This window comes from Agrobacterium tumefaciens, from assembly GCF_005221325.1.
Classification (GTDB): domain Bacteria; phylum Pseudomonadota; class Alphaproteobacteria; order Rhizobiales; family Rhizobiaceae; genus Agrobacterium.
The window spans coordinates 1-56,210 of the sequence record NZ_CP039889.1 but is presented as its reverse complement, the minus strand read 5'-3'; the positions used below and the strand labels follow the sequence as shown (position 1 = coordinate 56,210).

56 protein-coding genes and 3 pseudogenes (1 of these 59 running past the window's edge) are annotated in these 56,210 nt (G+C 59.1%); 23 read left to right on the top strand and 36 right to left on the bottom strand.

Annotation, left to right across the window (positions count from 1 at the left end):
* Positions 1–916, bottom strand: the 5' portion of a protein-coding gene (locus CFBP5499_RS15265) for an NAD-dependent succinate-semialdehyde dehydrogenase (protein WP_080830029.1). 563 nt of this gene lie to the left of the window's left edge; 916 of the gene's 1,479 nt are visible here — the first part of the coding sequence; its start codon is at positions 914–916; its stop codon lies off the left edge, out of view.
* A gap of 119 nt (positions 917–1,035) precedes the next feature.
* Here CFBP5499_RS15265 and CFBP5499_RS15260 point away from each other — a divergent pair, with 119 nt between their 5' ends.
* Complete coding sequence (locus tag CFBP5499_RS15260; RefSeq protein WP_080830030.1) at positions 1,036–1,503, top strand: Lrp/AsnC family transcriptional regulator; 468 nt, start codon at positions 1,036–1,038, stop codon at positions 1,501–1,503.
* 100 nt (positions 1,504–1,603) lie between these two features.
* Here CFBP5499_RS15260 and CFBP5499_RS15255 read toward each other — a convergent pair whose 3' ends face one another.
* The 12 genes from CFBP5499_RS15255 to CFBP5499_RS15205 form a co-directional block, all read right to left on the bottom strand.
* A complete protein-coding gene (locus tag CFBP5499_RS15255; RefSeq protein WP_173990888.1) occupies positions 1,604–2,017 on the bottom strand; it encodes a curlin in 414 nt (137 codons plus the stop codon).
* A gap of 167 nt (positions 2,018–2,184) precedes the next feature.
* Entirely contained in the window at positions 2,185–2,583 is a 399-nt protein-coding gene (gene csgH / locus CFBP5499_RS15250) for a curli-like amyloid fiber formation chaperone CsgH (RefSeq protein ID WP_080830032.1), read from the bottom strand.
* A gap of 59 nt (positions 2,584–2,642) precedes the next feature.
* Positions 2,643–3,080, bottom strand: a complete 438-nt coding sequence (locus CFBP5499_RS15245; RefSeq protein WP_080830033.1) for a curlin — start codon at positions 3,078–3,080, stop codon at positions 2,643–2,645.
* A gap of 139 nt (positions 3,081–3,219) precedes the next feature.
* Complete coding sequence (locus CFBP5499_RS15240) at positions 3,220–4,029, bottom strand: cyclase family protein (RefSeq protein ID WP_130932567.1); 810 nt, start codon at positions 4,027–4,029, stop codon at positions 3,220–3,222.
* 92 nt (positions 4,030–4,121) lie between these two features.
* A complete protein-coding gene (locus CFBP5499_RS15235) occupies positions 4,122–5,234 on the bottom strand; it encodes an FAD binding domain-containing protein (protein ID WP_080830034.1) in 1,113 nt (370 codons plus the stop codon).
* Positions 5,235–5,345: 111 nt separating this feature from the next.
* Entirely contained in the window at positions 5,346–6,593 is a 1,248-nt protein-coding gene (locus tag CFBP5499_RS15230) for an oxalate decarboxylase family bicupin (protein WP_080830035.1), read from the bottom strand.
* A gap of 1 nt (position 6,594) precedes the next feature.
* Positions 6,595–6,756, bottom strand: a complete 162-nt coding sequence (locus CFBP5499_RS30490; protein ID WP_233284204.1) for a hypothetical protein — start codon at positions 6,754–6,756, stop codon at positions 6,595–6,597.
* Entirely contained in the window at positions 6,740–7,048 is a 309-nt protein-coding gene (locus tag CFBP5499_RS15225; protein WP_233284203.1) for a hypothetical protein, read from the bottom strand. The genes CFBP5499_RS30490 and CFBP5499_RS15225 overlap by 17 nt, the downstream gene beginning before the upstream one ends.
* Positions 7,049–7,372: 324 nt before the next feature.
* A complete protein-coding gene (locus tag CFBP5499_RS15220) occupies positions 7,373–7,744 on the bottom strand; it encodes a response regulator transcription factor (protein ID WP_080830036.1) in 372 nt (123 codons plus the stop codon).
* A 64-nt stretch (positions 7,745–7,808) separates the two neighbouring features.
* On the bottom strand, positions 7,809–8,465 hold the full coding sequence (locus CFBP5499_RS15215) for a response regulator transcription factor (RefSeq protein ID WP_080830037.1): 657 nt from the start codon (positions 8,463–8,465) through the stop codon (positions 7,809–7,811).
* The gene (locus CFBP5499_RS15210) at positions 8,458–10,023 is read right to left on the bottom strand and encodes a sensor histidine kinase (RefSeq protein WP_233284202.1); all 1,566 of its coding nucleotides are present in this window, start codon (positions 10,021–10,023) and stop codon (positions 8,458–8,460) included. Before CFBP5499_RS15210 ends, CFBP5499_RS15215 begins: the two co-directional genes overlap by 8 nt.
* Before the next feature lie 276 nt (positions 10,024–10,299).
* Entirely contained in the window at positions 10,300–12,594 is a 2,295-nt protein-coding gene (locus CFBP5499_RS15205) for an FdhF/YdeP family oxidoreductase (RefSeq protein ID WP_080830039.1), read from the bottom strand.
* 407 nt (positions 12,595–13,001) lie between these two features.
* Here CFBP5499_RS15205 and CFBP5499_RS15200 point away from each other — a divergent pair, with 407 nt between their 5' ends.
* The 4 genes from CFBP5499_RS15200 to CFBP5499_RS15190 all read left to right on the top strand — a co-directional run bounded on the left by CFBP5499_RS15200 (position 13,002) and on the right by CFBP5499_RS15190 (position 15,120).
* A complete protein-coding gene (locus CFBP5499_RS15200) occupies positions 13,002–13,520 on the top strand; it encodes a Dps family protein (RefSeq protein ID WP_080830040.1) in 519 nt (172 codons plus the stop codon).
* A gap of 18 nt (positions 13,521–13,538) precedes the next feature.
* Positions 13,539–14,519, top strand: coding sequence for an alpha/beta fold hydrolase (locus CFBP5499_RS15195; protein ID WP_080830041.1), 981 nt, complete (start codon positions 13,539–13,541; stop codon positions 14,517–14,519).
* Between the two features lie 66 nt (positions 14,520–14,585).
* On the top strand, positions 14,586–14,789 hold the full coding sequence (locus CFBP5499_RS30050; RefSeq protein WP_080830042.1) for a hypothetical protein: 204 nt from the start codon (positions 14,586–14,588) through the stop codon (positions 14,787–14,789).
* Positions 14,790–14,913: 124 nt separating this feature from the next.
* Positions 14,914–15,120 (top strand): hypothetical protein, encoded by a 207-nt coding sequence (locus CFBP5499_RS15190; RefSeq protein ID WP_080830043.1) that lies wholly within the window; start codon positions 14,914–14,916, stop codon positions 15,118–15,120.
* A gap of 144 nt (positions 15,121–15,264) precedes the next feature.
* On the opposite strand, the gene CFBP5499_RS15185 is transcribed toward CFBP5499_RS15190, so the two are convergent.
* From CFBP5499_RS15185 to gcvA, 10 genes are all read right to left on the bottom strand, one after another.
* The gene (locus tag CFBP5499_RS15185; RefSeq protein ID WP_080830044.1) at positions 15,265–16,587 is read right to left on the bottom strand and encodes an epoxide hydrolase family protein; all 1,323 of its coding nucleotides are present in this window, start codon (positions 16,585–16,587) and stop codon (positions 15,265–15,267) included.
* Positions 16,588–16,765: 178 nt separating this feature from the next.
* Positions 16,766–18,184: an aldehyde dehydrogenase family protein gene (locus CFBP5499_RS15180; protein WP_080830045.1), complete on the bottom strand. Its 1,419-nt coding sequence runs from the start codon at positions 18,182–18,184 to the stop codon at positions 16,766–16,768.
* A gap of 309 nt (positions 18,185–18,493) precedes the next feature.
* Positions 18,494–18,910, bottom strand: a complete 417-nt coding sequence (locus tag CFBP5499_RS15175) for an organic hydroperoxide resistance protein (RefSeq protein WP_080830046.1) — start codon at positions 18,908–18,910, stop codon at positions 18,494–18,496.
* Positions 18,911–19,049: 139 nt separating this feature from the next.
* On the bottom strand, positions 19,050–20,366 hold the full coding sequence (locus CFBP5499_RS15170) for an ATP-binding protein (protein WP_080830047.1): 1,317 nt from the start codon (positions 20,364–20,366) through the stop codon (positions 19,050–19,052).
* On the bottom strand, positions 20,363–21,103 hold the full coding sequence (locus CFBP5499_RS15165) for a response regulator (RefSeq protein WP_080830048.1): 741 nt from the start codon (positions 21,101–21,103) through the stop codon (positions 20,363–20,365). The genes CFBP5499_RS15170 and CFBP5499_RS15165 overlap by 4 nt, the downstream gene beginning before the upstream one ends.
* Positions 21,104–21,198: 95 nt before the next feature.
* Positions 21,199–22,245, bottom strand: coding sequence for an alpha/beta fold hydrolase (locus CFBP5499_RS15160; RefSeq protein WP_080830049.1), 1,047 nt, complete (start codon positions 22,243–22,245; stop codon positions 21,199–21,201).
* A gap of 204 nt (positions 22,246–22,449) precedes the next feature.
* On the bottom strand, positions 22,450–23,208 hold the full coding sequence (locus CFBP5499_RS15155) for an alpha/beta hydrolase (protein ID WP_080830050.1): 759 nt from the start codon (positions 23,206–23,208) through the stop codon (positions 22,450–22,452).
* 49 nt (positions 23,209–23,257) lie between these two features.
* Positions 23,258–25,033 (bottom strand): cytochrome c biogenesis protein DipZ, encoded by a 1,776-nt coding sequence (locus tag CFBP5499_RS15150; RefSeq protein ID WP_199445971.1) that lies wholly within the window; start codon positions 25,031–25,033, stop codon positions 23,258–23,260.
* A gap of 152 nt (positions 25,034–25,185) precedes the next feature.
* The gene (locus tag CFBP5499_RS15145) at positions 25,186–25,695 is read right to left on the bottom strand and encodes a cytochrome P460 family protein (protein WP_080830052.1); all 510 of its coding nucleotides are present in this window, start codon (positions 25,693–25,695) and stop codon (positions 25,186–25,188) included.
* A 147-nt stretch (positions 25,696–25,842) separates the two neighbouring features.
* Positions 25,843–26,745: a transcriptional regulator GcvA gene (gcvA, locus tag CFBP5499_RS15140; RefSeq protein WP_080830053.1), complete on the bottom strand. Its 903-nt coding sequence runs from the start codon at positions 26,743–26,745 to the stop codon at positions 25,843–25,845.
* A 193-nt stretch (positions 26,746–26,938) separates the two neighbouring features.
* On the opposite strand from gcvA, the gene CFBP5499_RS15135 reads away from it, so the two are divergent.
* Together CFBP5499_RS15135 and CFBP5499_RS15130 are read left to right on the top strand one after the other, a co-directional pair.
* A complete protein-coding gene (locus CFBP5499_RS15135; RefSeq protein WP_080830054.1) occupies positions 26,939–27,799 on the top strand; it encodes a DMT family transporter in 861 nt (286 codons plus the stop codon).
* Between the two features lie 337 nt (positions 27,800–28,136).
* Positions 28,137–29,225 carry a hypothetical protein gene (locus tag CFBP5499_RS15130; RefSeq protein ID WP_080830055.1) on the top strand — a complete coding sequence of 363 codons (1,089 nt, stop codon included), beginning with the start codon at positions 28,137–28,139 and terminating at the stop codon, positions 29,223–29,225.
* A 165-nt stretch (positions 29,226–29,390) separates the two neighbouring features.
* On the opposite strand, the gene CFBP5499_RS15125 is transcribed toward CFBP5499_RS15130, so the two are convergent.
* Positions 29,391–31,523, bottom strand: a complete 2,133-nt coding sequence (locus CFBP5499_RS15125; RefSeq protein WP_080830056.1) for a sensor histidine kinase — start codon at positions 31,521–31,523, stop codon at positions 29,391–29,393.
* Positions 31,520–32,266 (bottom strand): response regulator transcription factor, encoded by a 747-nt coding sequence (locus tag CFBP5499_RS15120; protein WP_080830057.1) that lies wholly within the window; start codon positions 32,264–32,266, stop codon positions 31,520–31,522. The genes CFBP5499_RS15125 and CFBP5499_RS15120 overlap by 4 nt, the downstream gene beginning before the upstream one ends.
* A gap of 218 nt (positions 32,267–32,484) precedes the next feature.
* Between CFBP5499_RS15120 and CFBP5499_RS15115 the strand changes: the two genes are divergently transcribed.
* The 5 genes from CFBP5499_RS15115 (at position 32,485) to CFBP5499_RS15095 (ending at position 38,843) form a co-directional block, all read left to right on the top strand.
* Complete coding sequence (locus CFBP5499_RS15115; RefSeq protein WP_080830058.1) at positions 32,485–33,513, top strand: ABC transporter substrate-binding protein; 1,029 nt, start codon at positions 32,485–32,487, stop codon at positions 33,511–33,513.
* 99 nt (positions 33,514–33,612) lie between these two features.
* Entirely contained in the window at positions 33,613–34,638 is a 1,026-nt protein-coding gene (locus tag CFBP5499_RS15110) for an ABC transporter substrate-binding protein (RefSeq protein ID WP_080830259.1), read from the top strand.
* 78 nt (positions 34,639–34,716) lie between these two features.
* Positions 34,717–36,948 carry an ABC transporter permease gene (locus tag CFBP5499_RS15105; RefSeq protein ID WP_080830059.1) on the top strand — a complete coding sequence of 744 codons (2,232 nt, stop codon included), beginning with the start codon at positions 34,717–34,719 and terminating at the stop codon, positions 36,946–36,948.
* Complete coding sequence (locus CFBP5499_RS15100) at positions 36,945–38,006, top strand: ABC transporter ATP-binding protein (RefSeq protein WP_080830060.1); 1,062 nt, start codon at positions 36,945–36,947, stop codon at positions 38,004–38,006. Before CFBP5499_RS15105 ends, CFBP5499_RS15100 begins: the two co-directional genes overlap by 4 nt.
* Before the next feature lie 27 nt (positions 38,007–38,033).
* Complete coding sequence (locus tag CFBP5499_RS15095; RefSeq protein ID WP_080830061.1) at positions 38,034–38,843, top strand: inositol monophosphatase family protein; 810 nt, start codon at positions 38,034–38,036, stop codon at positions 38,841–38,843.
* Between the two features lie 1,084 nt (positions 38,844–39,927).
* Here CFBP5499_RS15095 and CFBP5499_RS15085 read toward each other — a convergent pair.
* Positions 39,928–40,677: an SDR family oxidoreductase gene (locus CFBP5499_RS15085; protein ID WP_080830062.1), complete on the bottom strand. Its 750-nt coding sequence runs from the start codon at positions 40,675–40,677 to the stop codon at positions 39,928–39,930.
* Positions 40,678–40,787: 110 nt separating this feature from the next.
* On the opposite strand from CFBP5499_RS15085, the gene CFBP5499_RS15080 reads away from it, so the two are divergent.
* A complete protein-coding gene (locus CFBP5499_RS15080) occupies positions 40,788–41,693 on the top strand; it encodes a LysR family transcriptional regulator (protein WP_080830063.1) in 906 nt (301 codons plus the stop codon).
* A gap of 69 nt (positions 41,694–41,762) precedes the next feature.
* Here the strand turns inward: CFBP5499_RS15080 and CFBP5499_RS30485 are convergent.
* Positions 41,763–41,969: pseudogene (locus CFBP5499_RS30485) on the bottom strand (PIN domain-containing protein); the annotation flags it as partial.
* A gap of 133 nt (positions 41,970–42,102) precedes the next feature.
* On the opposite strand from CFBP5499_RS30485, the gene CFBP5499_RS15070 reads away from it, so the two are divergent.
* Both CFBP5499_RS15070 and CFBP5499_RS15065 read left to right on the top strand, forming a co-directional pair.
* Complete coding sequence (locus CFBP5499_RS15070; protein ID WP_130932569.1) at positions 42,103–42,351, top strand: hypothetical protein; 249 nt, start codon at positions 42,103–42,105, stop codon at positions 42,349–42,351.
* A 251-nt stretch (positions 42,352–42,602) separates the two neighbouring features.
* On the top strand, positions 42,603–44,465 hold the full coding sequence (locus tag CFBP5499_RS15065) for an ABC transporter ATP-binding protein (protein WP_080830065.1): 1,863 nt from the start codon (positions 42,603–42,605) through the stop codon (positions 44,463–44,465).
* A 42-nt stretch (positions 44,466–44,507) separates the two neighbouring features.
* Here the strand turns inward: CFBP5499_RS15065 and CFBP5499_RS15060 are convergent, their stop codons facing one another.
* The 6 genes and pseudogenes from CFBP5499_RS15060 to CFBP5499_RS15035 form a co-directional block, all read right to left on the bottom strand.
* Positions 44,508–45,203 (bottom strand): RES family NAD+ phosphorylase, encoded by a 696-nt coding sequence (locus CFBP5499_RS15060; protein ID WP_080830066.1) that lies wholly within the window; start codon positions 45,201–45,203, stop codon positions 44,508–44,510.
* A complete protein-coding gene (locus CFBP5499_RS15055; protein WP_060724498.1) occupies positions 45,200–45,589 on the bottom strand; it encodes an antitoxin Xre-like helix-turn-helix domain-containing protein in 390 nt (129 codons plus the stop codon). The genes CFBP5499_RS15060 and CFBP5499_RS15055 overlap by 4 nt, the downstream gene beginning before the upstream one ends.
* 586 nt (positions 45,590–46,175) lie before the next feature.
* Positions 46,176–46,430, bottom strand: coding sequence for a hypothetical protein (locus CFBP5499_RS15050; RefSeq protein ID WP_080830067.1), 255 nt, complete (start codon positions 46,428–46,430; stop codon positions 46,176–46,178).
* A gap of 241 nt (positions 46,431–46,671) precedes the next feature.
* A pseudogene (locus tag CFBP5499_RS30480) lies at positions 46,672–46,779 on the bottom strand (ester cyclase); the annotation flags it as partial.
* Positions 46,775–47,785 (bottom strand): annotated as a pseudogene (locus tag CFBP5499_RS15045) (nucleotidyltransferase family protein); the annotation flags it as partial. The pseudogenes CFBP5499_RS15045 and CFBP5499_RS30480, both read right to left, overlap by 5 nt.
* Before the next feature lie 255 nt (positions 47,786–48,040).
* A complete protein-coding gene (locus CFBP5499_RS15035; RefSeq protein WP_233284201.1) occupies positions 48,041–48,505 on the bottom strand; it encodes an AAA family ATPase in 465 nt (154 codons plus the stop codon).
* Between the two features lie 85 nt (positions 48,506–48,590).
* On the opposite strand from CFBP5499_RS15035, the gene CFBP5499_RS15030 reads away from it, so the two are divergent.
* On the top strand, positions 48,591–48,941 hold the full coding sequence (locus CFBP5499_RS15030; protein ID WP_137066333.1) for a hypothetical protein: 351 nt from the start codon (positions 48,591–48,593) through the stop codon (positions 48,939–48,941).
* Between the two features lie 104 nt (positions 48,942–49,045).
* Here the strand turns inward: CFBP5499_RS15030 and CFBP5499_RS30785 are convergent, their stop codons facing one another.
* Entirely contained in the window at positions 49,046–49,174 is a 129-nt protein-coding gene (locus CFBP5499_RS30785; protein ID WP_256387189.1) for a hypothetical protein, read from the bottom strand.
* 185 nt (positions 49,175–49,359) lie between these two features.
* Here CFBP5499_RS30785 and CFBP5499_RS15025 point away from each other — a divergent pair, with 185 nt between their 5' ends.
* Positions 49,360–49,599 carry an AbrB/MazE/SpoVT family DNA-binding domain-containing protein gene (locus CFBP5499_RS15025; RefSeq protein ID WP_137066331.1) on the top strand — a complete coding sequence of 80 codons (240 nt, stop codon included), beginning with the start codon at positions 49,360–49,362 and terminating at the stop codon, positions 49,597–49,599.
* A gap of 282 nt (positions 49,600–49,881) precedes the next feature.
* Here the strand turns inward: CFBP5499_RS15025 and CFBP5499_RS15020 are convergent, their stop codons facing one another.
* Positions 49,882–50,925: an SDR family oxidoreductase gene (locus CFBP5499_RS15020; protein WP_137081355.1), complete on the bottom strand. Its 1,044-nt coding sequence runs from the start codon at positions 50,923–50,925 to the stop codon at positions 49,882–49,884.
* Between the two features lie 72 nt (positions 50,926–50,997).
* Here CFBP5499_RS15020 and CFBP5499_RS15015 point away from each other — a divergent pair, with 72 nt between their 5' ends.
* Positions 50,998–51,483: a MerR family transcriptional regulator gene (locus CFBP5499_RS15015; protein ID WP_080830076.1), complete on the top strand. Its 486-nt coding sequence runs from the start codon at positions 50,998–51,000 to the stop codon at positions 51,481–51,483.
* Between the two features lie 67 nt (positions 51,484–51,550).
* Here CFBP5499_RS15015 and CFBP5499_RS15010 read toward each other — a convergent pair whose 3' ends face one another.
* Entirely contained in the window at positions 51,551–51,871 is a 321-nt protein-coding gene (locus CFBP5499_RS15010) for a hypothetical protein (RefSeq protein WP_080830075.1), read from the bottom strand.
* Positions 51,872–52,299: 428 nt separating this feature from the next.
* Between CFBP5499_RS15010 and CFBP5499_RS15005 the strand changes: the two genes are divergently transcribed.
* The 5 genes from CFBP5499_RS15005 to CFBP5499_RS14985 all read left to right on the top strand — a co-directional run bounded on the left by CFBP5499_RS15005 (position 52,300) and on the right by CFBP5499_RS14985 (position 55,645).
* On the top strand, positions 52,300–52,572 hold the full coding sequence (locus tag CFBP5499_RS15005) for a helix-turn-helix transcriptional regulator (protein WP_080830074.1): 273 nt from the start codon (positions 52,300–52,302) through the stop codon (positions 52,570–52,572).
* Positions 52,569–53,810: a type II toxin-antitoxin system HipA family toxin gene (locus CFBP5499_RS15000; RefSeq protein WP_137066327.1), complete on the top strand. Its 1,242-nt coding sequence runs from the start codon at positions 52,569–52,571 to the stop codon at positions 53,808–53,810. The genes CFBP5499_RS15005 and CFBP5499_RS15000 overlap by 4 nt, the downstream gene beginning before the upstream one ends.
* A 211-nt stretch (positions 53,811–54,021) precedes the next feature.
* The gene (locus CFBP5499_RS14995; RefSeq protein ID WP_080827581.1) at positions 54,022–54,603 is read left to right on the top strand and encodes a thermonuclease family protein; all 582 of its coding nucleotides are present in this window, start codon (positions 54,022–54,024) and stop codon (positions 54,601–54,603) included.
* Positions 54,604–54,965: 362 nt separating this feature from the next.
* The gene (locus CFBP5499_RS14990; protein ID WP_080827580.1) at positions 54,966–55,232 is read left to right on the top strand and encodes a type II toxin-antitoxin system prevent-host-death family antitoxin; all 267 of its coding nucleotides are present in this window, start codon (positions 54,966–54,968) and stop codon (positions 55,230–55,232) included.
* A complete protein-coding gene (locus tag CFBP5499_RS14985) occupies positions 55,229–55,645 on the top strand; it encodes a hypothetical protein (protein ID WP_080827579.1) in 417 nt (138 codons plus the stop codon). Before CFBP5499_RS14990 ends, CFBP5499_RS14985 begins: the two co-directional genes overlap by 4 nt.
* Positions 55,646–56,210: the final 565 nt, after the last annotated feature.

The window sequence follows — 56,210 nt, the reverse complement described above, 5'->3', positions numbered from 1 at the left end:
GTTGAACATAGATGCGGTTTGCCGCAAGGCAGTCCTGCCCCGATGTGGCGAATTTGGCGGCGAGGCAGCCCTTCACGGTCTGGGACAGGTCCGCATCCGCGAAGACGATGAAGGGCGCGTGGCCGCCAAGTTCCAGCGAGGCTTTTTTGATGGTCGCCGCCGATTGCGTGAGGAGTAGCCGTCCCACTTCCGTCGAACCGGTGAAGGAAAATGCCCGCACCTGCGTGTGCTCCAGCAGGCGGCGCGCAAGAGGCGCGGCTTCACCCGGCAGAACCTGTAACACGCCGGCGGGCATGCCTGCCTCCTGCGCCAGTTTTGCCAGGGCCAGTGCTGAAAGCGGTGTTTCCGGTGCTGGTTTGACGATCATCGTGCAACCGGCAGCAAGGGCCGCGCCGGCCTTGCGGGCGATCATGGCGGAGGGGAAATTCCAGGGTGTGATGGCTGCCGTGACGCCGATCGGCTGCATCCGCACGGAAAGATTTCCGCCTTTAAGATGGCTTGGAATTGTTTCGCCGTAGGATCTCTCGCCTTCACCTGCAAACCAGTCGAGAAAGGCGGCAGCGTAAGAAATTTCGCCGAGCGATTCCGCCAGCGGTTTGCCCTGTTCCGCGCTGATGATGGTGGCGAGGTCGCGGGCATTGTCACGCATCAGCCGGCCCCATGCCCGCAGGATATCGCCGCGTTCGGCGGGCAGCATGTCCCGCCATGTCATAAACGCCCCGCCAGCCGCTTCCACTGCCGTGTCAATGTCATCGACGCTGCAGGCAGAAACATCCTGCAGAGGCTCGCCATTTGCTGGATCGATAACGCTCAGCGTTTCCGGGCGCTCTATCCAAAGCCCATCCAGAAACGCGCGATGCTCAAGCAGGTCTGGTCGATTCAGGCTTTTAAGCGCAACGCTGGCGATAGCTTTCATGAGAAGCTCCTTTTCAATTGCGGGAAGCTTACCGGCACAGCATAATTGAACGGCGGCGTTTCTTCGTGCTCACATGCAGAAATAATGCTTATTTAGCTACAATTGCGCAGGAATTATGCATGAGCGAGATAGATAGAGCCGACAGGGCGTTGCTTGAAGCCGTCCAGAAAAACAATCGCCTGACCTCGGAAGAGCTGGCGCAGATCGTTAATTTGTCGCCGACCGCCTGTCAGCGGCGTTTGAAGCGTCTGCGCGAGGAAGGCGTTATCGAGGCGGATGTCGCCATCGTCTCGCCGAAGGCCGTGGGACGGGGCATCACCATGATCGTGCTCGTCTCGCTTGAGCGGGAGCGGGCCGACATCGTCGACCGCTTCAAGGCGGCGATCCGGACGACGCGCGAGGTCATGATCGGATATTATGTCACTGGAGACGCCGATTTCATTCTGGTGATCACAGCCAAGGACATGGAAGACTACGAGGCCTTCACCCGCCGGTTCTTCTACGAAAACCACGATATCAAGGGGTTCAAGACCATGGTTGTCATGGACCGCGTAAAGGCCGGTTTTTCTTTTCCAATCGAGGTGTGATGACGTCTACCGTTTTCTGTCTTCGCCGCCGTCCTGATCCTGGGGCGATCAATTGTCTCTCTTCCGGACCTTAGGGCAGCGGCCCCAGCAGCCGCGTTCCTTACCAGCCATAACTGAAGGTCAGCCCGCTGCCATTGTCGCCATCCTGCACCACATTGGTGTCGGTGTTGCGCCCATATTGGAAAATGCCATAGGCGTTGTTGTTGCCGTTCTGCTGCAGCGTCGCGGAATGGCCATTGCCGCGTTGCCGGATGAAACCAAGGTTGCCACCGCCATTTTGGGCGATGCCCGCTGCATTGCCGCGGCCGAGCTGCTTTATGTCGGCATCCTTGAAGTTGCGGTAAAGCGAATAGGCGCGCAGCCCGGTGGAAAGCAGATCGCCATCGGCGCTGTTGCCGGGTGCGAGGTCGAAGGAGATGCGGCCGCCGGCATGGGCGGGTGCTGCAAATCCGAGCGGTGAGAGGCCACCGACAAGCAGGGTGATGGTCAGAAGTTTCAATATGTTGCGGGCCATTCTTATCTCCATCTGTCAGCACCTTGCCGATGATTCATAATCGCACTCCGCAACTGAACCCGACCGGAATTGCCCATTCACATGTCGTTCAGCGGTTCGGCGCGATCAAAAGAAAAAGGGCGCCTGAACCGGCGCCCTACCAGGTGAAATTTACAGCGTGCGGCGACTTAATCGCCGCCGATCTGCTTCGTGCAACTGAAGCTTTTCCCGTCGATCACGAGATCGAGCACCGCCTTGTAGCGGGCTCCCTTCGAATCGAGCGTCACCGAGCTCAGCAGCTGCGACTGTCCGGCAGCGGCGTTGAAGTCGCCTCCCTGGCTGATGGCGGAACTGCCGCTGCCGCCTGATTTTTCGACGTGAAAGGCGTAAGTCCCACCGGCACCGGTATCGCCCTTGGCGACGGCCTCCAGCCTCACCATGCCCGCCTGCGATGTTGCCTTGATCTCGCAGAGTTTCCCATCGGCCGGTTCCTTGGCTGTCGATATGGCCGCAACGGCGCCTACAGGGAGAAGAGCCAATGCAAGGATTGCCGCCAGGCGGCGCGGGTGTCTGACATTCTGGGGCATGGCACGTCTCCCTGATGATCTGGTGTTCGATATCGATCGTTCACGTCATTGCAATGTCGTTACGGGCAGGCCTGCACGAAGGCCGCGACATTGTCGTTGCCGCCCTGGCTCACATTGGCGCTGCAGCCACGGCCGACCTGAACGCCGGCGGCGATGTTACCATTACCGTCCTGGGTCAGGATGGTGGTGTGGTTGGAGCCGAACTGGCCGATGCCGGCCACGTTGCGGTTGCCGTTCTGAGCGGTGGAACCATAGTTGTCATGTCCTTCCTGACCGACGGCCGAAAGGTTGTGACGACCATACTGGTGGCCGACGATCCGGTTGTAACCGCCATTCTGGTAGGTGCGGATCCGGTTGCCATAACCTTCCTGCGCGCCGCCGGCAGAGTTGGACCAGCCATATTGTTCGATGCGCACATCATTGGCCATGGCGGGCGCCGCAGCAGAGAGGCCAACGAGAGCAACGAGTGCACTTGCAATAAAAGACTTCCGGATCATGACTGTCTCCTCAGGCGGATGGGACCGCGGTTGAACGTCTTTGTTCTAGACGATCCCATCGGAACGGAAGCTGAAGAGACTATTCAGTCGGAGTTCATGCGCCGGCAGCCGCAGGTTTCTCGTGCAAGGTGCGCCGGTATCAGACCAGAGCCAGAATACGCGCCGGCCCACCCGTTCCGCCGCGATGTTTGGGTGCGCCGACGATTATGGTCGCGCCCTTGACCGGCAGAGCCTCGAGGTTGTTCAGGCCTTCGATCCCGTAGCGCCCCGCCGGAAGCCAGGAATTGTGGACGGCGAAATCCGCCGAATTGCCCGGGTCCAGCGACAGCGTATCGACGCCGATGGCGACCGTGTCGCGCTCGAGCAGAAGGTCGGTCGCCGACTTGCTGAAACCAGGGAAGGCAAACTTTCCGGCTTCGTCGTTGCGGAATGACGGACTTTTCACTTTCGTCGCCCAGCCGGAGCGCAAAGCCACGAGCGCACCCGCCGGGATGTCGCCATTTGCAGAGATCCAGCGCTCGATGTCTTCGGCTTCAACAGTGGAATTGGCATCCTCTTTCGCGCGGTCGGTGATGTCGATGATGACCAGCGGCGCGACGAGTTTCTGCGGTTCCAGCTGATCGACGCTCGCGCCATTGGCACTGAAGTGAAACGGTGCATCGATATGCGTGCCGGTATGTTCATAGATCGTCAGCTTGTGAAGCTGATAGCCGTCTTTGGCAATCTCGGCTGCCCACTCGAATTCTATGCCCGGTTTGCCATCGAATGTGGGAAATGTGGAATCATAGCTATGGGTGAGATCGATGACCTGCCGGGGTGATTGCGCCAGCACCGGGGCCGCCAGGCTGCCCGCCGCCATTGCCGTCGCTCCCGCCACGGCGCCCTTGAACAGCAGGCGTCGCGACAGCATGTTTCGTTTCACGTTCTCGATCACGCAGGTATTGCACATGCCTCAGTCCCTCCATTGAGAATTCCCTGCGCAAGCGTAGCGCAAAGGTGGAGTGACGCAAGGCGGCAGCGTTGCCGATTTTTGACCCGTGTTTACATCGCGGTTTCGGCAAGGCGCCGTCCATAGGCGGCAATTGATTTGCCCACCGGCAGGCGGGTTCTCTGATATCGCGAAAGGGCGCTGGGCAGATCCTCCGTTTGCCGCAGGGCATCGCGCAGCGCCATCGCGTCGCCCGCGGCCTTGGAAACGCCCATTGCGGTGTGAGGACGAACAACAAAGGCGGCATCTCCGACCAGCGCGATACGCCGCGACACCATCTGTTCCGCCTCATAGTCGAATATCCCCTGGATGGATGGGGTTTCCTCCGCTTCCACCGCGAGCGCCAATTGCGGCGGTAGAAACGAAAAGGCGTCTTCGCGCAATTGCGCGCGGCGGCTCTCGGAGAGTTCGCCGCGGGGCAAGGAATGTTCGAAATGCCTGCCGTCGCGGCCGGTAAAGGTTCGGTCAAGCTCTTCCGCCGTTGTCGGACGATACCAGACCCAGTTGTAACGGCGCTGTCCCGGCTGGGTCTCGCCGCGTGGCCCGGGCACCAGATAACCCAGAACGTGAATTCCCGGCGCGATGTAGAAAGCGAAGCGGTCCAGCAGCAGGGCCGCATCGGCAGGCAGGTTTGTTTCAGGGACCAGCCCGCGCCAGGCGACATAACCCGCATAGGTGTTTTCCGAGCGGCGGTTGACGGCGCTGCGGATTGCCGAACCCAGACCATCCGCGCCGATCACCAGATCGGCGCGCTCCTCCGTGCCATCGGCAAAGGACAACGAAACTCCCTCCGGTTCTTCGCGAACCGCTTCGACATGGTGTCCGAGACGATAGGTGTCCGCCAGGAGACGGGAGGATACGCGCTCAAAGAGGTAGTCCCAGGAAACCTGCATCTGCGGCGTGTTTTGGCGCTGGGCGACGCGGCCACCGGCATCGAGGTAGATGCGCTCCCTGGCGACCACACCGACATGGGCGACGTCTTCGCAGCCGATCTGTCCGAGAACCTCGAACAGGTCCTGCTGCGGCACCAGTCCCGCGCCGCGTCCGGCGAGGCCGGACGATGAGCGTTCGTACACTCTCACATCGTGCCCATCCTCCTGAAGCAATATCGCCGTGAAGAGACCGGCAAGCGAGCCGCCGGCGATGCGGATTGTCAATGGTTTCATGGCCCGTTCCTGTCTTCCGATATGGATATTGCCGCGTGGAGCCTTGCTCCGATGAGGAACGACCGGCGGATTGGACGTGCCGAAACGCCGGTCAATAGAGGAACAAAATGTTCAGCCCGGCATGATCGCCGGCTGGTTGGCGGGAAATTTCGCCACATCCTCGATGCTGACATTTAGGTGCTGGGCGACCAGCGCCGGCGGGGTGTGCGTCAGCCAGGATGACAGGCTGACCTCCTGGTATTCGGCAGCCTTGAAGACCGCGACGAATTGCAGATCGGTCTTTCCGGTATTTTCGATGATGTGGCCCTGGCTCCTTTTCACGTAACCAATATCGCCGGCGCGGAAATCGGCGGTCTGGCTGCGTGGGCCCGCGTCGAACACGGTCATCCGGCCTTCACCCTTAATCCAGTATTGCCATTCGTCCGCATTGGGATGCCAGTGCATTTCGCGCACGCCGCCTGGCTTGATCGTTTCAATGGCGGCGGCAATGGTTTTGGACACGGTAAACGCGCTGCTGTCCGCAAGGCGAATAACGCCGGCGGCATTTTCCTTCAGCGGTTTTGATGCCGCAAGTTTATAGGTGAAGGGAAAAGGCGGAAGACCCGCGCCGGCAACGGCTTCTTGATCCTTAGAGAGTGGACCCGGCTCCTTGCCCTGGAATATCCAGAGGTTCTGCAACGGAATGTTGCGGAACACATCCTGTGCGACGCCAAAATTCTTGGCCAGCAGTTCGGGGGAGGTATGCGCCAGCCAGTCGGTCAACAGCAGGGTGCCGTATTCGGATTGGTCGCCTTCGTCGAACACGATGACGAATTCGCACCCATCGGGACCAAGTCCCTGCAGCGAATGGGGATAACCGGCAGGAAAATACCAGAGATCACCGGCCTCCACATCCTGCACATAGGCGCGACCCTGCGGATCAAGCACGGTGATGCGGCAGTGGCCATTGGTCATGATCGCCCATTCGGCGGCCCGGTGCCAGTGCATCTCACGAATGCCGCCCGGTCCCAGCCGCATGTTGACGCCGGAGACGGCATCCGAAATCGCGAAGTCCGACTTGGTGACCTGACGGGCCCAGCCGCCGTTCTGGATACGTTTGGCGGCATTGTTGAACGACGCCCAGAAAAGCTGCATGTCGCCGACATCGGTCGCCGGCGGGCTCTGGAAGGATGGAAACTGGTCGTTGATCGCGGGGTTTTTCGGGCCGGGGTCGCTGAGCCCTGCGGCATTGGCATTGATTGCTCCTTCGGCTGGCTGATCGGGATTGCCGAAAGATGCTGCTCCGGCCGTACTGGCGGCAAGGGCAGTGCCGCCGACGGCGCCGATTGCGAGGACTGCGCGTCTGGTCAACGTTTCCATTTCAGAACTCCTTGTTCATGGCGAGTTGGGACGAGGTGTCGATAAAGCGGTGTTGTGATGCGAGCTGGAGCACGGCGATGCGGTCGATCAGCTCGGCATTAAAGAGGCGGTGCTGCAGCTGGCAAAAGGCTTTGGGATCGAGCGTGTCATGCCGGTCCGGCACGGGTGGCGACGCAGGACGTCTTGTCCACGGCCGGAACAGCCACGCCTTCTATTGCATCGCCACCGGTCGCCGCAGGGGCGGAAAGTCCGGCCAGCCTGTCGATCGTCTGCGGCGTGAGGATGCGAAAGGCGCTGGCCGATGCGACGTCCTCGGAGGCCGCAAGCGCCGGTTCGGTATTCCTGATCAGGAGAGCATTGCCACCGAGCACTGCAATCGCACCCAATGCGAACACCGTTGCGACTTTGAGATGACGAGGTTGGCGCTCGTCTGCATTCTGACTGATGGAGGTCATGCCCTGCTCCACAAAAAGGGTGATGGTGCTGCAAGGACCGTCCGGAACGGAGGCGCTTGACTGGAACAAAGGCTACGGCGAGGTGGACGCGTCGGCATCTATACAGAGGTCTAGTTCGTATAGCGGAAGGTGTTGGCGGGAGACATGCGCGCCGGAAGTGATGCGCTCAACGGCAATGCGTGCCCGGACGGCAAGGCGTCGGGGCATACATAGTGACGGATATTCATGGGGATAGGGGGCGGTCAGCGCGATGGAGGGCTGTCTGCGCAGTCTATGAAAGGCGGCGACTGCTCGATTGCCAGGTGGCCGAGCGTCACGCTGCGGTCAGGGCCGCTGGCCGAGAACGGATTCCAGGCATCCGATCAGATTGCCGATATTGACCGGCTTGCGAAGAAAGGCCAAAGCGCCGCCGCTCAGGGCCGCATTCCGGGTGCGTTCATCCTCGTAGGAGGTTACGAATATCATCGGCGGATGGTTACCGCGCCGGTTCAGCTCGCTCTGCAACTCGATGCCGGACAGACCGGGCATTTTCACATCCACGACGATGCAGTCGATGCCCGCCTGCTGCGACTCCAGAAAATGCTCGGCAGATGCGAACAGGCGGCATTCGTAACCGAAGGACATGATGAGATCATCCATGGCTTCGCGAATGGCGGGATCGTCGTCGACGACGGCAATGACGGGAACGGGGGGCAATGAGAGCGACCTTTTCTGTTTCTTTCGTCCTCTATGCGCTCAGGCCCGTTTGAAAGATACCATACTAAGATACAGGTGGTCGGAGCTTCTCGCCGATCAGTTCCGCTTTCCGAACGAGGTCGGCCACCGATCTTGCCTCCATTTTCCGCATGACATTGCCCCGGTGCAGCTTCACGGTGACTTCGCTGATACCGAGCTCGTAGGCGATCTGTTTGTTCATAAGGCCGCGGACAACGGCGCCCATGACTTCACGCTCCCTTGGCGTTAGTTGCTCGGCAAGGGAGGTGACGGCCTCGTTCTGGGCACTTTCGCGGCGGCGTGACGCATCCCGTTCCATCGCAGCCGCGACGGCGTCCAGAATGTCCTGTTCCTTGAAGGGCTTGGTCAGAAAATCCACGGCACCTGCTTTCATCGCCCGCACGCTCATCGGAATATCGCCGAAGCCGGTCATGAAAATGATCGGCATCCTGTTGCCGACACGTTCCAGCTGCACCTGGAAATCAAGGCCGCTTATGCCCGGAAGCCGCACGTCCAGCAGCAGGCAGCCGTGCCGGTTCAGATTGGCTTTTTCGAGGAAAGCGGCGGCGCTGTCGAAAGCTTCGGCGTCAAATTTCATGGAGCGGAAAAGATCGGTAAGCGCCTCCCGCATCGATAGATCGTCATCGACGATGAAGACGATGGGTGAGGGCCGCTCATTCATTGTCTTGCGTGGCTCAGGCATGTTCCATCTCCTGGCTGATCGGCATGGAAATGGTAAAGACCGCCCCGCCGAGAGGATGATTGTCACCGGTAAGCCTGCCGCCGCGTGCTTCCAATGTCGTGCGGCAGATGGAAAGCCCCATGCCCATTCCCGTCTCCTTCGTCGTGAAAAACGGCGAAAACAGCTTGTCTTTCATCTGCACGGGGAAACCGGGGCCACTGTCCTGAACCGCGATCTGAATATTGTCCGTGTCTTCGCGCGCTTTCCGCACCGTGATGGTGCGGTTGCCGATACCCGCCTCGTCCATGGCTTGGATGGCATTGGTGAGGAGATTGATGAGAACCTGCTGCAATTCGATCCTGACGGCCGTTATCGGCGGCGTGGCATGGTTTTCCACATGGACCGTGGCGCCGCTGCGTTCCAGCTCATGTTCGAGCAGGCTAAGCGTTTCATCGATGAACTCATCGAGGTCGAAGGTTTCCACCTTGCCGCTCGTATGGGCGAGCAGGCTGCGTGTGTTCTGGATGATGTCACTGGCGCGCTCGCCATCGCGGATCATGCGTTCCGCCGAGCGGCGGGCGGCCGCGAGATCCGGCGGATCGCGATCCAGCCACCGCAGCAATGTCTGCGCATTGACGATGATGGCACCAAGCGGCTGGTTCAATTCGTGTGAAAGCGATGCGGACATGGCGCCGACGGCAGCCGCCTTGGAGGCCTTAGTCAGTTCCGCCTGTGCTTCCGCCAGCGCCTTCAGCTCCATTTCCCGTTGGGTGATATCCACCATGCTGACCACCACACGGTTGAAGGAGGCCGCTTCGGCGGGGAAACTGATGGACAGCAGCACAAGCTTGTCTTCGCCGCTGTCCGTGCGCACGACCACTTTGTCTTCAAAGACACGCCGGTTGTCGATGATCGCCTGCAACACATCGACGAACTTGCCGGAGGATGAGACGACCGATTGTTGAAGGGTGCCGCGGAGCGAGGAGTCGTAGCCGAGCATTTCCTTGCCGGCTTCGTTCGAAGCAACGACCGTGATGAGATCGATGCATTGTTGCGTGAAACCCGGATTGGCGCGGGCATGGGCGCGCATGTCGGTGATGCCCTGCTGCCTGAGGCCCATCAGCAGAGCGTGAAGCTTCGAATAATCGCGCTCCCAGAGTGCGACGCGCGTTCGGTCGAAAATGGAGCGATAGCGCTCTTCGCTTTCCTTCAGCGCCGCGTTGATGGACAACATCGCCAGCCGGGCGGTTTCCGTTTTCAGAAGCAGCATGGTCGTGACGGCAAGTGCTGCAAGGGCGACGACCAGTCGAAGGGCTGACTGGAAATCCGCGTCCTCTGCATGCGTCGCCGCGTAGGACAACAGGGAAAGAATGGCACAGATACAGGATATCGCGATCAGTCCGGACCGGGTTATCGCCTGTGCGGCCAAAAGGATCGTAATCACATAGAGAACCGCAATCGCGCCTTCTATGTCGGTATATGTATCGACATAAAATACCGCGGCCGCCAGCGCCAACGCCCCAAGGCCAAAGGCCAGATGGTGCGTTCCGCCTTCCGCCTCGCGAGCGCGAAACATCATTGACGCAATCAACATTGTTCCCCCGATGCGATTTTTGAAGACAATACGGGTTTTTCAGCGCAACCAGACCTATACATAGGTGTTGGTTGCCCCCGTCGTCGAAACATCAGGATAGCGGGAAAACAGCGCGGCGATATATCGAAAAATCCGCATATACGGCTGCTCATCCACAGGCCATGCAAGATGGCCGATGGTGAGCTGTCCGTGAATTTGACACGGGGCAGCGGAAAGAAAAGCGCGCAACGACCGCTGGCTTGCGCACCTGTCGTGCGCTCGTCAGGTCGCCGCCGGGCTTATGGTGATCGGAACACCCTTGTAGGAGGGCGTTCCGGACAGGCGATCATAATGGCCAAGCGCAACCAGCGCATTCATCTCCGGATAATAACCGGCCGCCGAACCTTTCGGGATATTGTATTCGACGGCTGTAAAACCCTGCACGAGGTGTCTGTCCGCGTTTTCGGCGCCGATGCCGTGAATGTCGATGCGATCGCCATCCTTCAGGCCACGCTCGGCAAGGTCGCGCCGGTTCATGAAGATAATGTCCCTGCGCCCGAAGACGCCGCGATAACGGTCATCCATGCCATAGATCGTCGTATTGTATTGATCGTGGCTGCGGATGGTCGTCAGGACGAGCGCGTCCGGATTGGAGATGAGCGGATCTTCCTCAAGCCCGGTGGCGATGAGGAAATTGGCCTTGCCGCTCTGCGTATTCCAGCGACGGAAGGAGGCCGCGACGTCAAGGCGGAAACCGCCCTTCACCCGCACCCGGCTGTTGAAATCCCTGAAATCGGGAAAGACCTCTTCGATCTTGTCACGGACGCGGTCGTAATCGGCAATCAGCCAGTCCCAGTCAATTCCGTAACGGTTGCCGATAGTCGCTTTGGCAATGCCGGCGATGATGGCTGGCTCCGATCTTACAAGCTCTCCCGGCGGGTTGAGGAAACCGCGCGAGGCATGCACCATCGACATCGAATCTTCGACGGTCACGGCCTGAGGGCCTGAGGCCTGCGTATCGAGATCAGTGCGTCCGAAGCAGGGCAGGATTAGCGATGTTTTAGCCGTCAGAAGATGCGAGCGGTTGAGCTTTGTCGCAATGTGAACGACGAGATCGAGTTTGCGCATGCCCTCGAAGGTCGCTGCCGTATCCGACATGGCGACGGCGAGGTTTCCGCCAAGGCAGATAAGCACCCGGGATTTTCCAGCAATGATCGCCTCGATGGCTTCGATGGCGTTATGCCCCTTTTCGGCAGGGGGCCGAAAACCGAAAGCCCGTTCCATGCCATCCAGCAGCGCCTTGTTCGGGATTTCGGTAATGCCGACCGTGCGATCTCCCTGCACGTTGGAATGGCCGCGAATGGGCGCAATGCCAGCACCGGGGCGGCCCATATTGCCGCGCAGCAGCAGCAGGTTTGCGATCTGCTGCACATTGCCGGTGCCCTTGGCGTGCTGCGTGATGCCCATGCCATAACAGATGATGACGTTCGAGGCCTCCACGTAAATCCGGGCGACGCTTTCAAGCGCCTCTTTCGTCAGTCCGCTGACAGATGAGATGATGTCCCAGGAGGTCGCGTCGATGTCGGCGCGCAGCGCATCGAGGCCGGCTGTGTGCTCCCCGATGAAGGCTCGGTCGAGCACGCCGGCGCCGCCCGCGTCAAGGCTTTCGGCATCCAGTTCGAACACTGCCTTCATGATGCCCTTGAGGGCGGCGAGATCACCGCCGGTGCGGAGCTGATGATAGGCGGAGGCGATAGGTGTCGAGGACAGCGTCGCCATTTCGATCGGGTCCTGTGGTGCGGCGAAGCGTTCCAGCGCCCGTTCCTTCAGCGGATTGAAGACGATGATAGGGACGCCGCGCTTGGCGGCATTGTGCAGCGTCGTCATCATCCGGGGATGGTTGGTGCCGGGATTGTGGCCGAAGCTGAAGATCGCATCGGCATGATCGAAATCCTCCAGCGTCACGGTGCCTTTGCCGACGCCAATGGATTTCGGAAGCCCGACGCTGGTGGCCTCGTGGCACATGTTGGAACAATCAGGGAAATTGTTCGTCCCATAGGCGCGCACGAAAAGCTGATAGAGAAACGCAGCCTCGTTGGAGGCCCGGCCGGAGGTGTAGAATTCCGCCTTGTCGGGATCATCGAGCTTGTTCAGTTCCTGTGCGATCAGATGGAAGGCATCGTCCCAGGCGATTGGCTCGTAGTGATCGCTGTCGGCATTGTAATGCAGGGGAAGGGTCAGTCGACCGGCATCCTCAAGCTTGTGATCGGTCCACTGCCACAGTTCGGAAACCGTATGCTGCGCGAAAAACTCCGGTCCGGATCGTTTCGCGGTCGATTCCCAGGTGATGGCCTTGGCGCCGTTTTCGCAGAACTCGAAGGATGAGGTGTGTTTGGGATCGGGCCAGGCGCAGCCGGGACAGTCGAAACCCTCAGGCTGATTGGCCTTGAGAAGCGTCATGGCGCCCTGCGCGATGATCTGCTGATGCGCGAGCGTCTTCGCGACGGCCTTCAATGCATCCCAGCCCCCGGCTGGGTGATTGTATTTTTCAATACCGTCCGGCCGTTCTTCTGCCATGTCAGAGGTTCCTTCGATTGTGCGGATTGACGATAGTCATGACGCTAACGCAACTGCGAAAGCGTAAACATAATACTCAGGCATAGGTTGCCTGCGTTCCCGCGGCCTAAATGAAAAAAGGCCGCCTCCTGCGGCGGGGGCGGCCTTGGCGGATCGTGAGGATGATCCGCGGCTCCGGGGAGGGGAAGCCGGAGTTTCTGGCTCCTGCGAGCCAACCGCCCTCGGGCGGGGCGACAGGCAGAAACTATCGGAGGTGCGACTTTGCCGAAACTACACTTAGGTATCGGTTGGACTGTACGAGCAGCCGATTTCTCCCGAGCCATCCTTCTCCCTATTCTCGGTGCCGATCAGACAGCCGCAACAGGGGCGCTCAACAACGAGCGGTCGATTGCCAAAGGAGAACGATCATGGACACGACCACAGCTGCCAAGAACCGCAAGCTTCCACTCGCAACGCCGACCGATCTCGGCACTGAAGCGAGCCGCGAAATCTCCGCTGCGCTGACCGCGCTGCTGGCGGACGTCTTCACGCTCTACATCAAGACCAAGAACTTCCACTGGCATGTTTCCGGCCCGCATTTTCGCGATTACCACACGTTGCTGGACGAACAGGGCGCCCAGATCTTTGCGATGACCGACGACATTGCCGAAAGGGCGCGCAAGATCGGCGGCACGACCATCCGTTCCATCGGTCATATCGCCCGCGTCAAGCGTCTCCTCGACAACGATGCCGACTTCGTTAAGCCGGAGGATATGCTGGCCGAGTTGCGCGAGGACAACAAGCAACTGACCGCCATCCTTCGGCAGACGCACAACCTCACCTCCGACCTCAATGACCACGCCACCACCAGCCTGATTGAAAACTGGATCGACGAGACCGAGCGCCGCACCTGGTTCCTGTTCGAAACCACCCGCCGCGAGCGTTGAAGCCAGGCAGGAAACAAAATGACCGACAATCCAATCGAGCTGGCAATTTCCAGGCGGCATGTCCTGCTGGCCGGTGCCGCGCTTTCCACTGCGATGGCCATGCCATCAACAGCATTTTCAAAAACTATCCCATCCCGCAACGAAGGAACATTTCCAATGACCGAATCATTCGTAAAGACCAAGGAGGGCGTCGAAATCTATTTCAAGGACTGGGGTCCGAAGGATGCTCAGCCTATCGTGTTCCATCACGGCTGGCCTTTGTCCTCCGACGACTGGGACGCGCAGATGCTGTTCTTCGTTCAGAACGGTTACCGCGTGGTGGCGCATGACCGCCGCGGCCACGGCCGTTCGCAGCAGGTGAGCGACGGCCACGACATGGATCATTATGCCGCCGACGCGTCCGCCGTTGCCGAACATCTCGATCTCAGGAATGCGGTTCATATCGGCCACTCGACCGGCGGCGGTGAAGTCGCACGCTATGTCGCCAAATTCGGCGAGCCGCAGGGCCGCGTCGCCAAGGCCGTGCTCGTCTCCGCCGTTCCGCCGCTGATGCTGAAGACGCCCTCCAATCCCGGCGGCCTGCCGATCGAAGTCTTCGACAGCTTCCGCAAGGGCGTGGCCGAGAACCGCGCGCAGTTCTTCTTGGACGTGCCGACCGGCCCGTTCTACGGTTTCAACCGGCCGGATGCCAAGATCTATCCCGGTGTCATCCAGAACTGGTGGCGTCAGGGCATGATGGGCAGCGCCAAGGCTCATTATGACGGTGTCAAAGCCTTCTCGGAAACCGACCAGACGGAAGACCTGAAGGCGATCACGGTGCCGACGCTCGTTCTCCACGGTGATGACGACCAGGTCGTGCCGATAGCGGCTTCCGCCGAATTGTCGGTCAAGCTTCTGAAAAACGGCACGCTGAAGGTTTACAAGGGTTATCCTCATGGCATGCTGACAACCCATGCGGACGTCATCAACCCCGATCTGCTGGCCTTCGTGAAGGGCTGATCGTGTAAACCGGCCGCTATCTGTAAAAGCGGGTAGCGGCCAATTTATTGTAAGTAGGAGATTTCGATGCCGTTCAAGCCATCTTATGAAGACCTTGCCCTTCGTGACGGCATCGCAAGCCTGCCCGAGATGGAGAATATCAAGCTTGAGCTTCCTTTGCCCCGCCAGGTCGATGCGGAAAATCGGATCGGTGCCGTGTTGGAGCCGGACCCGTCAAATTCCGGAACAGGATCGCTGACTGGACCGTTCGATCGCCATCGCCGACAGTAGCTTATTGCATCGGAAACCGATCAAGCTACATCCCGGTACCATTTCCAGCTTTCGTCGGAAAACTCCAGACACAACACGTCTCCATCTATTGGCGCAACGTCGCTAGTCAAGGTGGAGACCAGATATGACCAACGAAGCAATATCGCTTCTGTCGATCCGCAAGGTTTTGAACGAGTTTTGCGAAGACAATCGCCTGCCGATCGGGTCTGCGCTGGCCATCGACGCCGCAAAACACCTGATCAGGATTGCCTCAACTGACGCTGTGACCGGATCAATGCTGCGATCGTCGCTCGATCTGTGGATGGCGGGACGGATCGCCGTTGCGGCCTGAAATGTCTCAGCCTCATATATAGAAAGCCGTTCCTCGACCTGGGTCGAGGGGGCCGCCTTTTTACTGCGGAAGTGCCCCGGGGCTAAACCGGGCATCTTTGTGATGAAGCGCGGCTTGGGGCCGCACTTCCAACTTAACGGCCTCTCAGCGCAGCTTCCTGAAAGCCTCCCGAATCTCGCGGGAAAAAATATCGGGCTGCTCCCATGCGGCGAAATGTCCACCGTGCTCCACCTGATGATAATAGGTGAGTGACGGATAGGCCTGCCTGCTCCAGCTCTCGGGTGCCTGATAGATTTCTTTCGGGAATACCGTAATGCCGACGGGGATTTTGATGTCCCGGGTCTTCTGGGCGTCCGCGCTGAAGTTGTTATTGTTGTTTTCCCAGTAGAAGCGCGCGCCGGACGCGCCGCTGTTGGTCAACCAGTAGAGCGTGATGTCATTGAGCATTTCGTCTCTGGAAAGCACGTTTTCGGGCTCGCCATTACTGTCGCTCCACTGCACGAACTTCTCATAGATGAACGATGCAAGGCCGCTGGGGGAATCGGAGAGCGAATATCCGATCGTCTGAGGTCGTGTCACCATCATCGCGCCATAGGCCGCGTTCCGGCCGAAAAATTCCTGCAGCGCATTATAGGCATTTCGTTCGGGCGTCGACAGATCCGCCGGTGCCGGATCACCGCTGTTGATACCCTTCATCAGCGCTCCGGGAACGGTGGCCGGCATATTGAGGTGAATGCCAAGCAGACCCTTTGGAGCCTGGCGTGCGAGCGCATCGGAAATGACAGAGCCATGGTCGCCGCCCTGAGAGACATAACGTGTGTAGCCCAGTCGCTTCACAAGGGTGTCCCAGGCGCGCGCGACGCGGTCCGGTCCCCAGCCGAGATCGGCCGGATGGCCCGAAAAACCGTAGCCGGGAATGGAGGGAATGATTACATCGAACGCGTCCTCGGCCTTGCCGCCGTAAGCGGTCGGATCCGTCAGTGGGCCGATAACCTTCGTGAATTCGAAGATGGAACCTGGCCAGCCATGGGTGAGGATGACAGGCAGGGCGTTGGGATGGCGCGAGCGGACGTGAATGAAGTGAATGTCGACGCCATCGATTCTGGTGATGAACTGCGGCAACGCGTTCAGTTCTTTCTCGGCTTTCCGCCAGTCGTAATCGCTGCCCCAATATTGAACGAGGTCCTGAACCCGCGCCAGCTGAATGCCCTGGGAGATATCGCCCACGGTTTCCTTGTCAGGCCAGCGTGAATTCCTGATCCTGGCTTTCAGGTCGTCAATCTGTGACTGATCAACATGGATCTGGAAAGGCCGGATGCCGTCATCGCCGGGTGCGGTGTCGGATTGGGGTGGCTTGCCGCTCTCGACAGCAAGAGCGGGCGTGAAGGCGATGAGGACAGCCATTGCAGACCCAAGGGCGATGGCGGTTGCCGCGCCTCTTTTTGCAGGGGTGAAGATGTCGGTCATATTTATCTCCATTTGATGGGTTTCGCGACCATTTCGCGCCGGAAACTGGTATGTGTTGATCGTATCCCGGCTGTTTCCCTTGACCCGCTTTTGCGTCACCCAACGTTGCATTTCGTCCGGCTGACACTTGCGGATACAAAGCCCTTCGGAAGTTGGCGACGCGCTGGACCTTTTGGGGTTATGGCGTCAGAACGGCGCGCGGTTCGAGCATGCCGTCGAGGCCGAAGGCGCCGATTTCCCTGCCGATACCGGATTGTTTGAAGCCTCCGAAGGGCGCGCGGGGATCATGGGGAGCGCCGTTGATCACGACACGACCAGCCAACAGCCTTGCCGCTATTCGCTCGGCATGCCGGAGGTCGGATCCCAGCACATAGGCCTGCAGTCCATAATCGCTGTCATTGGCGATCGCGACGGCCTCATCTTCATCGTCATAGGCGAGAAGGCATAGGACAGGACCGAAGATTTCTTCACGCGCGATGCGCATGTCATTCCTGACATCGGCAAAGATTGTCGGGCGGGCGAACCATCCTTTTTCAAATCCAGCCGGTCGCCCCGCTCCGCCCGTCAGGAGCGTGGCGCCTTCTTCGACACCGAGCCGGATATAGGCCTGAATCCTCTCCCACTGGGCAAGGCTGGCGAGCGGCCCGATCTGAACCTCCGGATCACGGCCGTCCCCGACCTTGAATTTTTCAGTCTGCGTCCTCAGTCGCTCGGAAATCTCGCCGAGTCTGGAGCGTGGGGCGATGATGCGGGTGCCCGCGACGCAGGCCTGGCCGCTATTTGCAAAGCCTGACATCAGGGCGACAGGGATTGCCTTGTCGAGATCGGCATCCGGCAGGATGATGGTGGGCGCTTTGCCTCCCAGTTCCAATATCACTCTCTTCATGCCGTCGATTGCAGCACGTTGAATGATCTTCGCTGCCTGCGTCGAACCCGTAAAGCTGATGGTTGCCACGTCGGGATGTTGCGTCAGTGCCGCGCCAACCACCGGACCCGTGCCGTTGACGACGTTGAGGACACCTGCCGGCAAGCCGGCCTCATGCAGCCTTCTGACGAGGACATCGGTCTGGAATGCGCTCTGCTCGGCCGGCTTGATGACAAGAGTCGAACCGGAGCCGATTGCATGCGCAAGTTTGGTGGCGATGAATCCGAAATTGCTGTTCCAGGGGGTTGTCGCTGCCATAACGCCGCGCGGCAGCATGTTGACCGTGCTTTTGCCTGCAACCCGGTCGAAGTCGTACTTTGCAACGGTTTCAGCCATCACATCGAAAATCGACGCAGCGTTTTGAACCGAGAAGGCCGTAAAATAGGCCGGTGCTCCATATTCCTCGGTCATGGCTTGTGCGAGCGCGTCGGGTTGAGCTGAAATCGCGTCGCGCAAGTTCCGCAGCATGTCGATGCGCTGCGCCTTGCTGGATGCCGCCATTGCGGGAAACGCCCGTTTTGCGACGGCCACTGCAGCATCGACGTCATTAGCGTTGCCAAGCCGTACATCGCCGATTTTCTCTTCCGTTGCCGGGTTAAAAAGGTCCAGACGTTCTTTGCCATCAGGCACTACAAATTTATCGTCGACATAGATGTGTTCAATCGATCGCATGGATCTGACCTCGTTCAAGATTGGATGGTAAGTTTGGCGGCGCTGTTCACCGCAGGGACGCATCTGATGTACGCCGCGTGTAGGGCGGGAACGCATCGCCGTTTTCGTCAAAGGCAGGACGACAGGCAAAAGCGGAAACGGCTGCTGCGGGCGCCGAGCCGTTTCCTTGCGCTTTATATCGATGTAACGACGCCCAGAAACCCTGCAAGCGGCGAGGCTTCATTCGATGTTGCGTCATAGATGCACGGTGCCGCAAATATCGCCGCAAACACTATGGCGATGACGAACGTACGGGTGGAAATAATCGGCTTAAGCGAGCTTGAGCGCAACATCGATATTCCCCCTGGTTGCCTTCGAATAGGGGCAGATCTGGTGAGCATCCTCGATGATCGCCTGCGCGGCGGCGCGGTCGATACCGGGCAGGCTGACTAGAAGGCGAGCCTGCAGGAAGAACTCACCGCCCGTCGTGCCGAGATCGACTTCCGCGTCGACGGCGGTATCGGCCGGAAGCCGGAGCTGGCGTTTCGCCGCCGCCTTTGTCATGGCGCCAATAAAACAAGCCGACCATCCGGCAGCAAAAAGCTGCTCGGGATTCGTGCCCAGCTTGCCGCTACCCGGAGGCGAGAGCTTGATACCGAGCGCGCCGTCGTCGCTTTGCGCTGATCCGTCACGGCCGCCTGTCGTGTGGGTCTTGCCGGTATAAAGAACAGTCTCGATCTTGGTCATGGGAGGCTCCTTTCATTGCCGCTGCTGCGGCGTTTTCTGATAGGAGCTTTTGTGACGGAGCAGCGTATCCGGCATGTTTCTGGAAATTGCGAAACTGTATCGAAACGTAGCGGCCGACAGTATCATCGGCCGCCTTCCTTCAGGGAAAAGCCACTTCCGCCGCAAGGCCGCCGCCCTGCCTGTTATAGAGGCGGACCGAGCCTCCGATCGTTCCGGCCAGTTGCTGCGCGATCGCAAGCCCGAGACCTGTTCCGCCCGTGTCGCGGTTCCTCGATGTTTCAATCCGGAAGAAGGGCTGCATTGCATTTTGCAGCATCTGGTCAGGTATACCCGGTCCACGATCCAGCACCGTTATGACGATGGTGCCTTCGGCGCGCCGGTCTACGGCAATTTCGGCACTACCGGCGAATTTAAGGGCATTATCTATGAAGTTCGTCAATATTCTGCGCAATGCATAGGGTTTTGTCGACGCCGTGCCGCGGACCATGCCGGAGACCGTGACAGCCTTTCCGGTGTCCTGATAGTCATATGCGATGCTGTCGATGAAGGAGGCCAGATCGATACGTGATGCTTTCTCGCCATTGCCGTGAGCGCTGCGTGCATAAGCGATCCCGTCCTGCACCAGGCGTTCGATTTCACGCAGGTCGCTGACCAGTTTTTCCTTTTCCGGCGTATCGTCGGCCATATCGGCCCGCAATCGCATGCGGGTGATGGGCGTCTGCAGGTCGTGCGAGATCGCCGCGAGTATCTGGACCCGCTCTTCGAGATATTGCGCGACGCGATCGCGCATGGCGTTGAAGGCTCGGGCGGCATGGGCAACTTCGCTTGGGCCATTCTCGCTCATCGGCAAACCCTTCTCTCCCGGATCGAGCGCTTCCGCTGCCGCAGCAAGCGCGCTGAGGGGATGGGTCGTCTGCCGCACCGCAAGCCAGGTCAACAGGAGGAGAACCGCCATTTGCGCGGCGAAGACATAAGGCAGCCATTCCGCCAAAGGCATCACGCCGCGTGGGGTGACATCGATTGTTAACGGCGAACCGTCCGACAGCGTCAGATGCGCCTGAAGCCTTTTGCCGTCGCCGGGAATGGACTCGACCCTGACGGGAAACCTGTGTCCCACGGCTTCCTCGATCCTCTGCGCGATTTCCGCGCCGCGTCCGGACATGTCGGAAACGCCGGGAAGGCCGGGGCCGAGGACGAGTTGATAGTTGCTGCGGCTGAGACGATTGACCCAGTCAGCACGCTCCCCAGCAGGCAGGCGGTCGACGATGGCGATCGAAACCGCAAGGTCCTGTTCCAGGGTGCCAAGCATGACTGCCTTGGCCGACATGTATCGTTCGGCAAAAAGGATGCTGAACGACAGGCCATAGGCAATGGCAAGGCCGGCGAACAGGATGAGAAAGAGCCTGGACCGCAACGAGCGTGGCCACCAGCCGGCAAGCAGGTGCCGGCGGTTCATGTCCTTGGCTCCGAAATCTCCACCGGTACCGAAAAGACATAACCTTCCGCCCGCACCGTCTTGATGTAGGTGGGTTCCCGCGCATCATCCCCCAGCCGCTGGCGCACCCGGCTCACGAGAAGATCGATCGACCGGTCGAAGATCTCGGCATCGCGCCCCTGGGTGAGGTTCAAGAGCTGGTCCCGGTTGAGGACGCGCTGGGGATGATCGATGAAGACCCTGAGAAGCCGGTATTCAGCGCCGCTCAGGGCTACCGTCGTGCCCTCCCTGTCGAGCAGGTGGCGGCCCACCGTGTCGAGACGCCACTCACCAAAGATCAGGAGCTGCCCCGCCTCGCTGATCTGGAGGTTAGGGGGCAGCATTCGGGTGCGGCGCAGAATGGCCTTGATCCGTGCGAGAAGCTCCCGGGCTGCGAAGGGTTTCGAAAGATAGTCGTCGGCGCCCATTTCGAGCCCGATAATCCGATCCATCTCGTCGTCGCGGGCGGTCAGCATCAGCACCGGCGTGGCCTTATGCTTGCCGGCCCGCAACTCACGGCAGAGAACCAGCCCGTCATCCCCGGGCATCATCACGTCGAGGACGATCAGATCGACGGCGTTGCCTTCGAGAAAACTTCTCATCTGTCGTCCGTCGGCCGCAACGGTCGTGCGCAAACCGTTCTTCTTCAGGTAGCTGGAGACCAGTTCCCGGATTTCCCTGTCGTCGTCAACGATAAGAATGTGATCGATGTGTTCCATTGGGTGCCTTCGTCATCCGGACGGTTCGAGTGGCCCGCTACCGCGTCATCCGCTGTCACGGGCAGTAAGACAACGGTTCGCGGGCTTCGGCAAGCCTAAAGCGTTGCGACGTCGAGAACGGCCTTGGCAAATGCCTCGGGCGCTTCCTGGGGAAGGTTATGGCCGATCCCGCCGCTGATATTGCGGTGCTGGTACTTGCCGGAAAACTTCGATGCATAGGCGGAGGGGTCCGGATGCGGCGCGCCATTGGCGTCACCTTCCAGCGTTATCGTCGGAACTGTAATGACGGGAAGTTTTGCAAGCTGGCGCTCGTAATCATCATATTTGGCTTCACCTTCGGCAAGTGCCAGCCGCCAGCGGTAATTATGGATGGTGATCGCCACATGGTCGGGGTTTTCGAATGCGGGAACGGAACGATCAAAGGTCTCGTCGCTGAAATTCCAGGTCGGAGATGCGGTCTGCCAGATCAGACGCACGAAGTCGCGGGTGTTTGCGGCATAACCCGCACGGCCACGCTCTGTCGCGAAATAGAACTGATACCACCAGGAGAGTTCCGCCTTGGGCGGAAGCGGCTTCCTGTTGATTTCCTGACTGCCGATGAGGTAACCGCTCACCGACACCAGGCCCTTGCAGCGCTCGGGCCAGAGTGCCGCCATGATATCGGCAGTGCGTGCGCCCCAGTCATATCCGGCTACGATGGCGTGTTTGATGCCGAGCGCGTCGAGGAAGGCGATCATGTCGACCGCAAGTGCTGCCTGCTGCCCGTTGCGTGCAGTTTCGTCCGAGAGAAAACGGGTCGTGCCATATCCGCGAAGGTAGGGGATAAGCACCCGATATCCAGCCGAAGCAAGGATGGGCGCGACATCGACATAGCTGTAGATATCATAGGGCCAGCCGTGCAGCAGCAGCGCGACCGGGCCATCTGCGGGGCCAGCTTCGGCATAACCGACATTGAGGACGCCCGCCTTGACCTGCTTCAGGGGGCCAAAGGAGGTGGCTCCACCGCTTGGCGCTGAGGGTTGAGTCGAAGCGGGTTCGCCTTTGGCGTGCGCCAGGCCTGCCGCACCGAATTCGACCGCGGCAACCGTCATTGCGGCAATGCCGAAGAAGCGGCGGCGCTGGAAATTGATCTCGGAATTCATTGCTGTGTCTCCTGTCCATGTTGGATGATGGGCAGGTAACGCCGTGCGTGTATCCCCGATGTGTCCCAAGGGCACGAATGTGAATGGTTTTGTAGCAGCGACGGCTCTGGATACAGACTGATACATTCGGTCTGCCCTATGAACGCAAATCAGCCGCCCCCGGTGTCGGGAGCGGCTGTATCAGCACCTTAAAAGCGGCGTTGTTTATTTCGCGGATTGCCGCGCGGCCTGATCGATGACATCCGCGACCTTTTCGGGCTGGGAAGCGAAGACCGCATGGCTTGCCGCAATCTCGGTCACCGCACTGCCGGCGCGCTTTGCCATGTCCCGTTCGAGATCGGCGTTGATCGACCGGTCCTGCGTCGCCACAATCGACCAGCTTTTCTTTGTTTTCCAGGCGGGTTCGCCAGCTTTGGCAGCAAAGGCAGCCTTGGCGGCGTAGACTTGGCTTTTTGCCATGAAAGCCGCTTCCTCACGGGGCAGGTCGGCGGCGAAATCCTGCGCAAAGACAGCCGGATCGAGATAGAGGAATGCGCCATCCTTCGTCTGCTTGATACCGTTGCCAGCCGGTGGTTTCGATCCGGCGAGGTCGAGAAGGCTCTCTCCCTTCTCCGGCTGGAAGGCGGCGACATAAACGAGACCTGCCACATCCGGTCGGTTACCGGCTTCCGAAATCACCATTCCGCTGTAGCTGTGTCCGACCAGCAGGCTTGGGCCTTGCTGAAGATCAAGGACGCGGTTTGTTGCCGCCACGTCATCGGCAAGGGAGGTGATGGGCTCCTGCACGATCGTGACGTTGAAACCACGGCTTTCGAGGATGTCCGTCGCCTTGTGCCAGGCCGAGCCATCGGCGAGCGCGCCATGGACTATGACGATATTCTTCACCTCTGCTGCCTGTGCGGCAAAAGCGATCAGGGCAGTTGCGACGGCGAGGGCGAATTTTGGCATGAGACGATGGTGCATCATTTTTCTCCTTTGGTGTTCCTGTGGGTGGGTGGGATGAAAATCGGGTTCAGCCGAAGGTGAAGGCATAGGCCTGCACGCCGGGATCGAGAAAACGAATGGCGAAGGTTCTGGCTTCCACGGTGCCGGACTGGCGGACGAGCTGGTAAAGGCGGGTTGATGTGACGACGCCATTGCCTTCGGCATCCGTATCGGCGCCGTGATCAGGACCCGGCGGGTGACTGTCGATGCTCACCTGGAAACGGACCTGTTTTCCAGCGTCAGCAGGCCCAAGCACCAGATGCAGATCACGGGCGCTGAAGCGGTAGGTGATGCCGCCATCGGCCGCATCAAGGGTCGCCGCTTCCGCGCCAACGGTCCATTTTCCGGAAAGTCCCCATTCATTCAGGGCCGGTGTCTTGACGGAGTAATCGCGGGGCGTGTCTGCGCGCATCGCCTCGTTTGATGCAAAGCTCTGCGCCTGCCGGTAGCCTATATAGGTTTCACCGGAGAGCATGTGGCTGATATCCGCGCCGGCTTCGGCACCATTGGCCTTGGGGGTCACGGTGTCACTGGCGGAAGCGCTGCTGCCGGCCTCGCGCAGCAAATCCTGGATCGCTTCTTCGGTCTCCCGGTAGTTGCCCTCGCCGAAATGATGGTAGCGGATCTGACCCCTGGCATCGATCAGGTAATGCGCCGGCCAGTAGCTGTTATCAAAGGCGCGCCAGATTTTGTAATCATTGTCGATTGCCACCGGATAGTCGATCTTGAAGCCGGCGACGGCCTGCCTGACATTGTCGATCTTCTTTTCGAAGGCGAATTCGGGCGCGTGGACGCCGATGACGACAAGGCCCTGATCCCTGTATTTCTCCGCCCAGGCACGCACATAAGGAATGGTGCGGATGCAATTGATGCAGGAATAGGTCCAGAAGTCGATGAGCACGACCTTGCCACGCAATTCTTCTCGCGCGAGCGGCGGCGAGTTCAGCCATTCGACGGCACCATCAAGAGATGGGGCCCGGCCTTCAACCGGCAGTTCCGACCTGAACGGCTCAGCGCTGACGCGTGTGGTAAGGGCGTCGGCTTTGCCTGCCGTCGCGATCTTCTGCTCAGGGCTCTTGGTTGTGTGCAGCCGATCGAGGACCTGCTGTTCGAAGGACGCCGTGCTGGCATAGGAAAGCTGTGACAGGAAGCCCGTATCGAGCCCGAGCGCGATGACGGCGACCCCGGCAAGAACCGCTGCGCCAAGCCCCTGCCGGATACGCTCGCTGAAACCGAGGGACCGCTTCATGGCCGAAAATACCCTGCCGCCGATGAGAATGGCGACGGCAAGCGAGGTCGCGGCACCAGTGGCATAGGCGGCAAGCAGCAGGCTGGTCCCCAGATTGACGCCCTTCAGGGCTGCACCCGTCAGCACCAGCCCGAGGATCGGTCCGGCGCAGGGCGCCCACAATAGGCCGGTGGCGATGCCGAGCATCAGGGAGCCAACGACTGTCGGTACTGTCCCCGGCTTTCCGGCGGCGTTGGCAAGACGGTTGCCGAGTTCGACGACCGGGCGGCTGATGGTACTGGCTGCACGCGCCGAAATCAGGCCCACGCCGAAGACGGCGAGCAGCGCGAGAGCGGCAAACCGGCCATATTCATTGGCGTTGATGGCCCAGCTGCCGCCCACTGCGGCGAGCGTCGCGACGGCGGAAAAGGTTGCCGCCATGCCGACGAGCAGGGGCAACGTGCTGCGCAGGAACGGTTGCCCGGCCCGCGCAAAAACGAAGGGGAGGATGGGCAGGATACAGGGGCTGAGAATTGTCAGCGCCCCTCCGAGATAGGCAATGACCAGGAGCGTCATCATCTTTTCCTTTCGGGCGGGAGTTCGGGATCCGGGCGGTAAGGCGGCCCGGCAATGGCATCACTCTCCCGGCCTCGCGTATCCCTGATATGTCGGGATTTCCGTGGATTTGTATTCGAGTGTAAAAGCTGGCCGCAGGGCCTTCTCATTCGTCAGGGCGCATAACGCGTGAACACAAAATCGTGGTCCTTAACGTTGCCCACATGGCAGGAGAGGCAGGTCTCATGCTGCGCGACATCGACCGGTTTGCCGTTGACGAACCGTCCGAAACCCCAGCCATGGCTGTCGGGATATTTTTTGGAGTCCTTGACCATCACCTGCACGGTGGTCGCCGCGCCCGGCACCGTGGCCGGGGGAAATTCCGTCGATTGCTGCCGCTTGTAAGCAAGCTTCACCAATATCGAGCCGTCGGGAAAGGGCAGGGTCCCGCTCTTATAGGCATCGACGGCTATATCGTTTGCGAGAACCGCTCGAAGCTCGTCGAGCGGAGGCGCTTCCTGGGCGGGCGCGATGAATCGCCAGTCGCGATATCCTTCAGGAAGCGTAACGCCATAGATGGGAGAGGCGTTTTCCGGCGGCGTGTCCGCAAGGCTCGAATAAACGGCCCCGAAACCTGCTCCCGCAACCGAGAGAGCGACGGCGAAAAAAAACTGGCTCTTCATGACAAACCCTGCCTGATCCGAAAACGATCAGGTATTGATCTGCGCCGCAGGTATCCGGCATGTGTCGTGAAACCCGCATTTATGTATCAGATCGTAGCAGGGTACGAGGCGGATCCGGACATGGCCGAACCTCGCTGTAGAGGCCATTCAATCCGTCGATATTGACTGGCGCGCCTCTCTTGCTATCCAGTCCCTACAGGCTTTTACCTTCGGATGATCCTGCGTGCCGCTTCTGTAAACGAAGTCATAGCCCAGCTCCACGTCCATTTTCGCGTCCGGAAATGGCGCCACGAGACGGCCCTGGGCGAGGTCTTGGGTGACCAGAACGCTTCGCCCGAGCGCCACGCCTTCCCCTCGGATCGCTGCTTCGATCGACATACTGCCGTGACTGAAGCCGAGACCACGCATCCGGGGATAAGACAGCTTCATCATTGCGAACCACCGCTCCCAGGTCGCCGTCATGCCGATCTCGTGGATCAGCTGACATTTCTCCATATCCGAAGGATCGGAAAGTCCGCCCAGTTTTTCAGGATAATCAGGGGCGCAGACGGGTGAGACGGTCTCGTTCATGATCCGCTCAGCCGTGGCACCCGGATATTCACCCGCGCCATAACGGAGAGCGATATCGACCTGTCCCTTGGTGAAGTCCACCCAGGTATCCGTCACTTCAAGATGCACGTCGAATTCGGGATGCAGCGCCATCAGCCTGTGAAGGCGCGGTGTCAGCCATTTGCTGGCGAAGGAAACGCCGCAACTGATGATGAGACGCTGCGTGTCGCTTCGGCTCCTGATCGCCTCAGCTTCCCGTGACAACTCCGACAGGAGCCGCGTCACCACGCCGAAAAACGAAACACCTGCCTCGGTCAACTCTATCTTGCGGGTCAGGCGCCGAAAGAGCGGCGCGCCTAGATGTTCCTCCAGCAGCTTGATCTGCCGGCTGACGGCTCCATGCGTGAGATATAGCTCTTCGGCTGCCAGCGTCATGCTAAGGCGCCTCGCCGTCGCCTCGAAGGCGCGGAGGGTTTGCAAAGGAGGTAAAAAATCAGCCATGGCAAAATGCGTGAGGTACGCTCACGCGTCCTGTGAGAAGTTATCGTTTGTCGGCAGGGCATTGTCGGATCATATGAATGACATGAGTACACACTCATGCCAACGGGTGAAACTGATTATGCCCACTGATACGGCCTTTACACCCAGCGCCAGCGCCTTCAAAACAGCTCCCTCTGCGCGGAACATTCTGGCAATGCTTGTTCTTGCCGTGATGTGGGGCCTGTCGATCCCGATCACGAAGCTGGGGCTCGAAACGATGCCGCCGCTGATGTTCACGGCGCTGCGCTTCATGATCGCCGTACCGCTATTGTTGGTCATGGCCGCGGGGAGGTTGAAGGTGCCTTTGCGCGCGATCCCGAGCATCATCGCGCTGGGGGTCATGGGCATAACGCTTGGCAATGTGGCCCAATCCTTCGGCGTGCAGGGAACCTCGGCCTCTGTCGGCACGATTGTTTCTGCGACGATCCCGATCTTCGTGGTCTTCTTCGCGGCCCTGCGCCTTCGACAGCCGGTTGCGGGCCGGCACTGGAGCGGCCTTCTTGCGGCATTCTGCGGGATAGGACTTGTTGCAATAGGAAGCGGATCCGGAGTTGACGATCTGTCAAAGACGACAGCCTCGGGTGTTGCCTGGATGCTGGTTTCAGCCGTCTCCATAGCGTTCTATTACATCTGGAGCGCCGAACTGGCCGAACGATATGGAACATTGCCCGTCGCGACATGGAATGCCGTAGCTGGACTTCTCGCCATTCTTCCGCTTGCCGTTTCGGAAATGTCGGCCACGCCGTACCAGATCAGCATGCAAGCAATCTGGGCTGCGATTTATCTCGGGGTCATGGTGACGGTGGCAGGGCTGTTGGTCTGGCTGTACATTCTGCGGGCTGTCCCCGCCCGGGTCGCGGCAAGCGTGCAATATCTTCAACCGGTGTTCGGGATTGCTGCCGCCTCATTCATGTTCGGAGACAAGCTCGGCCTGTTGTTCGCCGCTGGCGTCGGCGTCATACTCATCGGCCTCGCGCTGGCCGTCTCCAGCAAGCGGCCGACGCCCGCTAACTGATCATAGACAAATAAACCAGGTCCGGAGGCTGCCGGAACGCGGCCTACACTGCGGAGTGGATACGGCTGCGAGCCTGCGGGGCGGCATTCCTCCATAGTCATCCAGCTTGCCAAGATTTTTTCAGTATCTTTCTGCTGCAATGACCAATCGTGAAACTTTTTCGAGCGCGACGAGTTTGGTGAGAGAGCAATCAGCTCGCATTTCTCGCTGCATATATCACCCGCTACGCGGAGGATTGATCGTCCTTTCGAAGGAGATACCGCATGAATTCCATTATTTATCTAGTCGGTCTAGTCGTCGTCGTCCTGTTCATTCTTTCATTGCTGGGGCTACGCTGATGGTTGATCCAACGGGTATCGAAACAAATCCAAACCGCAGCTATGTCGATTGGCCTGCCATTTTCGCCGGTGCTGTCATTTCCTCTGGCGCGATGGCCATCCTCACCGCTTTTGCGGGTGGTCTCGGGCTGAGCTCCATTTCAGCCGATAATGGTGGCGAGATCAGCACGGTGTGGCTGATCCTCACCGCGCTGTTTGTCATCCTTTCGATGGTGGGCTCCTACATGCTTGGCGGTTATATTTCCGGCCGCATGCGCCGCCCCGCCGGCGCGGCCGACAAGAACGAATTGACCGTTCGTGACGGCGTCAATGGTTTGGTTGTCTGGGGTCTTGGAACGGTTGTTTCCGCGTTTCTGGCTCTCGGCGTCTTGTCCGGCGGCGCGAAGGCGGTCGGAAGCGTGGCGCAGACCGCTGTCGAAGCAACCGGTTCCGCGGTTGGCGGAGCGGTTCAGGGTGCCGGTCAATTGGCCGGCGGCGTCATCTCGGGAGCTGGCAATGCGGCTGGCGGTCTCGCGCAAGGTGCTGGCCAGGCCGCAGCTCCCAGCATCGAGCAGATGCTTCCGCAGGGCTTGAAGACCAATCCGGTTGATTATTTCACCGATACGCTCCTGAGAACCGACACTCCGGCCACGGCCGTACCGGGTGATCAAAATGCGGGCGACTATCAGAGGCAGATCAGCGGTATTCTCGGTAATCTGCTTGCAACCGGCCAGATTTCCGATGCCGATAAAACCTGGCTCACCAATCAGATCGCTGCCCGTACAAATATCAGCCCGACCGATGCCCAGGCACGAGTCAACGAAACGGTTGAACGCGTACAGGCTGTCAGGGCGGAAGCACAGAAGAAGGTGGATGAAGCGCAAAAGCAGGTTGAGGCTGTGAAGGCGGAAGCGCAGAAGGCGCTGGAAGACGCCAAGAACAAGGCTGCCGATGCCGCTGAAAAAGCTCGTATCGCTGGCATTCTGACCGCGTTCCTGCTGGCTGCCTCCGCACTCGTCTCAGCGGCCGCTGCCTATATCGGCGCAGTGCATGGCGGACGCCACAGAGATGAAGGCCGCATCTGGGGTGGGCTTGCCTACCGCAAGTAACCAGTACGCATGATAAGCGCGAGCCCCTGCAACATAAGGGGCTCGCTCAACCACACAATTCCATTGCCATGATTGCCAGACGCCGCTCTCACCCCGATGCGGCTTTTTTGTTGGCGTATTTGTGTCGAAAATAACGGCGTGCGCGAACGAACGATTCATGTCGCTCTATCTCGCTTCATCAGGCACATCGTGCTGCCCGCCGAAAATAGGGAACGTCAGGGATACGCGCGTGCCACATCCGGGCTGCGACGTGATTTTGGCATCGCCGCCGCTCTGGCGCATAAAACCGTAGACCATGGCGAGGCCAAGACCCGTGCCGCCCTGTTGGGCGCGCGTGGTGAAATAGGGTTCGAAAGCTCGGTCCACCGCATCCTGATCCATGCCGTGCCCGTTGTCCTCGACCGAAATTTCGACTGAATTCTCCGATGTCTGCGCCGCGATGATGATGACGCCACCGCCCGGCATGGCTGCGGCTGAATTGAGGCAAAGGTTGAGAATCGATTGCTCGAACAAGGCGGCGTCCAGTGCGAGCCTGGGAAGATCATCCTGAAGACGAAGGTTGATCTGGTTACGTGTACCGACTGCAATCTCGAGAACATCAACCATCCCCTTCAGGAGCGAGGCGACATCCACATAGACTGGGTGGATCGGCTGCTGACTGCCGATGGAGAGCATGCTGCTGGCAAGCTGGCGGCCACGATCGGCGGCTTTGCGGATGCGATTGATGTTGCGCTGCTGGCGCTCGCTGAAGCCGGTTTCGCGCTCCAGAAGCCCGAGGCTTCCGGTAATGATACCGATCATGTTGCCGACTTCGTGGCTGAGCTGATGGGTCATGCGCATGATGCCGTCAAGCCGCTGGGCCTTTGCAGCTTCTGCCTCCTGGCGGTCGAGCGCCGTCACGTCGCGGGCCAGAAGCACGATGCCGCCATCCGGTTGCCGGGAGACGGCAATCTCCGTGACCTGCTGGTCCTGCGTGCGATGGCGCACGGTGATCCGGCTGGCGAGCCCGCCGTGATCGTCGGATGAGGGCAAGAGAGCCGGATCGATCTCCGGTATCGTTTCGACGAAGGAGCGCAACGGCAGCTTCCTGGAATAACCGCCGCGCTTTCCGACAAGCTCGATGATGCGCCTGTTCATGGTGATGGGTTCGCCGGTGGCGTCAAACAGCGCGATGCCCTCGTTCATCGTCCGGAAAGTGGAGCGGATTGTCCGGGCCGCGGCTTCGGCCGTGCGGCGAAGACGGGACACGCGGTCGACGCTGTCCTTAAAGGCATGAAATGCGTCCGACAGGCGGATGAGTTCGGTTTCCGAGCCCCGATAGGTGGGCAGGCTGACATTCTGCTCGCCATTGGCGAGGGAATTCATGCCGCCAGAAAGTGCCGTTATGCCGTGTGAGACCCGCATGACAGAGCGGATGGAGAGGGTCGAGAGAATGATGACGACCACAAAAGCGATCGCGACCATCACGATCAACCGGGTGAGCGCCGCGGAAGCCGAGGCGAGGCCTTGCGTCAATCTGTGCGCGACGGCTTCGCTTTGCGTTTCGGTTGCGTGGGAAAGGTTACGGGAGACGACGTGGAGTTTCGACACGGAGGACTGGATCGCAAACATTTCAAGAAGATATTGCGTCTGGGCGTCGAACACGCGTTTGTAAGGTATAAGACCTTCGGCTCCAGCGTCATCCATCGCAGCCGGTTCATTCATGAAATAGCCGGTTTCCGACGTGAAGCGGCGCTGCAATTCACCCAGCTGGAACAGGCTAGCGGAATTGGCCGCAGCCTGCACGATGGCGTTCAGGCGCTGGCGAAGGGCTCCTTCGGTAACGGCCTGACCCGTTGCTATTTCACCGAGTGCCGCTGCTGCGTCTGCCTTGTGCTGCTGGGCGGCATCCGCATCCGCCGCAAGCGACAGGGTCTGTTGGCGAATGGCCTGGAGCAGCTCGACGATATCGTCGTTTGGAATGGCGTTCTGCGTTTCTGCTTTCTTGTATTGGGCGATGGTCTCGAGAAGGCTGTCCACCTGCGAAACGACCGCGCGACTTTCGCTCGACACGCGGTAAGGCGATGTCGCGTTCATCAGCAGCGGCGCGCTGGAAACGAGGTCGGCCACCTGCCGCGACACGAGCGAGGCACGCGCAAGGCTGGAGAAGGCCTGTAGGCTGTAGGTCGCCATTTCGGTTTTTGCCTTTTGCAAGCCGTAGATTGCGACAGCTGACAGAATGAAGACCGATGAGCAGATGAAGACGATGGCAAAGGGCAGACGAAACGCGATTGACTGGAGGAAGAGCCTGTTGATCACAATTGCGGCTCGGCGGTGTCTGTATGCAGGACGTAGCCCTTGCCTCTGCGTGTCTGGATATGTTGCGGCAGATCCGGGTTGCGCTCGATCTTCCGGCGCAGGCGAAGCACCAGAACATCGACGTTGCGGTCGATGAAGCGGTCACTTTCCGCGCCGAGGCGATCGAGAATATGAGATCGGCTGACCGGCCTGTTCGGTGTTTCCGCGAGAATCTCCAGAAGGGCGAATTCGGCGGTCGTCAGCGTCCTGCTGCGGTCTGCAAGGCAGACGGCGCGCCGCCCAGAAAGATCAACCGCCCAGTCTCCAAGTCTCAGCGAATTCGTCTCGGTTTCGCGCTCCGGCTCCTTCTCGACCTTGAGAGACGGAGCGATGCGCCGCAGAACGGCCTTGATCCGTGCTGTCAGTTCAATCGGCTCGAAAGGTTTGACGACATAGTCATCGGCGGCGGTTTCCAGACCCAGCACGCGCTCGGTTGCGCTGCCGGCCGCGGTTACCATGACGATGCCGACATTCAGCCCCAACTCGGTGCGGATGCGCTGGGCGAAGGTTCTGCCGGAGATTCCGGGCAGATTGTGATCCAGCAGCACGAGATGGATTTGCTCGTGTCCCAGTGTCGCCGCGGCATCTTCTGCCGAGTGCACCACAAGCGGAGACCAGCCTTCGGCCTCCACAAGATCGGCAATCAGTTCCGCCATATCAGGATCGTCTTCGACGATCAGTATCCCGATCCTCTGTTTCTGCACGATGAAGTCCTCCCATCACCGATCATATGCAAGAGTACTCGAATATTCAAAAGCTCGATGATGACGGGTTCTGATACATTTGTAATATTCGTAACCAATTCCGCCCCGAAGGCATCCTTTGTTGAAAAATAGGTAACCATTCAATGGATTGCTGAAATTCACGGTTCTGGCATGCTTGTCCTCAAGAATGGAACGGGGAGGTTCCAGAGGAGGACAAGGTGAAAGCATCGCTTGCGGCATTCAGCGCCGGTTTAGCCCTGTGGGCCCTCGGGACCGCCGGGGCGCAGGCCGATGGAAAGCTGAACATCCTTTGCGCGGCGGATGATGCCTGGTGCGCAACGATGCAGCGGGCTTACGAGACGAAAACCGGCGTGCAGACCATCATGGTCCGCAAGAGCACCGGCGAAATTCTCGAACAGGTCAGAAAAGAAAAGGACGCCCCCACGGTCGACGTCTGGTGGGCCGGCACGGGCGACACTCATTTGCAGGCCGCATCCGAAGGGCTGCTGGAAGCCTATGCCTCGAAAAATGAGACCGAGGTTCTTCCCTGGGCGCAGAATTTCTACACCATGTCCGGCGGGCAATCTGCCGGCATTTATGCGGGTGCGCTCGGTTTTGCCTATAATAGCGATCTCTTGCAGCGGCAGGGTCTCCCGGTTCCAAGTTGCTGGAAAGACCTGATCAGCGAGACTTATCGCGGTAAGATTCTGGCTGGTAATCCGAACTCGTCGGGCACCGCCTTCACCATGCTCGCGACCCTCGTCCAGCTTTTCGGCGAGGAAGAGGCGTTCAGCTACATGAAGGCGCTCGATCAGAACGTGGCCGAATATACCAAGGCAGGCTCCGCGCCGGTCAAGGCGGCGGCGCGCGGCGAAGCAGTGATCGGCATATCCTTCATGCATGACGCCGTCACCCAGAAGGAGGCGGGTGCGCCCCTCGTCATCGTCGCTCCCTGTGAGGGAACCGGTTATGAGATCGGTGCGGTCAGCATCGTCAGGGGCACGAAAAACCGGGAGGAGGCCCGCAGGTTCGTGGACTTTGCGCTGAACCCGGAAGGGCAGGCAACGGGGGCTGCCGCGGGACAGAACCAGGTGCCGTCAAATGCAAAGGCAGCATTGCCGGCAGGCGCGCCGGACCTCTCGCTGATCAAGATGGTCGATTATGACTTTGCGACCTTCGGCACACCGGAAGAACGGGGGAGGCTGTTGCGGCGGTTTGATACGGAAGTACATCCCCCCAGCCAATAACCAGACGACTTGAAGCGGACCAGAACGACAGCCACCGGCATGTCGAACGGCGAAGCCATGTCCGCAGACCTTATTCAGACGCAAACAATGGAGGAAATCATGCGACTGACGATCATATCCAGCCTGCTTCTGGCCGGCACAACGCTCTTGAGCGTTCCGGCCCATGCTGCCGGCGACCTCAATCTCATCTGCGCGGCTGACGTGGTGATCTGCGAGCAGATGAAGGGTGACTTCGAAAAGAGCCATGACATCAAGGTCAATATGGTGCGCATGTCCTCTGGCGAGGCTTATGCCAAGATCCGCGCGGAGGCGCGCAACCCAAAGACCGATCTGTGGTGGGCCGGCACCGGCGATCCGCATCTTCAGGCGGCGTCTGAAAACCTGACGCTGGAATATAAATCGAAGATGCTCGACCAGTTGCAGGACTGGGCGAAGAACCAGGCCGAAAGTGCGGGTTACAAGACGGTCGGCGTTTATGCCGGTGCGCTCGGCTGGGGATACAATACGGATATCTTCAAGAAGAAGGGCTACAAGGAACCGAAGTGCTGGGCGGACCTTCTCGCACCCGAACTGAAGGGCGAAATCCAGATCGCCAACCCGAATTCCTCTGGCACGGCCTATACGGCACTCGCCTCGCTGGTGCAGATCATGGGCGAAGATCAGGCATTCGATTACCTGAAGAAGCTCAACGGCAATATTTCGCAATATACCAAGTCGGGCTCGGCACCGGTCAAGGCGGCGGCTCGCGGCGAAACGGCTGTCGGCATCGTCTTCATGCACGATGCCGTGGCTCAGACGGCGGAAGGCTTTCCGGTGAAGTCGATCGCGCCGTGTGAGGGCACCGGCTACGAAATCGGTTCCATGTCGATCGTCAAGGGCGCGCGCAATCTCGAAAACGCCAAGACCTGGTACGACTGGGCGCTTCAGCCCGACGTTCAATCGCGCATGAAGGATGCGAAGTCGTTCCAGCTTCCGTCGAACAAGACGGCCGAGATCCCCAAGGAAGCGCCGCGCTTCGAGGATATCAAGCTGATCAATTACGACTTCAAGACCTATGGCGATCCTGAAAAGCGCAAGGCCCTGCTGGAGCGCTGGGATAAGGACGTCGGCGCCGCCGCCAACTGATATTCCATGCCGGCTGCCTTCGTTTCAGAATGACGAAGGCAGCCCCTTTCCGACACACTCAATTTTGTGAGGTTGACCATGACCCATGGCAATCGCAGGCTGGATATTGTTCTGGCCTTGGGCCTTGCTGCCCTGGTGCTGGTGCCCTGGTACCGCATCGAAAGCGGATTTTTCGGCCTCGGCTGGCTGTCGGATTTTCCGACATCGTCGCAGGTCGCGCCCGGCATTCTCCAGATGATGACCGAAGGCCGAACCTGGCTGTTCGGCGTCCTGATCTTCTTTCTGTTGGGAGCCGTTGCGCGGACGCTGTCCGATCCTCTCCTGCGCGGTAGGCTTCTCGCCGCCGCCGGTGCTCTCGGGCTCGCCTTCCTCGTGCTTCAGGGGTTGGCGATCGGCTTTACCGGGTGGACCTGGCAGGCCAGTGAAAGCCTCTTCGGCGCCATGGCCGACGGGCAGCCCTCCATGGGCGCGGGTGCGGTTACGATGGCTTTCGTCTTCGTGCTCTTCATTTCCTTTGGTCTCGCCGAACGGGGCTTCATGAAGGGCGACGTCTTTGTCGTCTCCTCTATTTCGCTTCTCGTCTTCCTGGTCTGCGTTTTCGTCTTTTATCCCATCGGCAGCATGATGGTCGGGGCGGTGCAGGACTTTGACGGCTCGTTCAATCCCGATGGATTTATCCGCAACATGCGTGATCCCGGCATCTGGAGCCTTGATTGTGTCGTCAGTGCCGGCCGCTGCGGTGTCGCATGGCGCACACTTTTCCTCGCCATCATGACGGCGGCGGGATCGACCATCCTCGGACTGGCCTTCGCGCTGGTCGCCACCCGCACGCGTTTTCCGTTCAAGAAAGGCCTGCGGCTGCTGACGATCCTACCGATCATCACGCCGCCTTTCGTCATCGGCCTTGCCCTGACGCTGCTTTTCGGCCGTGCAGGCGTCGTCACCGAATTCATGTCGAGTGTCTTCGGCATCGAGCCGGGCCGCTGGCTCTATGGCCTGACGGGCATATGGATCGCGCAGGTCCTGTCCTTTACGCCGATTTCATTCCTCGTCCTGATCGGTGTCGTCGAAGGCGTCAGCCCGTCGATGGAGGAGGCATCGCAGACGCTGCGTGCAGACCGCTGGCGCACCTTCTGGCGCGTGTCGCTTCCGCTGATGAAGCCGGGCCTCGCCAATGCGTTTCTGATCGGCTTCATCGAAAGCATGGCGGATTTCGGCAATCCCCTGGTGCTGGGCGGCAGCCACGGCGTTCTGTCGACGGAAATCTTCTTCGCCGTCGTCGGCTCGCAGAATGACCCATCCCGCGCGGCAGTCCTCGCCATCGTGCTGCTCTGCTTTACGCTGTCAGCCTTCATTGCCCAACGCTTCTGGCTGGCCGGCAAGAATTTCGCCACCGTCACCGGCAAGGGCGACAGCGGCGCGCATATCGCCCTTCCGAAATCCATGTCGATTGCGGTACACGCGCTCGTCATTCCATGGATGCTCTTCACCATCGTCGTTTATGGCATGATCCTCGTCGGCGGTTTCGTGAAGACCTGGGGCCTTGATAACACGCTGACGATCGAACATTACGTCCGCGCCTTCTCCGTCAGCCTCAGCAATGGTTCGATCGCCTGGACGGGCGTCGCCTGGAATTCCTTCTGGACGACGATGGAGATCGCCCTGATTTCCGCCCCGCTCACCGCAGCTGTCGGGCTGCTGACGGCTTATATCATCGTCCGGCAGAAATTTGCCGGCCGGAACCTGTTCGAATTCGCCCTGATGATGAGCTTTGCCATTCCCGGCACGGTCATCGGCGTCAGCTACATCATGGCCTTCAACCTGCCGCCGCTCGAAATGACGGGATCGGCACTGATCCTCATTGCCTGCTTCGTGTTCCGCAACATGCCGGTCGGCGTGCGCGGCGGCATCGCGGCCATGAGCCAACTGGACAAGAGCCTCGACGAAGCCTCGCTCACGCTTAGGGCAAACAGCTTCCGCACCATTCGCCTGGTGGTGCTGCCGCTGTTGCGCCCGGCCATCAGGGCGGCGCTGGTCTATTCCTTCGTCAGGGCCATCACGTCGATCAGCGCGGTCATCTTCCTCGTCAGCGCCCAATACAATATGGCGACGTCCTATATCGTCGGCCTGGTGGAAAACGGCGAATACGGTGTCGCAATCGCATATTCCTCGATGCTGATCGTCGTCATGATCACCATCATCGCAGGCTTCCAGCTCATCGTCGGCGAAAGACGTCTGCGGCGCGAAAACCGCGTCGCGGGCCTCGATGAACCCAAATCCGTTTCTCATCCTCAGGAGAAAGTCGCATGATTACCGTCAAACCGGGCTCCGTCGTCTTCGAAAATGTCCGCAAGACCTTCGGCGCATTCACCGCCATTCCAGACCTTTCATTGACCATCGAGCCCGGCACGCTCGTCACGCTTCTCGGCCCCTCCGGCTGCGGCAAGACGACGACGCTTCGCATGCTCGCCGGCCTTGAACATCCCAATTCCGGCCGCATTCTCATCGGCGACAAGGATGTCACCATGCTTCCCGCCAATGAGCGGGATGTCTCGATGGTTTTCCAGTCCTACGCTCTGTTTCCGCATATGAGCGCGCTGGATAACGTCGCCTACGGCCTCCAGTCCTCGGGCCTGAAAAAGGCCGAGGCGCGGGAAAAGGCCGAAGAGGGTCTCAAGCTCGTCGGCCTCGCGGGCATGGGCCACCGCCTGCCGGCGGAACTCTCCGGCGGCCAGCAGCAGCGCGTCGCGGTCGCCCGCGCCCTCGTGTTGGAGCCGCAGGTGCTGCTCCTTGATGAACCCTTGTCGAACCTCGATGCGCGCCTGCGCCGGCGCGTGCGCACCGATATCCGCGAGCTTCAGCAAAGGATCGGCTTCACCGCCGTTTATGTCACGCATGACCAGGATGAGGCGCTCGCGGTATCGGATCGCATCATCGTCATGAAGGAAGGAGAAATCGCCCAGTCTGGCGCGCCCCGCGAGCTTTACGAGGCGCCCGCCTCCTCCTTCATTGCGGATTTCATGGGAGAGGCCAACGTGGTGCCCTGCGAAGTTGTGTCCCAGACGGGTGAAGAATCCCTCGTGCGGGTTGGCAACATGGAACATCGGGTCCGAAGCCGCGGCCCGCGCTCCGGTACCGCCAAGCTTGCCGTGCGTCCCGGCGCCATCATCATCGGTGCGGCGGGCGGCAGCGGCATGCCCGGCCGCGTGCTGCACACGGCTTATCTCGGCGGTCACATCGAATATGAAGTCGAGACCGAAGTCGGCACGCTCTTCATCGTCGATCATGAAATGAACCACACGCAACGCGAAACGAGCGATGTCACACTCAATTTCAAAAACCGTGGCATAGCCCTCATCGACGCTTGAAGACTCATAGACTCAAGGAAAATGGAAATGACAGGACAGAATGACGGCCTCGATCAACGCTTCGCGCTGGCAAAAACGCTGGCGGAAGAGGCCGGTTTAATGGCGCTCGACTATTTCAACAAGCGGGACAGCCTCGTCATCGAGACAAAGCGCGATCTACAAGACGTGGTGTCCGTCGCAGACCGTAACGTCGAGACCATGCTACGCGAGCGCGTCGCCGCAGCCTTCGCGGATGATGGTTTCCTCGGTGAGGAGCACGGTTATCAAGACGGCACCTCCGGCTATACCTGGGTTGTCGATCCAATCGACGGCACCGCCCCCTTCGTCAATGGCATGCCAAGCTGGTGCGTTTCCGTTGCCGTCATCCGCGATGGCGTCCCGGTCGTCGGCGTCATCAAGGTCCCGTGTGCGCAGGAAATCTACGCTGCCGCACAGGGCCATGGCGCGACCCTGAATGGCGCGCGCCTGCAACTCGATCCATCAAGGAACCTGCAGAACGCGCTGACGGGCATAGGCAGCAACAACTATGTCACGCCGCAGCGCGTTGGTCACATCATCAGCGATGTGCTGGCCCGCGGCGGAAACTTCATCCGCAACGGCTCGGGAGCCTTGATGCTGGCCTATGTCGCGGCAGGACGCCTTGTCGGATATTACGAGCCCCATATGCGTGCCTGGGATTGCATGGCCGGCTTCTGCCTCGTCAACGAGGCCGGCGGCCGTTCCCTGCCGTTCTCGCTGGAACGTAAAAAGCTGCTCGATGGACAACCAGTCCTGGCCAGCAATATCTCCTGTTACGAAGAGCTCGTAGAAATCCATCAGGCTGCTCTGGCCATGTGAAGCAAGGCGGTTCGACCCATGCCACCACCAACGAACATCAGCGGTCACCGATTGGCCGCTGATCGCTCGCTTCACCGCGCGCCGGAAGCGGCTCGCGCTGCCGACGAAAATCTCCGGCCTGAGCCGCACGCGAGATCGTGGTGGCGATGATGGCGAAACTGCGGTTGCAATGCTCTGATGTCGGGTGTTATTCGCTCACTTCCGCCCTCGGATCGCCGCCGTCTGACGGAACTGACGGAAACGAATTCCCTAATGCTAAATTTGTGGACAGTTCCCGTCGGGCGAGGAGCCCTCAGCCGCAGGTTCAAATCCGGCCCCCGCAACCAGTCCCGAATGGCATTCATTTGTGATTTTTAAGGCAATCCAATCAGGAATTTAGCTGGTCTAATTGGCCCGTCGCTGGTTCAGATCCCTTATGTGGACGGCCCCCGACCCGCAAGATATTTCGAGATAATTTGATCTGATCGCTTGCGTCCATATGTCCGGCCTGTTGTTGCGTTCGCACATGAACGCTGGCCAAGATGGTTTCCGCGACACAGGTCCCAAACATCAAGGCGGCCTTGACGGGCTGAAGGGATCACCGGGGTATCCTGTGTCTCGGATCGATCGATCACACCATCCGCTATTATCTTGCAAGTTGTAGTATTGCCAACACGTGATGAAGATCAGGGTATACGTGGTTTTTGCTTCCCGGTCTTCATGTGGCGCAGGCTCAAAGCACACAGTCGTCGCAAAAGGTGCATAGCACGTGGTGATGGTCTCGAAGCCAGAGGTGGTCGCAGCCCTCATTGAAGAAGCGGTGAACAAAGCTCGTTCCCTCGCAGAAGACCGGCGCCAGCAACCGGTCTTCTGCGCAACGGCGGGATCACTCGTTCGAATCGCTTCAGGGCGAAGACGCCGAAACGGCATTTTCTTGAGCGTATGCCAATCGCCCATTACGACCGTTTTGCGCCTTCATGTCGGACACAGAGACCAGCTTGGCCGCTGACCGAAAGCAGACATCAACAGCGATGGCGCGCCTTGGTATCTGGCAACCTTCGGAACCCGGCGCCTACTGTCGCCGGATCCCGGTGGTTGGGGAGTGTCACAATGTGCCCATGCCACCGTCGATCATGATCTCGCTTCCGACCGTATAGGCCGCTTCGTCCGATGCCAGGAACACTACTGCCTTTGCAATTTCGGACGGTTCGCCAAAGCGGCCGGCCGGGACCAGATTTTGAATGCTTTCAGCGACATTCTTCAGGTCAGTCTCAGTGAAACCAAGCTTGCCATAGAGCGGTGTAGAAATGGGACCTGGGCTCACCGCATTCAGCCGGATGCCGCGCGCGATCAGTTCGCCGGACAACGTGCGGATGAATGACTGCAGCGCCGCTTTCGAGGCGGCGTAGACACTCGAGTTAGGCATGCCGATATGGGCATTTACCGAGGTGTTCAGCACGATCGAAGCCGGATTGGCCAGTATCGGCAGCAGTGCCTGCAGCAAAAAATACGGGCCTTTCACATTGATGTTGAAAACCCTATCAAAGCCTTCTTCGTCCCATGCTTCCAGAGGCTTGAGAAGGGCGACGCCTGCGTTGACGAAGACGATGTCAATGCCCCCGAATGCCTCCCTGATCGTTTCAGCGACGACCTTCTGGCCATCCACGTCGGCAGCATCTGCCTTGATGACCAATACACTCGGGCCAAGCTCCCGCCGTGCAGCATCCAGCGTCGCGGGGTTGGTTCCCGTGACTGCTACCCGTGCACCCTCTTTGATAAATTGACGTGCTGTCTCAAGTCCGATGCCGCTGGTGCCACCGGTGATGAGCGCCCGCTTGCTTTTGAGCCTATCCATGATCCGAATTCCTTCTCATTGTGTGAGTTTTCGTAAGTGCGAATGTGGCGCAAGCTTGCTGTTCGTACTACTGTATCAATGGCGGACGTACTTTTCGGAAAGGCCGAACAATGAAACTGGATGGCATTGCGAGTTTCGTGGCTGTCGCCGAAGAGGGCTCGATCAGCGGGGCGGCACGCACGCTCAGACTGTCAAAATCGGTCGTGAGTGAACGACTGGCGGAATTGGAGCGCAGCCTCGGCGCTACTCTCCTCCACCGCACGACACGTCGCGTTTCGGTGACGGAGGATGGCGCTGCCTTTCTCGAACGCGCCAAGCGAATCCTGCGAGAGGTCTCTGAGGCAGCGGCGGACTTGTCCGAGCGGCGTGGAACGCTGGGCGGTCCAATCCGCATCGCTGCGCCTGTCACCTTCGGCCGGATGCACTTGGGACCGGCTTTGTATCCGTTCCTGGCTGCCAATCCCGATATCGAGATGTCGCTCGAACTCGACGATCGGCGCGTCGATATTGCATCAGACGTTTACGATGGTGTCGTGCGCCATGGGGCGATTGACGATTCGAGACTGATGGTCTGGCGTCTGGCGCCAAGCCGCCGTGTCTTGGTGGCCTCCGAAGCCTATCTGGCGGTCAACGGGACGCCTGCAACAACTACGGAACTCGCCGCCCATAGGGGTTTGTTCTACACGAACCGAGGTGTTGCGGATTGGCGTTTCCTTACGCCTGGAGGCATTGAAATCGTTCGTGCACGCATTGGATTCAGAGTGAACAACGGTGACATGCTGCGAGATGCGGCAATCGCCGGTCTTGGTATTGCACTCCTTCCGCTTTTCATCGCAGGACCGGATATTCGCGATGGGAAGCTCAGCATCGTCGATGTCGGCGTTCGGCCGGACGCGGAATTCGTCTTTCTTGCGCACCCCGAGGGCCGCCGCCCTTCGGCAAAATTGCGCGCACTTGCGGCTCACTTGAAAGCGTCGTTCGGCGACCCGCCTTATTGGGAGGATGGCGTGGGGTGAGGGGCCGCATCATGATGGCTCCGTGCGTCTCAGGGGAATTTGTTCAAGAGCAGTAAACTTCCAGCCGGTTCAGATCGCGGTTTGCCGGAGGGGATTGATGATTTCGACTCCGTGAAAATCTCGCTCATTGTCGGTCACAACAATACAACCGTTGGACTGGGCAATGGCCGCGACAATCGTGTCCAGTGCACTTCTTGGACGGCCCGACGCCTTTCCTTGTGCCATCAACTCGCCCCAGATGAGCGCTGCCTTCTCGTCGAACGACAGGATGCGGCCCGGTTTTATATTCCGCAGACCGATCACGAACGACGATGCCATAGGTGGCGGCCTCCATTCCAGATCGTTCAGACATGCCGATGCGGGCCGGGAGATTTGGCGCTTTGCCATCAATGCCAGCGCGAGCGCCATCGTGCATGCTCGAAAAGAAGGGTTGATCCTTGTGGCGTTTCTGGACGGTACACTCTCCACGCTGAACGCAGCGGATGGGGCGGTGGTGACTACCGGGCAGGTGACGATCGAAGGTCTTCCAACGGTTATTTACTGCATGGATGCGGCTGACGATTCTTTGGCCGTTGGCACTTTCGACGGTCGTATCGCCGTTATTCCGTTTAACCAGCTTCGCAATCGTGGGAATACAGGGCGTATAGAATTGGCATAGCCGATGCGGATCCCGAGATGGATGCCGCCATACTAACCGGTCAGGGGGCAATCGCACGATTGTAACTACACTCGCGGAACAGTTTTCGCCGGGCGGACAACATTTCAAGCGCAACCCTCGCCGAGCCTGAATAACGATCCTCTGGCTGCAAAAACACATCCGGTAATTGAGATTGGACGCCATGCATGGTTCCATGCCGGGCGCGTAGCTGATTCCTCCCCATCGATGCCAAACTGCGATCCGAGAGGCCCATGTCGATTTCAGATACGATCTTTCGCCCTTTCGAGAGGCTGATACAGCCGCTTGATATTCCCTTCCGGCCGCTGCCGTCGAAAGGACCCGTGGCTGTGCTTTTGCATTTCATCGGGATGTTTCGCGGCGTCCTCATTGCACTCGCCTTGTCATCCATGGCGGTGGAAGCCATCAACCTGTCTATCATCTGGGGATTGTCTGTTATCGTCGATGGTGTGACGGCGCAGGGGGCGCAGTCTTTCCTGCGCAGTGAATGGCCGCTGCTGACCGTGCTTGGGCTGTTGATTTTCCCCGCGATGCCGGTGGCGTCGTTTCTTCTCAATACGCTCAATTCGCACACGCTCGGCATCGCCATGCCGGCGGCCATCCAGTGGCAGGGCCACAAGGCCGTGGAGCGGCAAGATCTGGCATTTTTCCATGAGCTTTATGCAGGGCAGGTGGCCTCACGCCTTTCGCAGGTCTCGTCAGCCGTTCAGCAGCAGATCATCAACGCGTTTCAGATAGGACCGCGTTTCCTTCTGCAAATGATCGGCTCTCTTGCGCTCCTTGCCGCCTTGTCCTGGCAGCTGGCGCTGCCGGTGCTCGTCTGGATCGTGCTGAATGTGGTTCTCGCCGTCAAACTGGCTCCCGTCTTCACGGAGCGGTCACGGCGCTCGGCGAAACAAAAGAGCCTTGTCTCGGGGGCGATAACCGATCTCTACAGCAACATGCAGATGATCAAGCAATTCGCCGCCGAAGACAGCGAGGCAGGCGCAATCCGCCGCATCCTGATGAAAGCCGTGCAGACGCAGCATCGGGAACAGCGTGTCTATCGCGCGTCCGAACTGGTCGTCGTGGCGCTCAACATGGCGCTGTGGCTGGCAATTCTAACGGTGGGGTTTTCCGGCCTGGTAAAGGGGTTCATCACGGTCGGCGAATTTGTCGGTGCCGTCTATATCCTGCAACGCTTGTCGGGGCACACGTTCACCTTCCTGCAGATGGGCCAGCAGATATTTCAGGCGATTGGCACGATCAAGGACGCCATGCCTGTCATGACGACGCCGCCGACGATCACCGACAGTGCCGGTGCCGCCGAACTCCGCGTTCCGCATGGGAACATCGATTTCGACCATATCCGCTTTGCCTACAAGTCAGGCAGGCCAGTAATCGATAATCTGTCGTTGACCGTGCGCGCCGGGGAGAAAGTCGGCCTTGTGGGTCTGTCGGGTGCTGGAAAAACGACCTTGGTCAATCTGCTTCTGCGCTTCTACGACATTCAGAGCGGAGTCATCCGCATCGACGGTCAGGATATTCGCGAGGTCACACAGATGAGCCTGCGCCGCAATATCGGGGTGATTGCCCAGGATGTGGCGTTGCTGCACCGGTCGGTTGGCGACAATATCCGCTACGGGCGACCAGAGGCAACGCAGGAGGAGGTAGAGCAGGTAGCGAAAGTGGCGAAGGCCGATGCCTTCATTGCCGATCTTGCCGACAGTGAAGGGCGAAAAGGATATCAGGCTTTTGTCGGAGACCGCGGCATCAAGCTTTCTGGCGGGCAGCGTCAGCGGGTTGCCATTGCCCGGGTACTCCTGAAAGACGCGCCCATCCTGATCCTCGACGAGGCGACGTCGGCACTCGACAGCGAGTCCGAATCCGCCATTCAGGAGAAGCTCAATCTTGTGATGGAGGGCAAGACGGTGATCGCCATTGCCCACCGTTTGTCCACCATCGCCAGCATGGATCGTATTATCGTCCTTGACCACGGGAGGATTGTCGAAGAGGGGCGACCGGACGAACTGGTTGAGCGGGACGGCCTGTTTGCACGGCTCTGGAAACGCCAGATTGGTGGGTTCATTGCCGAAGGTGAGTGGGTGACGTCGTAACCCGCAGTCGACCATCCCGCGGAAACCTGTACTGCGTCGCTGCTACGAGATGGCGACGATCGAATAGTCCGGCGTGCCTTGCCAGCTCAGATCCCAGGACGCGCCGGGCCGGACGTTCTGGACAGCCCCCGGATCGAAACAAACCAGGCAGTTTCCGACGGGCGCACGGACGGAGGGATAGATGAGGCCGCGGCTTCCATCTCTTCGCAACCGGGCGGCCAGTTCCTGTCCCTCGAGATAGCCAACCTCCGGGTCCGGGTTGAGCGCGGCGTGTTCGGGTTCATCGGTCAGGTCGTCGAATTCTCCGATGAAGTCGGAGATCAGTTCGACATAACGGGCGCTGTCATGGAACGATCCGGTGAAACGGAGTTCGCGGGTCCTGTGCCACGCGACCTCCGCAACCGATACCATCACGTCCCAGGCGCAGTACCAGGCACCGCGATCTTCGGAGTTGAAGCGGTTGCCACCTGTCCGCGTATAGGTGAAGGCGGCATTGACGTGCGTGTCGCCGTAGATCCTGAGATCACGGTTGCGCCGCCGCCAGGCGAGCTCTCGCGGATCGAGATGCGGATTGCGGCCGCGCTCGGCGAGCAACCGGGCGCTGGTCAACCCCTCGATCTCGGCAAGAACCTCCAGTTCCTCGTCGCTGTCGACCAGACCGCGAAGCGCCGGCGGCTTGTGGTAGGTCGCGGGCAGCAGGCGGACCAGTCCCCGAACCGACAGTTCGGTTTTCCTCATGCGCCGCCCCGCAGAGCATCGAGATAGGTTCGGATCGCCAGAATTTGCGGGAGACCGCCATCGATGGCGGTGTCGACCGGCCGCGCGCCGCTGAAGAGCGGGCCCGTGTTCGGGCGGGTGAACCAGCTTCTGGAGAGTTGCTCAGAGAAGTAGAGTTCGAGCGACTTGTAGATCCCGATCACGGCACTGAGGCGCAGCAACTGGTCTTTCGTCAATTCGCCGGTAAACCCCGGTTTGCGCGCACGCTTCCATGTGCTCTCCGACATGTCGGCGAGGCCCGCTGCTTCCCTTAGGCTCAGCGACCATGCATCGGCGACTTTGGCATAAGCCTTGAGTGCAACGGCATTGAGTTCCGCGGGTTTGTGGGGCTTGACGGCGATTTGCATAGTGGCCTCCTGATATTCGTAATATAGTCCATATGATCTTAAAGTAAAGATCATATGGCCTGATATTCGATCGGGAAGTGGCTCCCGTTGCAAGAGCCCTGGCTGTCACCTTTTGAGCGAGGAAGTTTCGACCCACGCGTTGAACGGTTTCTGCGGCCCCATGGTGGTAGCGAGGATCACCGTCATCCAGGTATTATTCGGCCGTTCTACAAAGAAGGTAGTTCCGCTGGTCCTGATTTCTTTTGTAACTGTATTTTCGGAGTCTCGAGATACTGCTTTCCGTTACATAACTAGCGGAACATTTTGACACTTAGTCACCATAGCCACTCCATCAAAAAAGAAACCCTCCGGCGGGGGAGGGTTCGAGTCGTGCCACCTTACAGGGCTGCAAGGAGGGGACAGGCGGAGGGGGAAAGGTCCACCTGATTTATGAATGCGGGAAAGGACGAACGGTTCCGTCGCTCGCGAAATATTGGCAATGGCCTGCGTTGCCACGATGTTTGTGGTCCCCTGTTGGCAGACGGCGAGGGCAGGGTGTGCCCTCTCTGGTGGGCCCCTGCTTTTACGCGCGCGGGCGCGACGGTTCTCACATTCGCATCCCGAGCCGCTGCGTCAAACCGAGGGTGAGCTTTTGCTTCTGGACGAGCTCGGCGTGGTGTACCCGCTCGACCAGTCCGGCCACCTGCCTGATGCGTTCGACAGAAACATGTGCGTCTGCCGTGATCCGGAGCTTGTCCAGATCCCTGTTGCGCAGGTTTGTCGTACCGAACCGCTTCGTCAGGGCTTGCGTTATTGTTGTGACCTCCTGCAATGCCTGGAGGCCGTCGCTTGTGTTCATCATCTGGCGGATAAACTCTGGCCTCTGCTCATAGGAAAGGGCATCGAAGCGCGTGAGGATTTCCTCGCTACGCTTTGTGAGAGCGGGAACCTCGACGATATCCCGTTTCTCACGCTGCCATGTTTCCGAGCGGTGTTCGCTTTCCAGATGCCGTTTCCAGCTTGTGGCGGTATTCTCGACAAGCGATGCGACTGAGCGGGCGTAGTGCAGGGCCTCTTTTCTGTCCCTGTTGTCACCGAGGATGCTATCGGCCAAGCTGGCGCTCGATTGCGGCCTTGTCGACGATCGACCAGACCTTGCGGATTTTTGTGTGCTCGAATTCGTAGAAGACATGTTCGCTGAATTGTATCCGGCATCATGGCAAGGCCTGAAGTGATTGCTTCCTGCCATGCGGGACCACGCTCCCACGCCTCGTTCCAGACGTCGGCCAGCAAATATCCTTGCCGTGTTTCCACCAGGGCCTCTGACAGCAGCGATGCCTGTTGAATATCCTTGTCACGCTTTGCCCTGCCCAGGGCATCGTTGCGCCTCCGGGACGCAACAATCAACTTGTGAATGGCGTAGCGCTCGGGAGCGGGGATATTGACGCTCACGCCTTCTCTGTACAGCAGCACTGTTCTCACGGGTTCGTAGATCAGGTAGTCCAGGAAGCGAAGGTTTTCTGCCGACGCGCCGCCGAGAGCAGGCATGGGTGACGGCTTGCCCGTATGGTCGTCCGACCCGCGGTTCCCCGTCAGGAACTCTACGCGATAGTTGCCCGAGTTCACGAAGGCGGCCACACGCACCTTGTCCGCCTGATGCGGCACTGCCCTGAAGGACGGATCGACGGTATGCAGGACGTCCAGGATCGGTGGCAGGGTGATGTCCCCGACTTCCGCGCTGATTGCGAAATCCTGGGCGTAGTCGGCGTCGCCCGTCTGGAGCGAGGCGTTTGGAAGACGAACCCCTAGCAGCCCCGAATAGCAGCTGAACGCAACCGAGCCTATGATGAGGGCTCGAAGGCGAAACAATCCGGCGTCAGCGAGAGCTTTGGTTACTTCGCCCGCAAAACGTTCAGGCGACGCCATGCCGCCCGTTCGTGTCAGTGCGTTGACGAGCCGACGCCGCTCCCTGAGGTCGTCTTTGACTTCCCTGTGGGCGTGTACTCTCGCGGTTATTTCCTCATCTGCTTCCGGCCCTACATAGCGCCGCTTGTCGCCATCAGGCGTCGGATACTCGAAGTACCAGTATCCCTTGCCTTTCACGGGGACGTTCACGAACCGTCCATTATGAGGGAAGTCGGTGGAGAACTGTGCGTCGAACGATCGCTGCGCCAATTCCGCGAACATTGTCCGGTATGCGAGGTCAATTTGTGTCATGGCAAGCGATCCTGGCGGCGGACTTATGTTGTTATAAGGTTCCAATCTTTCCCTTATAACCGGGATCGCGACAGCTGGCGCAGTAGTTATAAGGAAACATCAAATTCCTTAAACTGTTTCTGTTTGGCATGGCAACCGGCCGCTGGGACGCTTCCCCCGTTGCCGCTGAAACCGCCAAGGCAGTTCCAGGCCGTTTCGCCGTGACGGAAGAGATTAACGGTCGGTACAGACACGCGTGCTTCACCTGGGTGTTTGTTATCGATTGCCATCGCTCGTGGCATCAATACGGAAACGTGCCGATTGCAGCGCATTGATGACCGATTGCAGAGCTGCCTGTTCGTCCTTGCCTGACACAGAGAGGGCGTGGTGCTCATAGGCGCCGAGATCGGCAAACTGGGAGTGAAGATCGGCCACGACAAGCGGGTCGCTGAGGCTGTCGCCGCCGCGCGCCTGACAGCGTTCGATCGCCTCCATCACTGTCGTTCGCAGTACGATGTAATGCAGCGTGCGAGCAAGCGCCGTGAAGGCCGGCAGCCAGTCCGGTCGCACGACGCCATCGAGGATGACGAAATAACCTGCCTCGGCGTAGCGCCCTGCAACGTCGGCGGCGATCTGCATGATCATGCGGTTCTGCTGATGGGATTGCGGGAGCCAGGGATCGATACGGCCGTGCTTGATGTAACCCCGCAGATCGTCGCTGTGGAAATGAACTTTTGGCACGCCCGGCAAGTGGGCCTCCTTCGAGGAAATCAGGGAACTGGCGCCGCGGATTGGCGCTGAAGCGGCAGAGAGCGCGCGTCTGGAATTGCTGAGACTGAGGCGGGTATGGAATGCGGCCGACCGTCGCATCGGCTACAGCACAAGCCTTGCCAAGACGCAGGACCTTGCCCGGTTCGAGGGCATTGCCGGGCGTGTGCTGATTTCGCTGCAGCCCTATTACATCCACGACATTGCCGCCAAGCTGCATTGCATGCTGGTGATGTACGATCCGGAGCTTCGCAACGAGGAGACCCCTTGGCCGGAACTGCGCCGGATGCTGCGTGAACTGATACAGCCCTACTGGTCTGTGATTGAGCCGCAGTCGCGTATCCGCCTGCTGAGGCCAAAGACGCGCGAGAGGCGGCCGCAGGTGGAAACGGTCCGGATTGCCGTGTGAGCGACGCTGGAGCTGGCTCAGAGGCTCGGCAGCGGTCCTTGGTGGAAAGCGCCGTTGCCCTGCCTCTGGAACGCTGCGAGGCCCGTTATCGAGACACAACCTGCCTATCCGGCAAAGCTCGTCACAAGATAGGCGGACGCCAGAAGCAGGCTGACGACGGTGAAGAATATGAGAGCTGCCGCCAGTTCATCAAATCTGCTGTCGCGTTCATTGCGGTTCCAGTCGTAAGCCATAGCCAACCTCCATCGTTGCTGTAAGGAGGGTGGCTCCGTATGGTTAATGAAACCCTAATCTTTGCGGGCTGAATATAGCCAGTGTGATTTGGCGCGTTGCCCGACACACCGGTTTCGTGGCGCTGGCAAGTTGAAGCCAGGGAAAGGCCGGAGGATCCGCTGTGCCTGGGTTGGAGGTCTATAGAATGACAATGACGGTTGCCGCAAACGTTCAGGCGACCGTTCCGGCAGCCGTACGAGAGCTTTGCAGGATTGTGTCAGGACGGTTGGCCGGTTTTGTCCCCGGACCGGACGGGCGGTTCATGCTGGTCAGAGCTGACAACAAACAACCACCAACACGTTTTGGCAGACTGCGCGGCCATGCTGGTGAAGGCCTTGATACCGATACTGTCATGGTGATGAGCCGCGGCGAAAACGAACAATAGTCGATACGCAGGTCTTGTATGATCTGGCGACGGTTTCGGCATGGACATCGCCGGGTCAATTAACAGCCAGTTCCGGGTGTTCCAGGGTTCAGGCGCAACCGTCTGGCGTGACGAGGCAGAAGGGCACCTGGCGGCCGTGGCGAGACAGTCCGGAGATGAGGTCTCCGCTGCCCGCGATTTCGGGATGGTTGCCAGTGCTGTCTGGCAGCCATCCCTTTGTTCTTCTCCCCGTCCGGGTTGTTGAGCGATACGCCCTTGCGGAAAGAGGATCGGATCAAGCGATCATTCCGGTATGAGTCCATTGGCGCGGAACCACGCCACCTCGTCGCGCAGGGTTTCTGCGACCGGCCGGAAAAGCAGACCGAGTTCGCGTTCGCTCTTGGCCGGGTCGTAGCGCGACCGCTCGTTTTCGTCGGCAACAGTGCGCACCATGGCCCAGCTCAACAGCACCGGGCGTCGCGTTAGTCGGGCGTAGACCTCGTAACCGGCGGCGAGCAGGTGCATCGCCCAAAGCGGGATGCGGCGACCTGGTGCCGGTACACCGGCCAGCTGCGCGATCTGGGGCAGGAGACTGGCCATCGTCATGTGACGTCCGGCCGCGAGATAGCGTTCGCCGCGCCGCCCCCGGTCGCTGGCAAGGATCATCGCCTGCGCAACATCGCGGGCATCGACGACCGAGAATGAGCCGGGCGGTATTCCGGGCAGCCGCTGCAGCGCGACATCGATGACGGTCTGTCCCGCCGAGGTTGGTCCGATGTCGCCCGGCCCATGCATCCAGCCGGGCAGCACCATCGCCGCCCAAAAGTCCGGATGGGCATTGAGAAAACCGAGTACGACGCGCTCGGACAGGATCTTGCTGCGATAATAATCGTCGGCGTCGCGTGGGTCACGCAGCATGGTTTCATCGATTATTTCGCCTCTCGCGCCGTGCAGTACGGCAATCGAGCTGGTGTGGACGAAACGCCGCACGCCCATTTGATAAGCCTGCTCAAGCAAATGGCGCGTACCTTCGACATTGGCCGCGTAGAGTGCGTCCCAGTGTCGACCGCCCTTGTAGGAATCGCGGAAATAAGCGGCTGTATGGTAGATGGTATCGACACCCGCGAGCGCCGGCGCGTAACCCGGCGCGTCGAGTATGTCGCCAGACACGATCTCCACGTCGAGGCCGGCGAATTGCTGACGTGCCTTGTCCGGGGACCGCACCAGTGCGCGTACGCGCCAGCCCGCAGCGATGAGTGCTCGCACCAGATTGTTGCCGAGAAGTCCCGTCGCCCCTGTCACAAAAGCGAGGGGTGCGCCTTTCGGCGTGGTTTGATCGTCTGTCATCATTTAACTCCACAATTGAGGGAGTCTGCTCTATAAGATTGGACCATGGTCCATGGTCAAGTGGTGTCAACAATGTTGATTGGAGAATTTGCTGCCCGGGCCGGTCTCAGCCAGGACACTGTGCGCTTTTATGTCCGCAAGGGCCTGTTGGCGCCAAAATCAGGCGCAAAGGGTGGTCGCAACCCCTACCAGATTTTCAGCGAGCGGGATGTCTCCACTGCGCTGATGATCCGCTTTGCACAGTCACTGGGCATGCCGCTCAAGGAGATCGCCGCGATCGCCAGCGAACTTCTCAGCGACGGCCTGTCCGCTGAGCGGGAGATCGCGATCATCGATACGCAGGTCGCAAGACTGGAACAGAAGGCCGCAGAGCTTGCGAGGCTGCTTGATTATCTGCACGCCAAGCGCAACTGGATGGCGCGCGGCAAGCCCGGCGACGAACCCCGGTTCTCCGGAGAAGACCTTTGCCTGACGGAGATCGCGACGCCAGCGGTCAGCCGTGCGACCGTTGCAGCGACCGAGGAGATCAAGCTGCCTGAGGCATTTCGCAGCTGGTGATCATCCTTCCGGATATTGTTTCATTCCCGGTGACGTTTTCCGTATATTTGGCGAGACGAGGGCGCTATCAACCGGTGGGTTTGGCGAAGTTGATTTCGGTTCTGCTGTCGAGCACTATATGCAAATCCCGGATCATGGCTGCTGCCTGCAGCAGAGCGCTTCGCACCTCTTCATCGCTGCGCCATCCCCGTTCGATTGACAGGGCAACGGTTTGGATGTCGATGAGACTGTCGCGGCCGGGACCGGAGGGAATACCGATTGTTTCGCGCATGTCGCGGATTGTGGTAACAGCTCGTTCGAGCATGCGGCGTTTCTGATAGCCATCAAGGTGATCGAGCCTGTTGGCGTCACGGACAAGTTCGGCAATGAAGCTGTTCGTCAGGGTCATGCCGGGAGGTTGCCGGGTTGGCTGGCTGGCGTCAACGGAAGACCTTCGAAGTGAGCTTCAGGCCCCGAAGTCGACGCCAGGCTGTGACGCCGATGCATCACGGTGTGTTGGAGACTGGGGCGAGCTGTTTCACAGAGTATCATCTTCATTATTCGTATTTTTATCATGCTATTGGAAAAAGTTTTGAGAGTAAAACATGAGGCACGCATCTTACTCAATTGAGTTGAGTCTTCTGATTGGAATCCAGTCCGGTATACGAGTCACCGGGCCATACACGATACCGGATTTCAAAGGATGCTTCCTCGGACGCGAGATTTCCCGATCAGGATGATTTAATACGATAAAACGATAATCTTACCGATCGGGAAGCATTGTATTGATCTCTCCACAATCTTCCTGTACGGTAAGTAATCCGATGGAGGTAAACGATGTTCCGGTCAGCGCGCGATTTCGGCACTGCTATCAGGGAAAGACGCAAAGCTCTGGGCTGGACGCAAACCCAGCTTGCTGCCCGTTCTGGAACGGGTGAACGCTTCATCGTCGAGCTTGAGGCTGGCAAGCCGAGCTGTCAGCTCGAAAAGACGTTGATCGTCGCGCGTACGGTCGGAATGGAGATTGGCGATCTCAAGAGGGTTCAGACTGTGTCCTCTACACCGGACGATGACCTCAACTTCCTGCCGACGTTCGGTGCTGATCGATGACAACCGTCTTCTACGAGACTTTGCCTGTCGCCCGTCTGACTTTTGAAGGCGAATGGAGACTGGACTACGATGCGGGCTGGGAAGCACGCCGCTCTGCCTTTCCTGTGTCGCTCACCATGCCGCTGCGTTCCGGCCCCGTGGGTGCTGCGAAGCTGCTGCCCTGGCTTGCCAATCTGCTTCCCGAAACACATCTTGCCGAGATCGGCCAGCGGCTCAAGGTTTCTCCGCAAGACATAGTCGGTCTGCTTGGTCATATCGGACGTGACACGGCGGGGGCACTGTCGATCGGGGCGCCGCGCAAAGCGGGCATCAACCTGGAGCCGGTTCCGGATGAGCAGACGCTGGAGCGTATTCTCAATGAACTTCCCGCCAAACCCTTTCTGGTCGGGGAACGCGGCGTTTCCATGTCGCTTGCGGGCGTCCAGGAGAAACTGCCGGTTTTTGTAGACGGGGATGGCCGTATTTCAGTTCCGCTCGACGGGACGCCATCCACGCATATCCTGAAGCCGGATACAAAACGGCTTGCGGGGAGCGTGGAGAACGAGGCGTTTTGCCTGTCGCTTGCGCGTGCCTGCGGGCTGGAGTCCGCCGAGGCGACGATCGGAGTGGCTGGCAGGCGACGTTATCTTCTTGTGAAACGCTATGATCGCTTCACCGATCCGCAAGGGGAGATCCGCAGGCTGCATCAGGAAGATCTTTGCCAGTTAACAGGTCATTTCCCGTCGCAGAAATACGAGCGATCCTCGACCGGCCGAGGCGTGACCATGAAGATGATGTTCGACGCTGTCAGCGATCTTGTTTCTCCTGGCGAACGGCTGAAACTTCTTGATGCCGTGATCTTCAATGTCCTGATCTGCAATTCGGACTCGCATGCGAAAAATTACTCGATCCTGATCGGTGCCGGTGGGTCCGCGAAGATGGCTCCACTCTATGACCTGATGTGCGCTGCCGTTTATAGCCAGGTCGATCAGAGCCTGCCGCAGGGGATTTCTGACCGGTTCCATGCGCCTGACCTGCGACGTGCCGATTGGCAGGCATTGGCTGATGACGTTGGACTGAGCGGTGCATCAACGCTGAAACGGGTGGAGGAACTCGCACAACTGGTCAGCGTCGGATGCGATGCGGTGGCACAGGAGATTGCTGGTTTGGCCGGCGATCCGACGAGGGTGTTCGAGCGACTTACGCACAGCGTTCGGAAACGGTGTCGAAGAATTCAGGATCGATTAGGTGGTCGATGAGCCGGAGCCCGGCCAGAGTCCATTCGGTGGTTTCCCGAGTGCATAGCTGGCGATATCGTCCGGTCTACCGAAAGGTTCCTTTCTGGTCATACATGAAAACGTCCTGATGTGTTTAACGTCTGACCGTTGGATTCCCTAAGATTGCAGCAATCCCGTTGTCGGTGGCATTAACTCGCGGATGCTATCCTGTGCATAAGGAGCACGGGGTTTAATGGGCAAAGTTGTGCATTTCAGGTCGCGGCAGACATCACTGTCGAGCAGCTCATTTATAATGCTTGTTGCGTTTGGGATGCTGGCGAGTTTCCTCGTAGGCGCTGGAATATCCTACGTGATCAAGGATGGACTGTCTTTTCAGCCGGATATGGAAGCAAAAGAGCGCGATATAATACAGCGTCCGCGAGGCCGGCAAAACGCGGGCCAAGGTGTCCTTTCGACGGCATCTCCGGCCGTCTCTTACAAGCGATGCAGTGGGGGCGCCCGCGTCAATTGCATTGTCGACGGAGATACCCCGTGGATCGGTGGGGTCAAGGTTCGTATTGCCGATATCGATGCGCCGGAAATTGGCAGACCACACTGCGCCTCTGAAAAAGCGCTTGGGGAGCGTGCGACTGTACGGCTGTTGGAACTGGTTAACTCCCGTGCTTTTACCATGCAGTCCTGGCCCGGTCGCGACGAGGACAGGTACGGGCGAAAGTTGAGGGTACTTTTGAAAGACGGCCGTTCGATCGGCGATATCCTTGTATCAGAGGGGCTTGCCCGGACATGGACGGGCAAAAGGCAGCCATGGTGCTGAGATTGTCTTGAGGTTCGATCGACGTGTTCTGCGACGCCGAAACCGTCTCCGGGGGGAACGGACGGTCAAGCGAAATGCGTGTTGCTGCCGGAGATGAGCAGCATGGCCTGACGAAGGTTGCGCGTAGCCACCGATTTCCGGGGTCGGCTTCCGTGTGCGGATGCCAAGGGCTCTATGCGGATCTCTGGTACTCTGAGGCTGATTTTGGTCATCAAGGGAGAGGTCAAGGGGGACTGTAACGGATACCAACGCCCCGAATTTATTAGGCGCGCAATTAATGCAGCATTTACAGGATTGCTGTATTTCATGGATTTTCTTTTGAGGCTGTGCTATCGTCGCGATGCAAGACGGGAGTGCGTTTGATGGCAGGTTCAGGTAATTCCTACACCACGAGTGATCTTTCCAGGAAGTCCGGCGATATTATCGCTGAGGCGCTTCGTCATCCGGTGACGATCACGCAGCGCAACAAGCCTCGTCTGGTCCTTCTTAACATTGAGGATTATCAACGTTTGATGCGGCAGTCTGATCTGCGTGCGGTTGGCACCATTGAAAATATGCCTGACGCTTTGCTGGACGAATTTGAGGCAGCAGTCGACGCTTATGCGGAAACTGAAGAGATGGTTCGGTGAGCGGTTTCGATGAGATCGGGACTGCAGTCGTAATCCGTTACCCTTATCTGTGGAGCCGGGAGGCTTCCCGCGGTGAAACCGAAGGTCGGAAGGGGCGACCTGTTGTTGTTGGCGTGAGGCTCGCCCGTGCGGACGGCGACATGGTTCTTTTCTTTCCTATCACGACGAAGCATCCGGAAGCTGATCGTTTTGCTATTGAGATCCCGGCGATTGAAAAGCGCCGGGCCGGTCTTGATGCAGATATGCGGCTTTGGATCATTCTGGATGAGTATAACAGCGACATTATCGGACATTCTTTCTACCTGGAGCCGGAGCCACCCGTGGGACGGTTCAGTAAAGCTTTTTTTCTCCCCGTCCTTCGGGAGTTTATTGCACGTCGTCGGTCGTCCAGCGAGGTTTACCGCGCCCGATAAAGAACCGTGTGATGTTCGGTAACTCAGTCCGACAGAGCGGACAGATCCTTAATATACACGCTTGACGTGTCGCGTTCGGCGGATATGGCAAGTCCGCGTATGCTGGATGGGCCGAAGTCGCGCCGATATGCGCTATTGAAATATTTTACCTATCTGAATGACATTAATACATATATTTCTATATTTATACTTATCGGACGGAATAGAATACCTGTTCGATGATTGGGTGATTGTAACTGAATCAGGAGAGAGTGAGAGCCGACAAAACATATAATTTATGCGAGAGTAAGCATGAAAAAATATAAATAATTAAAGCGCACCATTATTGTGGGAGAGATGAGAGATTTTTTGGAGGAGTCCGCCTGTTTGTGCGCAGCCAATTTGGCACTGTTATAAACAGGTGATTTATATATGTTTTTATAGTTTAATGGATTTATTTATAGGTGGAACCAGAGGGAATCTGATTGGGAAGTGAATTGAAAAGGTGGCGAAAATTGATGGCGATCAATCGTAATAACAATATCATGATATTGTTATTACGATTGATCGCCATCAATTTTCGCCA

Coding starts and splice junctions, on each gene's coding strand:
- CFBP5499_RS15260 (WP_080830030.1), top strand. CDS start 1,036: ATGAGCGAGATAGATAGAGCCGACAGGGCGTTGCTTGAAGCCGTCCAG.
- CFBP5499_RS15255 (WP_173990888.1), bottom strand. CDS start 2,017: ATGGCCCGCAACATATTGAAACTTCTGACCATCACCCTGCTTGTCGGT.
- csgH (WP_080830032.1), bottom strand. CDS start 2,583: ATGCCCCAGAATGTCAGACACCCGCGCCGCCTGGCGGCAATCCTTGCA.
- CFBP5499_RS15245 (WP_080830033.1), bottom strand. CDS start 3,080: ATGATCCGGAAGTCTTTTATTGCAAGTGCACTCGTTGCTCTCGTTGGC.
- CFBP5499_RS15240 (WP_130932567.1), bottom strand. CDS start 4,029: ATGTGCAATACCTGCGTGATCGAGAACGTGAAACGAAACATGCTGTCG.
- CFBP5499_RS15235 (WP_080830034.1), bottom strand. CDS start 5,234: ATGAAACCATTGACAATCCGCATCGCCGGCGGCTCGCTTGCCGGTCTC.
- CFBP5499_RS15230 (WP_080830035.1), bottom strand. CDS start 6,593: ATGGAAACGTTGACCAGACGCGCAGTCCTCGCAATCGGCGCCGTCGGC.
- CFBP5499_RS15225 (WP_233284203.1), bottom strand. CDS start 7,048: ATGACCTCCATCAGTCAGAATGCAGACGAGCGCCAACCTCGTCATCTC.
- CFBP5499_RS15215 (WP_080830037.1), bottom strand. CDS start 8,465: ATGCCTGAGCCACGCAAGACAATGAATGAGCGGCCCTCACCCATCGTC.
- CFBP5499_RS15210 (WP_233284202.1), bottom strand. CDS start 10,023: ATGATGTTTCGCGCTCGCGAGGCGGAAGGCGGAACGCACCATCTGGCC.
- CFBP5499_RS15205 (WP_080830039.1), bottom strand. CDS start 12,594: ATGGCAGAAGAACGGCCGGACGGTATTGAAAAATACAATCACCCAGCC.
- CFBP5499_RS15200 (WP_080830040.1), top strand. CDS start 13,002: ATGGACACGACCACAGCTGCCAAGAACCGCAAGCTTCCACTCGCAACG.
- CFBP5499_RS15195 (WP_080830041.1), top strand. CDS start 13,539: ATGACCGACAATCCAATCGAGCTGGCAATTTCCAGGCGGCATGTCCTG.
- CFBP5499_RS30050 (WP_080830042.1), top strand. CDS start 14,586: ATGCCGTTCAAGCCATCTTATGAAGACCTTGCCCTTCGTGACGGCATC.
- CFBP5499_RS15190 (WP_080830043.1), top strand. CDS start 14,914: ATGACCAACGAAGCAATATCGCTTCTGTCGATCCGCAAGGTTTTGAAC.
- CFBP5499_RS15185 (WP_080830044.1), bottom strand. CDS start 16,587: ATGACCGACATCTTCACCCCTGCAAAAAGAGGCGCGGCAACCGCCATC.
- CFBP5499_RS15180 (WP_080830045.1), bottom strand. CDS start 18,184: ATGCGATCGATTGAACACATCTATGTCGACGATAAATTTGTAGTGCCT.
- CFBP5499_RS15175 (WP_080830046.1), bottom strand. CDS start 18,910: ATGACCAAGATCGAGACTGTTCTTTATACCGGCAAGACCCACACGACA.
- CFBP5499_RS15170 (WP_080830047.1), bottom strand. CDS start 20,366: ATGAACCGCCGGCACCTGCTTGCCGGCTGGTGGCCACGCTCGTTGCGG.
- CFBP5499_RS15165 (WP_080830048.1), bottom strand. CDS start 21,103: ATGGAACACATCGATCACATTCTTATCGTTGACGACGACAGGGAAATC.
- CFBP5499_RS15160 (WP_080830049.1), bottom strand. CDS start 22,245: ATGAATTCCGAGATCAATTTCCAGCGCCGCCGCTTCTTCGGCATTGCC.
- CFBP5499_RS15155 (WP_080830050.1), bottom strand. CDS start 23,208: ATGCACCATCGTCTCATGCCAAAATTCGCCCTCGCCGTCGCAACTGCC.
- CFBP5499_RS15150 (WP_199445971.1), bottom strand. CDS start 25,033: ATGACGCTCCTGGTCATTGCCTATCTCGGAGGGGCGCTGACAATTCTC.
- CFBP5499_RS15145 (WP_080830052.1), bottom strand. CDS start 25,695: ATGAAGAGCCAGTTTTTTTTCGCCGTCGCTCTCTCGGTTGCGGGAGCA.
- gcvA (WP_080830053.1), bottom strand. CDS start 26,745: ATGGCTGATTTTTTACCTCCTTTGCAAACCCTCCGCGCCTTCGAGGCG.
- CFBP5499_RS15135 (WP_080830054.1), top strand. CDS start 26,939: ATGCTTGTTCTTGCCGTGATGTGGGGCCTGTCGATCCCGATCACGAAG.
- CFBP5499_RS15130 (WP_080830055.1), top strand. CDS start 28,137: ATGGTTGATCCAACGGGTATCGAAACAAATCCAAACCGCAGCTATGTC.
- CFBP5499_RS15110 (WP_080830259.1), top strand. CDS start 33,613: ATGCGACTGACGATCATATCCAGCCTGCTTCTGGCCGGCACAACGCTC.
- CFBP5499_RS15105 (WP_080830059.1), top strand. CDS start 34,717: ATGACCCATGGCAATCGCAGGCTGGATATTGTTCTGGCCTTGGGCCTT.
- CFBP5499_RS15100 (WP_080830060.1), top strand. CDS start 36,945: ATGATTACCGTCAAACCGGGCTCCGTCGTCTTCGAAAATGTCCGCAAG.
- CFBP5499_RS15095 (WP_080830061.1), top strand. CDS start 38,034: ATGACAGGACAGAATGACGGCCTCGATCAACGCTTCGCGCTGGCAAAA.
- CFBP5499_RS15085 (WP_080830062.1), bottom strand. CDS start 40,677: ATGGATAGGCTCAAAAGCAAGCGGGCGCTCATCACCGGTGGCACCAGC.
- CFBP5499_RS15080 (WP_080830063.1), top strand. CDS start 40,788: ATGAAACTGGATGGCATTGCGAGTTTCGTGGCTGTCGCCGAAGAGGGC.
- CFBP5499_RS15065 (WP_080830065.1), top strand. CDS start 42,603: ATGTCGATTTCAGATACGATCTTTCGCCCTTTCGAGAGGCTGATACAG.
- CFBP5499_RS15060 (WP_080830066.1), bottom strand. CDS start 45,203: ATGAGGAAAACCGAACTGTCGGTTCGGGGACTGGTCCGCCTGCTGCCC.
- CFBP5499_RS15055 (WP_060724498.1), bottom strand. CDS start 45,589: ATGCAAATCGCCGTCAAGCCCCACAAACCCGCGGAACTCAATGCCGTT.
- CFBP5499_RS15050 (WP_080830067.1), bottom strand. CDS start 46,430: ATGATGAACACAAGCGACGGCCTCCAGGCATTGCAGGAGGTCACAACA.
- CFBP5499_RS30785 (WP_256387189.1), bottom strand. CDS start 49,174: ATGGCTTACGACTGGAACCGCAATGAACGCGACAGCAGATTTGATGAA.
- CFBP5499_RS15025 (WP_137066331.1), top strand. CDS start 49,360: ATGACAATGACGGTTGCCGCAAACGTTCAGGCGACCGTTCCGGCAGCC.
- CFBP5499_RS15020 (WP_137081355.1), bottom strand. CDS start 50,925: ATGACAGACGATCAAACCACGCCGAAAGGCGCACCCCTCGCTTTTGTG.
- CFBP5499_RS15015 (WP_080830076.1), top strand. CDS start 50,998: ATGTTGATTGGAGAATTTGCTGCCCGGGCCGGTCTCAGCCAGGACACT.
- CFBP5499_RS15010 (WP_080830075.1), bottom strand. CDS start 51,871: ATGACCCTGACGAACAGCTTCATTGCCGAACTTGTCCGTGACGCCAAC.
- CFBP5499_RS15005 (WP_080830074.1), top strand. CDS start 52,300: ATGTTCCGGTCAGCGCGCGATTTCGGCACTGCTATCAGGGAAAGACGC.
- CFBP5499_RS15000 (WP_137066327.1), top strand. CDS start 52,569: ATGACAACCGTCTTCTACGAGACTTTGCCTGTCGCCCGTCTGACTTTT.
- CFBP5499_RS14995 (WP_080827581.1), top strand. CDS start 54,022: ATGGGCAAAGTTGTGCATTTCAGGTCGCGGCAGACATCACTGTCGAGC.
- CFBP5499_RS14990 (WP_080827580.1), top strand. CDS start 54,966: ATGGCAGGTTCAGGTAATTCCTACACCACGAGTGATCTTTCCAGGAAG.